The following is a 56154-nucleotide window of genomic DNA, read 5'->3' on the forward strand; positions in this document are numbered from 1 at the left end:
CCTCCACACCTACAACCACCACCGCTGCCACACCGCACTCGGCGGACACCCACCCATCAGCCGAATCAACAACCCTGCGGGTCAATACACCTAGGCCGTATCCCGGCCCGTCACCTCACCCGCGCGCGCAGCTCCATCGCCCCGCGGGCGGCCGCCTCGCTCTCATACACCTCGCACATGTGCCGCCCGTCCGGCGTCGCCGTGTGCTCGACCTCCCACAGGCTGAGCTCGCTGCCGTCCAGCAGCACGAACGAGTGCTCGTACAGGTTGAACCCGGTGCCCCGCCCGTCCGCCGTGAACGGCCGGGTCCCGAAGGCCTGGGTGATCTGGTGCGCATACGCCGACCGCAGCAGCAGCGCCGTCCCCTCGCCGGGCCGGTCCGGATTCTCCGCCCGCCGCAGCACCCGGCGGGCGTGATCGGCGGACTCCTCCACCGCGTACTCCCGGTGCCGCCGGGCCGGCGAGCTCGCCGCGAACAGCGCGCCCAGATCAGCCACGCCGGTGTCCGGCTCCTCCTCGGCGGCGGCGAGCGCCGGATCCAGCGCCGGGTCGAAGGCCGCCTCCGCCGGGGCCTCGCCGAACAGCCGGGCCACGGCCAGGCAGGCCTCCGCCTTGCTCACGAAGACCTCGTGCCGGATCGTCCGGTCGCCCACCAGCCGGTACACCAGCTCCCATAAGGAGGCCGAACCGCCGTCGGAGAGCAGGTACGTGTGCCGGTGGGTCTCCCGCCACAGGCCCGCCGCCGGGCTGTGGTGGGAGGTGTACAGCGAGGAGCTGTGGGCGAGCGCCGTGCCGAGGCGCTCGACCAACCGGTCCGGCAGGTCGAAAGAGTTGAGGGCGCGGCCCAGGAGTCGCTCGAGGTGCGCCTCGGTTGTCTCGTACGGATCGCTCAAGGTGGGTCTCCAGGCCGTCGCAGCTTGTGACTTCGCGGAAGCTCAACGTAGCCCCTGGCTCTGACATCACGTCCGGGGTTCGGTAAAACGTCCGGGAAGCATCAGGGGTTCCCGCCACCCCTTCAGGTCAACTTGCCCCGGGATGAGCATGGTTCGCCCGGGTCTGTTCCGGAGCGCGGCAACATGGCCCGTATGGCAACGAAAACAGTGGACCTTCCCCGCCAGCAGGGGCTGCCCCACACCAGACACGAGGACGAACCGGAGGCGGGCCGACGGGCTTTGGCCTGGCTGCTGGCGCTCACCGGCGCCGCCGGGGTGCTGGCCTCCTGGGTGATCACCCTCGACAAGTTCCTGCTGCTGGAGGACCCGGACTTCAAGCCCGCCTGCAGTCTGAACCCGGTCGTCTCCTGCGGCAGCGTCATGAAGAGCGAGCAGGCGGCGGCCTTCGGCTTCCCCAACCCCCTGCTGGGGCTGGTCGCGTTCGGGGCCGTCGTGTGCGTCGGAGCCGGCCTGCTGGCGGGCGCCCGCTACCGCGGCTGGTTCTGGCTGGGACTGAACGCCGGGATGCTCTTCGGAGTCGGCTTCTGCACCTGGCTGATGGTCCAGTCCCTGTACGAGATCAACGCGCTCTGCCTGTGGTGCTGCCTCACCTGGGCGGCCACCCTGCTGATGTTCTGGGCGGTCACCGCCCGCAACGTCCGGGCGGGGGCGCTGCCCGCGCCCGGTCCCGTACGGACCTTCTTCGCCGAGTTCGGCTGGGCCCCGCCCGCCCTGCACATCGGCGTGATCGGAATGCTGATCCTCACCCGGTGGTGGGAGTTCTGGACCGGGTGACCGCGGCGCCCCGCACGCCCGAGGGCCCCGGCAGCTGGAGGCTGCCGGGGCCCTCGTCACATCGCTCCACGGGCGACAGGGCCCGGACCGGGGAAAGCGGGGGAGCGGAGATCAGCTGCCGACGGACGCGTTGCCCGACAGGACCGGGATGTTGTCCAGGATGTGCGAGAGCGGCTCGTCGCCCTTGGCCTGGGTGGAGTTCTCGGTGCACTGCTGGTTCATCGGGTTGGACAGGACGTTGATGTCCTGAACGCCGATGTTGAGGGCCGCGAGGATCGACTGCGCGTTGACCTTGACCGGCAGACCGATGCAGGGCTTGTTCAGGGTGCCCTGGACCAGGCCGAGCTGCGGGCTCATGTCGCCGGCGGTCTTCTGGTTGCCGTAGATCTGCTGAGCACCGTTCCCGTTGACGGTGTTGATCCCGTTGTCGTTGCCGATGGCCATGGCCGGGGCCGCAACAGCAGCGCCCGCGCCGACGGCGGCGGCGGTGACCGCGGCAGCAGTCATGATCTTCTTGAGCATCATTGGTCCTTTTGTCGCACGAGTGCCCGCTAGTGGAGCGCCCTGGTCAACTGCCCTCCACGGGGGTTGGTTCCGCTGCTTCACTCAAACGGCCCGCTCCGGCCGAGGATTTCCCCGCCCCGGGTGAGCCTTCTCCGGACGCCTGCGCGAAGCCCGTACGCAGCGCCCAGAGCCGGTCCGGCCGTTCAAGATCCTGTTGCGCTCCGTAGAAGGTGTTCGCACGGTGGGTGAGGAAGCGGATCGCTCGGGTCCGCCTCTGTGCGACCACCGAAGGAAATGCCATGCACCGCACGAAGCCGTCCCGCATCCGCGTCCTCGTCCCGTCGGCCCTCGCCGTCGTCATACTCTCCGGCGCGGCCGCCCCCGCGGGCGCCGCGGACGGTGACACGGCCGCCGTCGTCACGAAACGCATCGCGGCCGCCCAGCAGCAGATCGACCGCCGCGTGGCGGCCGCCGGCCCGCTGGACGACCTCCTCGCGCAGATCACCGCGATCCTCGACGGAGTGACCAAGTCCCTGGAGACGCTCCTGCCCGGGGTGAAGCTCCCGGAGATCAAGCTGCCGACCCTGCCGAGCCTCCCGGCGATCCCGGAGATCCCGGCGCTGCCGATCCCCTCCCTCCCCGAGATCCCGGAGATTCCCACGACCCCGGAGATCCCGGAGATCCCGGAGATCCCCGTCTCCAAGCCGGCGGCTCCGGTCTCCAAGCCGGCCGCGCCCGTCTCCAAGCCGGCGCTCCCCGTCCCGGCCCGGCCGGCGGTACCCGCACTCCCGGCGAAGCCGGCGGTCCCGGCAGTCCCCGCGGTCCCGGCAGTCCCCGCGGCCCCGGCAGTCCCCGCGGCCCCGGCAGTCCCCGCGGCCCCGGCAGTCCCCGCGGTGCCCGCGGTGCCCGCACCGGTCAAGCCGGTCCAGCCGGCCAACCCGGTCCTGACGCCGGTGGAGAGCGTGCCGGAACTCCCCGACCTCCCGTAGCGGGGGGCAGGATCGCACATCGCGGCCCGAAAACCGCGCGTGGTTACGACTATTGAGCTGAACAGGTCTGATTGCGCGCGGGGCCGTGTCGTATGGGAGTCCGGACCGTTTCGCTCGGTGTGAGCCCCGCGTCGGGGCAGAACATCGAACAGAAGGTGCACTTCCCATGAACTCTGCCAAGAAGGCCGCCCTGGTCCTGGCCTCCGCCGGTCTCGCTGCGGCCGGTGCCGCCGGCTCCGCCATGGCCGACTCGTCGGCCGAGGGCGCGGCCGTGGGTTCGCCCGGTGTGCTCTCGGGCAACCTGGTCCAGGTCCCGGTCCACGTGCCGGTCAACGTCTGCGGTAACACCGTCAACGTGATCGCCCTGCTGAACCCCGCGTTCGGCAACGTCTGCGTCAACGACTGACGTCAGTCGGCACATGTGACAGTGGGCGCCACCGGCCTCGCCGGTGGCGCCCACTGTCGTGCTCCCGCGGTTCCCGGAGTTCCCGCGGTTCCCGCCGGGGCGGGCGGCCCGACCTGCTCAGTGGGCCCCGCCGTTGAGCTTCACGCCGCCGAGGAGCGGGGACGCCTGGGTGGCTCCGTCCGCCACCTTGAGCACCTCGCCCGGCGCATTGTTGCGGACCTTGTTGACGCGCTGCGCGGTGTCCACGACCTTGGTGACGGCCTCGCCCTGTTCGGCCACCCCGTTGCCCAGGGTCTCCGGGAGCTGCTCGGTGACCGGAGCGAGCGAGTTGACGGCCTCGGTGGCCCCGCCCGTCAGGCTCATGGGGGGCATCGCGACCGGCGCGGCGGCCGCGAAGGCGGGAGCGGCGGCGCCGAGCGCGGCGACGGAGCCGGCGATGACCGCGGCGACCTTCGTGAGCTTCATTATCGAAATCCTCTTCTTTCGTGGACAGAGGCATGAGCGGCGACGGTCGCGCCGCATTCGCCCTGGGTAACGATTCCCCGCCACTCCGGAAACGCGTACGGCAACGGCCGGAGAATCCGATGAAGGATTCTCCGGCCGATATTTCTTCCGATTACCGGTATTGCCTGTCAGGCGGTCCGGGACCTCCGGTACAGAATGGCGCCGCCCAGGATCAGGGCCGACGCGAGGGCCGCCGCGGCACCCGGCTGACCGGCACCCGTCTCGGCGAGCTCCGGAGCCGACACCTGCGCCGGGGCGGGCAGCGGAGCCGGTACGGGGACCGGCGCGGCCGGCGTCACCGGGACGGGTGCCGGTGCGGGCGCCGGCGCCAGGTGGATCGGGGTGTCACCGGCGGGGGCGGCCGGCGGCTGGTCGGCGGGACGGACGACCTCGGGCGCCGGCGCGGGAGCCGGGTGCTCCACGAACCGGCTGCCGTGCGGCGGCGCCGGTACGGGGGCCTCCTCGGCGACCGGCGCGGGCGCCGGGAGCGGCCGGGGCGCCTCCGCCACCGGGGCGGGCCCCGGAGCCGGTGCGGGCAGCGGTACGGGCGCCTCGTTGACCGGGGCCGGCAGGGGCACCGGGGCCGGGACCGGCGCGGGCTGCGGCGGCGCGGGCACCTCTACGGGCGCCTCGTGGACGGGCGGCTTCGGAGCCGGGTGGGGCAGGGGCTTCGGTGCGGGGTGGGGCTGGGGCGCGGGCCTCGGAGCCGGATGCTCCGCCGCCGGCTTCGGGTGGGGCGCGGGCTGCGGCTTCGGGTGGGGCCGCAGCTGCGGCCGCTCGGGCGCCGGGGGAGCGTGGTGGGCCACCGGAGCCGGGGCCGGGAGGGCGTGCGGGTGGTCGTCGCACTCCTCCTCGTCCGGGCCTCCGTAGCCGCCCTGCCCGGGGTGTCCGCCGTGGCCCGCCGGTACGCCGTGGCTCCGGTCCTCCTCCTCGCCCGATCCGCCGTAGCCGCCCTCGTCGCGCCCCTCCTCGTACCGGGGGGCCGCGTGGCGCGGTGCGTGCCGGCGGGCCTCCTCGTGGCGGGGCTCCTCGTGGCGCTGCTCGGGCAGCGCGTGGCGGCCGCCCTGGTGCTCTTCGAGGTAGCGCTCGAAGGCCTCGGCGTGTTCGGGGCTGAGGTAGCGCTCGTAGTCGCGGCCGGCGTGGTGGGCGTCGGAGCCGGTCGTGGTGGCGCACGTGTTCCCCATCGAGGGGTTGAGCGCCGCTCCGCCGTCCACGCTGTTGCCGCACACGTTCGGCGAGAGGGTGATCGGTACCGAGACGCTGTTGCCGGACAGCGCGCCCGGCGAATGCGAGGCCTCGGCCATCGCCCCCGGGTGCGCGTAGGCCGCGCCGGTCGCGATCGACAGCAGGCTCGAGGCGGCCGCCGCCGTGAGCACCCCCTTGCCCAGTACCTGTCGGCTCAGTACCTGTCGCATGGGTCCTTCCCTGTCTACCGGCATTCCCGCCGGTGCTGAATCGAAGGTGGCCTCGGAGTGCACCGCCGTGCACTCCGAGGCCACCCCGAGGAGGTTTGCCCTTGCGGGCAGGCGCTTCGTCAGGCGTTGATGCAGGTGTTGCCGAACGCGGGGTTCAGCGCGCCGATCACGTTGACCGTGAGGCCGCAGACGTTGACCGGGACGTGCACCGGAACCTGGACGAGGTTGCCGGAGGCGACGCCGGGGGAGCCGATGGCCTTGCCGTCGGCGACCGAGTCGGCCATGGCGGGCGAGGCGGCACCGGCGGCCATGAGAACGCCGGCGGCCAGCACCACTGCCTTCTTGTACGTCATTTGTTTTCGATCCTTCCCGCAGAGGCTTGTCCACTGCGGAAATAACAACGAGTGGGTCCGGGAAAAGAAACCGGAGATTTTCCCGGCAGCTTCCGCGAATTCACCCGCGCCCGTGCCGCCCGGAATTCGCGCCGGATTTACGCGCTATTCGCGGCGTGTACGGGCGGCGTGGCCGGGCCGTGTCGACAAGCGGCGAGGCCGCCGCGACCCGGAGGGTGCGGCGGCCTCGCTTGCGCGGCTGCGGTCAGCTGCCGGCGGACGCGTTGCCCGACAGGACCGGGATGTTGTCCAGGATGTGCGAGAGCGGCTCGTCGCCCTTGGCCTGGGTGGAGTTCTCGGTGCACTGCTGGTTCATCGGGTTGGACAGGATCGGGATGTCCTGGACGCCGACGTTGACGAGCGCGAGGATCGACTGGGCGTTGACCTTGGCCGGCAGCGCGATGCAGGGCTTGTTGAACGAGCCCTGGATGAGCGCCATCTGGGGGCTCATGGTGCCGTAGGTGGCCTGGTTGCCGTAGATCTGAGAGGCGCCGTTGCCGTTGACGGTGTTGATGCCGTTGTCGTTGCCGATCGCCATCGCCTGCGGAGCCATGGCGGCCCCGATGCCCACGACCGAGGCTGCGGCAGCCGCAGTGGCCATCATCTTCTTGATCATTGTCGTCCCTTTTTTGCTGGATTGCCCGGTAGTGGAGCACCCGGATCAACGGCAGGTCCCGGGTCGGGGTTGCGTGCCTTCACTCGGATGCCTGGGTTTCGAGCGACCCGATTGACGGTTGGGCTGACAGTCGGACCGACGGTCAGGCGTTGACGCAGGTGTTGCCGAACGCCGGGTTCAGCACGCCGACCAGGTTGGCCGTGACACCGCAGACGTTCACGGGGATGTTGACCGGGACCTGGACCAGGTTGCCGCTGCCCACGCCGGGGGACTCCGCCGCGAAGCCCGCCGCCGCCGAGTCCGCGGAGGCGAGGCCCGCGCCGCCCATCAGCGCCGCGGTGCCGGCGACCGCCAGGGTGGTGCCGCGCATCAGCCTCTTCTTCATCTCCGTTTTCCTTTCGGTTCGAACAGTGGTGCACCGCATAACGACCCGCCGCCTGCGAGGGTGCGTGTTATCGCCCAAAAGGCCGTACGAGCGAGTCCGGCGTGATTTCCAGCCTGATTTCTGACAAAGTTCACTCCTGTTTTGTCCCCTTGATCGAAAATGGAGACAGGGTCATGGGTTCGTCCCGCAGAATCCTCGGCACGCTCGGTCTGCTGTCCTGCCTCGTACTTTCGGCGAACGTCCCCGCTGCGGCCGCCCCGCCGGGCCCCGCGACCCCCGCCGCGCGGGAAATGGCCAAGATCCCCTTCACCCAGCGTTACCGGGCCGTCCAGCACGGCGGGCTGGTCCGCGCCTCCAACTCCTCCATCGCCTGCCGCCGGGAAGAGGCGCCGGACGCCGAGCCGTGCAGCGAGGTCGACCGGGGTGCGGCGGGGGTCAACGGCGATTTCGACATGTTCTACAGCGAGGTCGACAAGGATCCGGACACCTACAACTCCACCCGGGCCGAACTCAAGGTCCCGCTGGGCGCGAAGGTCTCGTACGCCCGCCTGTACTGGGGCGGGAACCTGCGGGTGGGCGAGCAGAAGCCGCCGGAGGACAACGGCCGGGTGCTGGTCGCGGAGCCGGGCGGGGCGTACAAGGAGGTCCTCGCCGACACCGTGATCGGCCACCGGTCGGACGCGGGCAGCGATGCCTACCAGGCCTCGGCCGACGTGACCCCGATGGTCCGCAAGGGCGGCGCCGGGATGTGGACGGTGGCCCAGCTGAACATCGCGATGGGCCATTCCGAGGTGGGCGCCTGGGGCGGCTGGACGCTGGTCGTGGCGTACGAGCACCCGCAGGAGCCGGTGCGCCGGATCTCGGTGTGGGACGGCTTCGGGTCGATCGCCGCGGGCGCCGGGGCGGGGGCCGGCGAGACGGTCGAGGTCGCCGGTCTGGACGCCGCCGCGGGGTCGGCCGGGAAGGTCGGGGTGGTCGCGTACGACGGGGACCGCGGAACCCTCGGGGACTCACTCACGGTGACCTCCGACAGTGGCCGACGGGTCGACATCAGTGATGCAGAAAATCCTTTTAATGATGTTATGAATTCCACGATCACGGAATTCGGGGATCCCTCGTTCGTGCGACAGCCCGAACATATGAATAATCTCGGATATGACGCGGACGTGTTCGACCTGAGTCCCGCCCTGTCCGGTGGTGCCCGCAGCCTGAGCTTCAGGTTCACGGGCGAAAGCCAGGGTCAATTCCTCGGCGTGCTCTTCGTTCAGACAGACGCGCGCCGCTGAACGTAGGAGACCACTCCGCGTGCCGACACAGCCTCCCCCTGCGCAGCCCTCCCGTGCGCAGGCTCCGATCACCCGCCCCCTGTCCGTCCTGCACCTCGTCCAACCCGTCGACGGCGGTGTCGCCCGCGTCGTCGTCGACCTCGTCCGGGCCCAGACGGCCGCCGGGCTGCGGACCGCCGTCGGCTGCCCGCGCGGCGGACAGCTCGCCGACGCGGCCCGCGAGGCCGGGGCCGAGGTGCTCACCTGGCGCGCCGGCCGGGCCCCGGGACCCGACCTGCCCGCCGAAGTGCTGGGCGCCCGGCGGGTGATCGGCCAGGTCGGGCCGGACGTCCTGCACGCCCACAGCGCCAAGGCGGGCCTCGCCGGGCGGCTCGCCGTACGCGGGGCCGTGCCCACCGTGTTCCAGCCGCACGCCTGGTCCTTCGACGCCGTCGGCGGGGCCACCGCCGCACTCGCGCTGCGCTGGGAGCGGTTCGGGGCGCGTTGGGCCGACCGGGTGCTCTGCGTCAGCGAGGCCGAGCGCCGGGCCGGGGAGGCCGAGGGCATCGCCGCCCACTGGTCGGTGATCCGCAACGGCGTCGACCTCGACCACTTCCGCCCCGGCGGCCCCGACCGCGAGGCCGACCGGGCCCGGGCGCGCACCGAACTCCCTTTGCCCGCCGCCTTCCTGGGCGACGGGCCGCTCGCCGTCTGCGTGGGCCGGCTCTGCCAGCAGAAGGGCCAGGACATCCTGCTCCGGGCCTGGCGGGAGGTGCTCGGCAACGTCCCCGAGGCCCGTCTCGCGCTCGTCGGCGACGGCCCCGACACCGAGCGGCTGCGCCGCAGCGCCCCGCCCGGGGTGCTCTTCGCGGGAGCCGCCCGCGACATCCGACCGTGGCTTCGGGCCGCCGATCTCGTTGTACTGCCGTCGCGGTGGGAGGGCATGGCGCTCGCCCCGCTCGAAGCCATGGCCTGCGGCCGGCCGGTCCTGGTGTCCGACGTCAGCGGTGCCCGGGAGAGCCTGCCGCCCGGCCAGGGACGGCTCTGCCTGGTACCGCCGGAGGACCCGACGGCCCTGGCCAAGGCCCTGGGACGGCTGCTCGCCGAACCGCGGCTGCTCGCCGAACTCGGGGAGCAGGCCGGGCAGCACGCCCGGACCGACTTCGACGTGCGGCGGACCACGGACGCGGTCACCGGTCTGTACCACGAACTGCTGGGCAGGCCCCGGCCCTTGAACCAGGAGCGCATCAGCCGATGACGATGGACAGCGCACCCGCCCGGCACACCGGGCAGGGCGGAACGGGGCCCGCCGGCGGCACCGCCGGCACCGCAGCCGTCCGACGGTCCGTGACCGCCATCCACCCCCCACGCCGGCCCCGGGCCGACGCGGCCCGGCCCCTGGCGCGGCCCCAGCGGGTCCGGCGCCGCGACGGGGTCCTCCCGCTGCTGACCGCCGACGCGCTGGCCGCCGTACTCACCACGACGGTCCTGTCCCCGCCCGGGACGGCGGTGCCGGCCGGGGCGGCCGCCCCGATGGCCGTGCTGGCCGCCGCGCTGCACGCGCAGGCCGGGCTGTACCGGCCGCGGCTCGCGCCCTCGGCGCTGCTGGAGCTGCCCGCGCTGGCCGGGCGGGCCGCCATCCTGTGGTGCGCCTTCGCCGCCGTCGTGGCCGCCACGGCGCCGGGCGAGGCCCTGGGCTGGTCGGCGCTGCTGGGCGCCGTCTGTCTGCAGATCGTACTGACGTGCACCGGGCGCGGGTTCGTCAACCGGCTGCGCCGCCGCGCGGCCCGCCGCCGGCCGGCCTCCGCCCTCGTCGTCGGCCCCGGCGCCGGGGCGAGCGCGGTCGCCGCCGCCCTGCACGGGCGCCCCGAGTACGGGCTGCGGCCCGTCGGGCTCGCCGACACCGCGGCCCCCGAGGAGGGCGGCGGCGCCGTGCCGGTGCTCGCCACGCACGAGGACATCCGGCGCGCGGTCATCCAGAACTCGGTCCGGCACGCGGTGTTCACCCGCCCGCCGGAGGCCGACGAGCGCACCGCCTCCCTGGTCCGGCTCTTCCACGACCACGGCTGCCGGCTCTGGCTCGCCGACCCGGCCGGCACCGCCAAGGTGACCGGCATGCGGGTGGCCCAGCCCGCCGACCAGCTGTGGGGGTACGCCGTACAGCCGCTGCTGCCGCGTCCGTCGCGGCCGGTGGAGCGGTGGGTCAAGCGGGGCATCGACGGACTGCTGGCCTCGCTCGCGCTGATCGCCGCCGCGCCCGTGATGGGCGTGTGCGCGCTGGCCGTACGGATCTCCGACGGCCCCGGGGTGATCTTCCGGCAGGAGCGGGTCGGCCTGTACGGGCGCCCCTTCACGCTGCTGAAGTTCCGCACCCTGCGCGCCGACGAGCACGAGTCCGCCACCCGGTGGACGGTGGCGGGCGACAACCGGATGAGCCCGGTCGGCTCCTTCCTGCGCAAGTCCTCGCTGGACGAGCTGCCGCAGCTGTGGAACGTGGTCCGGGGCGACATGAGCCTGGTCGGACCGAGGCCGGAACGGCCGTTCTTCGTGGCGAAGTTCAGCACCGTCCACCCCGGCTACGAGGCCCGGCACCGGATGCCCGTCGGCATCACCGGGCTCGCCCAGATCAACGGTCTGCGCGGGGACACCTCCATCGAGGACCGGGCCCGCTTCGACAACCACTACATCGACACCTGGTCGCTGTGGCAGGACCTGTGGATCCTCGCCCGCACCGCGGCCTCCTTCTTCCGCTTCCGGCTGGGGGGCAGCTGATGAGCCTCGCCGTATCCCCGTACGGAGCCCGGCCCGATGCGGCGGGGCTGCTGCGGCGGCACTGGCCGCTGCTGCCGCTCGCCGCGACCGTCCTGCTGCTCCTCGCCCCGATCGCGGCGGGCGACGCGAGCACCTCCGGCAAGGTCGGCCCGGCCGACGCGGCCTCCCTGGTGCTGGTGCTGGTCTGCGCGGTGCAGGCGCTGCGCGGCCGGGTGCGGCAGCTGAGCCCGCTGGGCGTGCTGGTCCTCGGCGTGCCCGCCGTGGGGCTGGCGGTGGCGACCGCGACCGCCGGGGACCCGTACGCGGCGCTGCCCGGCTTCGTGCGCTACCTCCAGGTGTTCGTGCTGGTCCCGGCGGCGATCGTGCTGCTGGTGCGCGACGCCGGGGAGTTCCGGCTGGCCGCCGGGTGCTTCGTGGTGCTGGCGCTGGTGCAGGGCGCGGTGGGGGTCGTGCAGTTCGCGACCCACACGGGGGCTTCGTACCAGGGCGAGGACATCCGGGCCGTCGGCACCTTCGGGCCCGGCGACGTGATGGGCATGGCCACGGTGGTGGCGTACGGGCTGGTCGTGGCGACCGCGGCGGCCCTGGCTCCGGGACTGCCGGGCCGGGTGCGGCGGTTGGCGGGCGCTGCGGCCCTGGTGCTGGTGGTGCCGCTGGTGCTGTCGTTCAGCCGGGGCGCGTGGATCGCGACCGTCGGCGCGGCGCTGCTGGTGATGCTGCTCGCCGGGATCCGGCGGGCGCTGAGGGTGCTGCTCGCGCTGGCCGCGGCCGGGGTGGTCCTGGTGGGCGGGCTCGGGGTCGGCTCCGAGATGGTCGCCGAGCGGCTGACCTCGATCACCCAGGTCTCCAGCGCCCCCGACCAGTCGGTGACCGACCGCTACACGATGTGGGCCGCGGCCGAGTCGATGTGGCGCGAGCGGCCGGCGGCCGGGGTGGGCCTCAAGGGCTTCCCGGCCAATCGGGACGGGCACTCCTCGCTGGGCCTCTCCTCCGGCAGCGACACCGCCGGCGCGGGGCAGGCGTACATCCGCCAGCCGCTGCTCTCCCCGCACAACATGTACCTGCTGGTGCTGAGCGAGCAGGGGCTGATCGGGCTGACCGCGCTGGCGGGCGGCTGGGCGGCGCTGCTCGTCGCGGGCCTTCGGCGGTACGCGAGCGGCGGCGCCGGGATCCGGGACTGCGGGCTGATCGCGATCGGGCTGTTCGTCTGGCAGCTGACCGACTTCCTGTACGCGGACATCGGCGGGCCGTCCACCGTCCTGACCGGGGTGATCATCGGCCTGGCGGCCTGGTGGGCCCTGCCGTCCTCCTCCGGAGCGGACGCGGTGTCCGGCGGCCCCGGCCGGCCGGGGCCGCGTACGGCCCCCGGCGCGGGACGCGGTCCGGGCGAGGCTGCTGCGGCGGGAGGGCGCACCGGTCTCACGATCGCGCTGCGCGCCGTTCCGGGTGCGGACGGCCGGTGACCGATACGACGCCTTGGCGGCCCGCCTCCGGCCCCCCGGCCGGGGCGGGCCCCGCCCGCGTCCCGGGCACGTCGGCCCCGGCGTCCCCCGCACCCCCGCACGCCTCCGCCGGAACCCGGCCCCCGTCCCCGGAAGGGGCCGGAGCACGCGCGGAGCGCGGTGTCCGGGTGGCGGCCCGGGCCGCGCGCCGCGCGCTGCCCGAAGGCCCGGGTCCCGTACGGGACGACCCGTCCGCCGGTCCGCCGGGCGGGAACGCGGCGCCGGCTCCGCTGGGGCGGTTCCTGGCCAAGGCCGCCGCCGTCACGGCCGGACTGACCGCCGCCGGGGCGGTGTTCGGGCTGTTCCGGGACCAGACCATCGCGCACCTCTTCGGGGCCGGGCACGACAGCGACGCCTTCCTGATCGCCTGGACCGTGCCCGAGATGGCCTCGACGCTGCTCATCGAGGACGCCATGGCGCTGCTGATGGTGCCCGCGTTCAGCCAGGCCCTGGCCCGGCGGGCGGCGTTCCGCGCCGGGCTCACCCGCAAGGAGGCCCGCGCGCAGGACCCCGTACGGCTGCTCGTGGGGGCGACCCTGCCGCGGCTGACGGTGCTCCTGGCCGCCGTCGCCTCCCTGCTCGTCGTCGCCGCGCCGCTCGTCGTCGCCGTGCTCGCGCCCGGACTGCCCGACCCGGCGCTGGCCGTGGAGTGCACCCGGATGACGGCGCTGACCGTGCTGTCCTTCGGGATCGCCGGCTACTTCAGCGCCGCGCTCCGGGCGCACCGCTCCTTCGTGCCGCCGGCCGCGATCTACGTCTCGTACAACGTCGGGATCATCGGGACGATGATCGCCCTGCACGCGGTGTGGGGGGTGCGGGCGGCCGCCGCCGGGGTGGCCGCGGGCGGACTGCTGATGGTCCTCGTCCAACTGCCCGCCTTCATCCGGAACGTGGGCTTCGGGCCGCCCCGCGCCAAGGGCGCGCCGCGCAGCCAGCGCGACCGGGACCGGCCGACCCTGATCGCGTTCGGGGTGATCGCCCCGGTGATCTTCTTCGCGGTGTTCCGGCAGTCCCAGGTCCTGGTCGAGCGGTTCCTGGCCGCGTCGCTGCCGCCGGGGGCCATCTCGCACCTGAACTACGCGCAGAAGGTCGCGCAGATGCCGATGGTGCTGTCCCTGATGATCTGCACCGTCACCTTCCCCGTCGTCGCCCAGGCCATGGCCGGCGGAGAGCGGGAGAAGGCCCGGCGGCGCGTCGAGCAGGACCTCGCGCTGGCCTCCCTCGCCGTCCTCGTGGGCAGCGCCCTGGTCATCGGGTACGCGCCCCAGATCATCCAGGTCCTCTTCGAACGCGGCGCGTTCACCCACCGCGACACCCTGGCCACCGCCTCCGTCATGCGGGTCTACGCCCTCGGACTCCTCGGCCACTGCCTCGTCGGGGCGCTGTCCCGGCCCTTCTTCTCGACCGCCCGGCCCACCTGGTTCCCGGCGCTCGCGATGGGCGCCGGACTCCTCGTCAACATCGTGGCCGGAGCCTTCGCCGTCCGCTGGTGGGGCACATACGGCATCGCCGCCGCGAACGCCGCCGGCATCTCCACCACCGCGGCCCTGCTGCTCACCGGGCTCGGCTCGCGGATCGTCGCCATCCAGGTCCGGCGCGTCGCGCTCAGCATCGGCCGGCTCACCGTCGCCGCCGTCGGCGCCTGCGGCACCGGCTGGATCGCCGGGCCGATGATCCCCGACCCGCTGCTCAGCGCCGCCCTCGGCTGCCTCCTCGTCCCCGCCATGTTCGGCGCCTGCGGCATGGCCATACGGGCGCTCGAGATCACCGCCCTGCCCGCCCAGATCGCCCAGATGACCCAGAGGTTCCGCAATGCCCGCTGACACCCGCACGGCGCCGGCCGCCACGGCGGTCCCCGCCCGCCGGACCGCCTCGCCGTGGGTCCTGATGTACCACTCGGTCGCCGAGTTCACCGACCCCGCCGAGGACCCGTACGGCATCACCGTCACCCCGGCGACGCTGGAGGCGCAGCTGCTGTGGCTGCGCTCGCGGGGCCTGCGCGGGGTGTCCGTCGGCGAACTGCTGCGGGCCTGCGCGGCCGGGCGCGGGGCCGGGCTCGTCGGGCTGACCTTCGACGACGGCTACACCGACTACCTGACCCGGGCGCTGCCGCTGCTGCGCCGGCACGACTGCACCTCCACGCTGTTCGTGCTGCCGGGGCGGCTCGGGGTGGACAACGTGTGGGACCCGCTGGGCCCGCGCAAGTCCCTGCTGACCGCCGAGGGCATCCGCGAAGTCGCCGCCGCAGGGCAGGAGATCGGCTCGCACGGGCTGCTCCACCAGGACCTCACCGCGGCCGCCGACGACATCCTCCAGCAGGAGCTGCGGGGCAGCCGGGAGCTGATCCGGGAGCTGACCGGGACCCTGCCCGAGGGGTTCTGCTACCCGTACGGGCACCTCGACGCGCGGGTCGTCGCCGCGACGCGGGCCGCCGGGTACGGGTACGCCTGCGCCATCGACCCCGGCCGGCTGGCCGGCCCGCACGCCCTGCCGCGCACCCACGTCAGCCAGGCGGACGGGTCGGGGCGGCTGCGGATCAAGCAGCTGCGGCACCGGGCGCAGGAGCTGCGGCAGGCGGTGCGCCGGTGAAGTCGCTGCGGGCGCTGCACATCATCACCGGGCTCGGGGTCGGCGGAGCCGAGCAGCAGCTGCGGCTGCTGCTGCGGCACATGCCGATGCGCTGCGACGTGCTGACGCTGACCAACCCCGGGCAGGTGGCCGAGGGCCTGCGGGCCGACGGGGTCCGGGTGGTGCACCTGGGGATGCGCGGCAACCGGGACCTGGGCGCGCTGCCGAGGCTGGTCCGGTTCATCCGGCGCGAGCAGTACGACCTCGTGCACACGCACCTCTACCGGGCCTGCGTGTACGGGCGGCTCGCGGCCCGGCTCGCGGGGGTCGGGGCGACCGTGGCCACCGAGCACTCGCTCGGCGAGGGCGAGATCGAGGGCCGGAAGCTGACGGGCGGGGTGCGGGCGCTGTACCTGGCCAGCGAGCGGCTGGGCGCGGCGACCGTGGCGGTGTCGGACACCGTCGCGGCGCGGCTGGAGGCGTGGGGGGTGCCGGCCGCGCGCGTGCACGTCGTACCGAACGGGATCGAGGCCGCCCGCTTCCGCTTCGACGAGGGGGTGCGCCGGGCCACGCGGGCCAGGACCGGGCTGCCGGAGCGGGCGTTCGTGGTCGGCGGGGTCGGCCGGCTGGTGCCGGGCAAGCGGTTCGACTCGCTGGTGCGGGCGGTGGCGGCGCTGCCGGGGGCGCACCTGCTGCTGGCCGGGGACGGGCCGGAGCGGGCGGCGCTGCGGCGGCTGGCCGCGGAGCTGGGCGCGCAGAGCCGCATCCACCTGCTGGGGGAGCGGGACCCGCTGGGCGACAGCGCGGACGGGCGCACCCCCGGCATCCCGGCGCTGCTGGCCGCCATGGACGTGTTCGTGTCGCCGTCGCGGGAGGAGGCGTTCGGGCTGGCGGTGCTGGAGGCGCTGGCCGCGGGGCTGCCGGTGCTGCACGTCACCTGTCCGGCGATCGACGACCTGCCGGCCGCGGAGGCGCCGGGGGCGCGCCGGATCGGGACCGGGACGCAGGAGCTGGTCGCCGCCCTGCGCGGGCACATGGAGGCCGGGGCGCGGCGTCTGCCCCAGCCCCCGGTGGCCCGCCGCTACGACATCGCCCGCAGCGCGGAGCGCCTCCTCGCGGTCTACGCCCTGGCGCTGCCGGGGTCCCGTCCCGCCCCGGCGCCCGGGGACGCCCTGATCGACGCACCACCGACCCGGTCCCCCGAGCGGGGGGCCGAAACCACTCCCATCCCTCCTGGAAGGCACGTACATGGCTGACACCGCCGATCCGAAGAAGGCCGATCCGAAGAAGGCCGAGCAGAAGGCCGATCAGAGGAAGGCCGAGCAGCGCAAGAGCGACCGCCGCCGTCGCAAGGTGCGGCTGCTGCCGCCGCCCGCGTGGTGGCCGCTGCCCGCCGCCGCCCTGCTCGGGCTGGCCGCGGGCGGGGCGTACGGGGTGCTGAAGGCGCCCGAGTACGCCGCCACCAGCTACGTCGTCGCCGTACCGGACGACACCACCGAGCCGGCCACCGCCCTCGGCTTCGCCCAGGCGTACGCCCGCATCGCCACCAGCAGTTCCACCCTCGCGTACGCCCAGCCGCGCGCGGGCATCAGCGCCGGCCGGCTCCGTACGCAGGTGCGCGCCGAGACCTCCCCCGAGTCCCCGATGATCGCCATCACCGGGACGTCGAAGAGCGCGACCGAGGCCGCCGACATCGCCAACGCCGTCGCCGACGCCCTCTCCCTGAGCAGCAATCAGGCCGCCAAGAACACCGGCGTCCAACTGCTGCTGTTCAACCAGGCCGTCGCGCCGAGCGAGCCCGCCTCGCCCTCCGCCGCCATCAGCGGGGCCGTCGGGCTGTGCGCCGGCGGACTGCTCGGCGGGCTGTGGCTGCTGGCGCGGCCCACCGCCCGCACCCGGCGGCCCGAGGAGCGCCGCGTCGCGGAGCCGGTCGTCGAGGAGTACGCCTCCCTGCCCGCCCAGGGCGACCACACCGAGACCAAGGAGAAGGAGTCCGTGCGATGACCACGGGCTCCACCGGGGCCCTGTCGGTGACGCTGTGCCGCGATTCCCGGCAGTTCGCCGCGCTGGAAGAGGAGTGGAACCGGCTCCTGCGGTCCTGTCCCACCGCCACCCCCTTCCAGAGCCACGCCTGGCTCCACTCCTGGTGGCTCTCGTACGGCCGGGACGGGCGGCTGCGGATCGTGCTCGTACGGCGCGGCGGGGAGCTCGTCGGCGCCTGCGCGCTGATGCTCGTCCACCGGCCGCTGCCGCTCCTGGTACCGCTCGGCGGCGGCATCACCGACTACTTCGACGTGCTCGTGGCCGCCGAGTACGCCGAGCAGGTCGTCCCGGTGCTGGCCCACGGCCTGCACCGGGCCGCCCGCGGCGCGGTCGTCGACCTGCGCGAGGTGCGCCCCGGGGCCGCCGCGGAGGCGCTGTACGGCCAGTGGCCGGGGGTGCGGAGCACGCTCACCGACTCCACCTGCATGGAGCTGCCCGCGCTGCCGTTCGACGAGCTGGTCAAGCGGATGCCGGCCTCCGGGGCCCAGCGGGTCCGGGCCAAGCTGCGCAAGACCGACGCGGCCGGGATCGAGGAGCGGGAGGTCACCGAGCAGGAGGTGCCGCGCGCGGTCCGGACGCTGCTGCGGCTCCACGAGAAGCAGTGGCGCGGGCGCGGGGTGACCCCGGAGCACCTCAGGCCCCGTTTCGCGGAGCACCTGACCCGCGCCACCCGGCGGATGGTGCGGGCGGGCGAGGGCCGGCTGACGGAGTTCCGGCTGGAGGGGAAGGTGGTGGCCGCCAACGTCACCCTGCTGTCGGGGGCGCTCAGCGGCGGATACCTGTACGGGGCCGATCCGGACCTGCGGACCCGGAAGGTGGACGTGGCCACGCTGCTGCTGCGCTACGAGGCGGGCCGCGCCCTGGAGGAGGGCCGCCCGGTGGTGAGCTTCCTGCGCGGCAACGAGCCGTACAAGAACCACTGGCGGCCCGAGACCGTCGTCAACCAGCGGTTCCTGCTGGCGCGGACGGCGCTCGCGCCCCTGCTCCGCCTGCACGAATCACAGGTGACGGGGCGCGAGCGGGCGGTGGACGCGCTGCGCGAGGCGCTGCCGGCCGCCAGGGACTGGCGGGCGCGGCTCAACGAACTGCGGGTCCGATGACGGCTCTACCAGGGCCAGAAGCCGGAGTCCTTGCCCCAGTCGACCTTGACGCAGACCGACTGCTTGCCGACCAGCTTGGAGAGCCACTCGCCGAAGTTGATCGGCACGCACCACTCCGTGCTGTTGACGGGCGGCTCGGTCGGCTCGGGCTTCGGCACGACCGGGACCGGGACCGGGGCCGGCGGCAGCACCGGCGAGGGCTCGGGAACCGGAACCGGTGCGGGGTCCGGGCTCGGGCCCACCGGGGTCTGCGGCGACGGGACGGCCGGCGAGGGCACGGGCTCGGGAGCCGGGTCGGGGGAGGGGCTCTCGGGTGCCGGGACCTGCGGGCTCGGCTCGACCGGCTCCGGGGACACCGGAACGGGCTCGGGGGCGGGGACCGGGACCTCGGGCGAGGGAACGGCCGGCGAGGGCACGGGCACCGGCTCGGGGACGGGGACGGGCACCGGGGCGGGCTCGGGGGCCGGGCTCGTGCCGGGGTCGGGACTCGTGCTCGGCGTCTCGGGCGAGGGGACCGGAGCCGGCAGCGGGAGGTCGGGGGTCGGGACCACGGGCGAGGGCACGGGGATCCCGGGCGTCGGGAGCGACGGGGTCGGCACGACCGGGGTCGGGATCACCGGCGTCGGGACGACCGGCGTCGGGATGGCCGGCGTCGGAACCACCGGGGTCGGGATCACGGGTCCCGGCCGCTCGGGCGCGAGCGCGGCCCGGAAGGCCTTCGCGGACCGGGGGTTCTGCTTGCACTGCCACACGCCGTGCGGACAGTAGTCGGTGATGGTGTGGTAGAGCGGCTTGTGCTGCTCGATCCACTTCAGCATGCGCTGCACGTAGACCGGGTTGTCCCCGTGCCGGAACAGCCCCCACTCCGGGTACGAGATCTCTTTGCCGTGCGCTTTCGCGAAATCGACGTGCTGCTGGAGTCCGTACGGCTGGCTGACCATCTCGTCGAAGGTCTTGCCGGGTGCCTGGTCGTACGAATCCATGCCGACGACGTCGACCACGTCGTCACCCGGGTAGCACGTGGTCCAGCCGATCGCGTCCGACCCGCGGTTGGGGGCGAAATCGAACTTGAACTCCTGACCGGGGACGGAGCGCATCGTGTTGACGATGCGGTTCCAGTACTCCTTCCAGCCCTCCGGGTCCGGCGCGCAGCGGTGCGTGTACGTGGCGCCGTTCATCTCCCAGCCGAGCACGATCACCGTGTCCGGAACGCCCAGCGCCACCAGCTTGTGGGCGAGCTTCTCGAAGTGGTGGTCGAACTCGCCCTCCGCGCCGGCCCGGATGAGCCGGGCCACCTCGCGGTCGGGGACGTGGTCCTCGTTGTGCTCCTGCATGGGCACGTTGAGGACGAAGAGCCGGTCCGGCCTGGCCCGGCGCCACTGGGCCCAGGCCTCCAGGAAGTCGGGGTTCTCGATGCGGGCCCACCGGTCTCCGGGCAGATAGGTGTGCCCGACCCGGATCTCCTTGCCGCCCAGCCAGCGCGACAGCTGCGGGATCCGGGCGACTCCGCTCTGGCCGGAGTCGAGAAACGCGCCCATGGCGATGTCGGAACCCCGGGACTGCTCCTTCTCGGGGGCCGCGAGCGCGGCTCCGGTGGCGAGCAGCCCGGCCGTCACCGTACCGATGCAGGTGCTCGCCAGTCGGCGGTGTGGTCTGGGCATGGCGTCTCCCGAACTTTCCTGAATCGGTGTGCTTGTCAAAGACGTTAGGCATCACATCTGACGAATGGCCTGTCCGGTGACCGCTGCCTAGGCCATTCGCAGCTGCGTATCCTCCCCGCTTGGTCCGACTAGGTGAAAGACACCGTTCCCATGCACGCGTTCGACGGCCATGTGCCCGCAGTAGTGCTCAGACTCGATCGGAATCCGTTCCACCACGGAACCCTCGGCGCCGTCAGATCGCTCGGGCGCAGGGGCGTGGAGGTCCATGCCGTCGTCGAGGCCGGGGGAGGTCCCATGGGGCGTTCGCGCTACCTGCGCGCCGTACATCCCGGCCCCGTCGGAGGGTTGGACCCCGAGGCTCCGGAGACGCTGCTGGAGTGCCTCGTCGGGGTGTCCGAGCGGATCGGCCGGCCCGCGGTGCTCGTGGCGATGGACGACCTGAGCGCCATCGCCGTCGCGCGGATCGCGCCGATGCTCGACGGGCGGTTCCGGATCCCCCATCAGCCCGACGGCCTGCCGGCCCGGGTGGCGGACAAGGCGGAGCTGTCGCGGCTGTGCGCGCGCTGGGACGTGCCGCACCCGGAGACGGTGATCCCGGCCAGTGGGGCCGAGGCGGCGGAGGCCGCGTGGCGGCTCGGCCTGCCGGTGGTGGCCAAGTGGAGCCGGCCCTGGCTGCTGCCCGCGGGCGCGGGGCTGCGCAGCACCACGCTCGTGCACACCGCCGCCGAGGCGCGCCGGCTGTACGAGCGCACGCAGGAGGCCGGGAGCAGGCTGCTGCTCCAGCGGTTCCTGCCGGCCGGGACGGACACCGACTGGTTCTTCCACGGCGCGTTCGGCCGGGGCGGGCACCCGCTGCTCGCGGGTTCGGGCCGCAAGGAGCTGTCCTGGCCGGTGCGGACGGGGCTGACGGCGGTGGGCCGCTGGCTGCCGGACCCGGCGGTGGAGGAGGCGGGGCTGCGGCTGGCCCGGCGCCTGGGCTACCAGGGGATCCTGGACCTGGACTTCCGCCGGGACGAGAAGGGCTGCTTCCGGCTGGTGGACTTCAACCCGCGGCCGGGTGCGCAGTTCCGGCTCTTCACGGACGCGGGCGGGCTGGACGTGGTCCAGGCGATGTACCTGGATCTGACGGGGCAACGGGTCCCGGAACCCGCGGGCGGCCTCGGCCGGGTGTTCGTCGCGGAGAACTACGCCCTGCTGGCGGCGGTCCGCGGCCGCCAACTCCCGTGGCGCTCCGCGGCCGGCGGCCGCGAAGCCGTCCCCGCCCCGGCGCGGGCGCAGGCGGCCGGGGCCGTGCGGGGCGGCGCCGGGGGCGAGCGGCCCGGGCCCGTACGGGTGGCGCCGCGGGCGGAGCGGGGGCGGGTGGAGGCGGCCTGGTTCGCCGCCGACGACCCGGTGCCGTTCCTCGCGATGCTCGCCGCGTTCCTCGTCCGGGGCGCGGGGAAGGGCGTGCGCGCCCTGCGCGACGTACCGGCGCACGGTCGGCGTACGGCGCGCGCCGTGGTGCGCGCCCCGCGCCAGCGCGCCCGCGGCGAGCTGGCCGCACCGGCCAACCCGGCAACGCCGGCCGCACCGGCCGCCCCCGCCGAGCCGGACGAGCTGGTGACCCGGTGATGCCCCGCCACCCACCCCCGACCGTCGCCGGAGACGAGGGCGCTGACGCGGGGTCCATGAGACTGGAGGGACAGCGGTGACTCGGATGGACGATCTCGTGGTGGTCGGCGCCGGGCCGTACGGGCTGTCGATCGCCGCGCACGCGGCGGCGGCCGGGCTCGGCGTACGGGTGCTCGGGCGGCCCATGGCCTCGTGGCGGGACCACATGCCCGAGGGCATGTACCTGAAGTCGGAGCCCTGGTCCTCCAATCTCTCCGCGCCCGACGGCCGGCACACCCTCGCCGCGTACTGCGCCGGCCGCGGCATGGCGGCCGAGCACGGCAGCCCGCTGCCGATCGACGTGTTCAGCTCGTACGGCATGTGGTTCGCCCGGCACGCCGTGCCCGAGGTGGAGGAGGTGACGGTCACCGAGGTCTCCCCGCAGGGCGGGGGCTTCCTGGTCCGCACCGCCGAGGGGCCGCCGCTGCTCGCCCGTACGGTCGCGCTGGCGGTCGGCGTGATGCCGTTCGTGCACCTGCCCGAGCCGCTGCGCGGGCTGCCGCCCGGGCACTGCTCGCACAGCAGCGGCCACCGCGACCTGGCCCGGTTCGCCGGCCGGGAGGTCGCCGTGATCGGGGCGGGGCAGGCGGCTCTGGAGACCGCCGCGCTGCTGGCGGAGAACGGGGCCCGGCCCTGTCTCGTCGCCCGCCGCTCCCGGCTGAACTGGAACACCGTGCCCCAGCCGCTGGAGCGCCCGGTGCTGCGCGCCCTGCGCGAACCGCACAGCGGCCTGGGCACCGGATGGCGCAGCTGGGTGTGGTCGGAGCTGCCCTGGGCGGTGCGCCGGCTGCCCGCGCCGACCCGGGAGCGGATCGCCGCGACGGCGCTCGGTCCCGCCGGGGCCTGGTGGCTGCGGGACCGGTTCGAGCGGAGCGTCCCGGTACTGCTGGGCCACCGGCTGCACCGGGCGGCGGCGGTGGGGGAGCGGACCCGGCTCGGGCTGACCACCGCGGCCGGGGAGTCCGTCGTACTGGACGTCGCGCACGTGGTCGCGGCCACCGGTTTCACCCCGCACCTGGGGCGCCTGGAGCTGCTGGACGCCCGGCTGCGGGCCGTCCTCGGCACCGTCGGGGACGGCGGCACGCCGGAGCTGAGCGCCGGTTTCGAGTCCTCGTGGCCGGGACTGTTCTTCGCGGGACTGCTGACGGCTCCCTCATTCGGCCCTTCCATGCGATTCGTGCACGGTGCGGGGTTCACGGCGGGGAGACTGGTCAATGGAGTCCGAAAGCGCCTCGGAGCCCGGGGCGGGCAGACGGGCTCCACCGGGACGCCGCGGCCCGACCGGGCGGGCGCCGGGCATCCGAAGACGTCTCTGCGGTGAGGCCGAGAGGGGACCGCGATGAGTGCGGAGCACAGAGCACAGGGCGGCCGCGGCTGGGTGCGCATTCCCGCGAGCCGGGCGGAGCAGCCCGGCGCGGCCAGGCCCGCCGCGAGGCCCGCGTCCAGGGTCGCCGCCCCGCCGTACGCCCCTCCCGCCTACGGCCCGCCCGGGCACGCGGCACCGGACCAGCCGACGATCTACCTTTCCCTCGTCAAGCGCTGGCAGGAGGCCGGGCGCACCCTTCCGGGGCATCCTGACGAGGAGTGGGAGCGGTTGATCTCCCAGCCGTGCTGGCCCGGCCGTTAGGTGGTGTGTCTCGTGGCAGCGGCGGAGCGCGACAGATCCGGGCAGAGCAGCCGGGGCCCGGTGACGGGGCACGGCGAGCGGCTCGCGCTGAACGGCATGGGCAGCTTCGAGTGGGACCTGGACGCCGGGAGGCTGATGCTCGACGAGTCCGGGCTCGTGGTCTTCGACCTGGAGCGGGAGGAGTTCGACGACACCCCGGAGGGGCTGGGGCTGCGGATCCCGGCCGACGACGGCGCCCGGCTGGCGGAGTCCACGCAGGCGGCCCTGGACGGCGGCATGGAGACGTACGGCTCGTACTTCACCGTGCAGCGGCGCGACGGCGTCGACCAGTGGACGCACACCCAGGGCCGGATCCTGCGCGACGCCGACGGCCGGCCCCTGCGGATCGTCGGGATCGTCCGGGACGCGACCGCCGAGCTCGCGCACGCCACCGTGCTGCGCAAGCTCGAGTCGGCGCGGGCCCAGCAGGCCACGATCGTGCAGCGGACCACGGAGGCCCTGTCGCGGGCGGTGACCGTCGACGACGTCACGGCCACCCTGACCGGGGCGGGGGCGCTGGAGCGGCTCGGCGCGGACGGGCTGGCCCTGGGGCTGGTCGAGAACGGCGCCATCAAGATCATCGCGCTCAGCGGGGAGTCCCTGGAGATCCTCAGCGAGCGTCGCTTCACCCGGCTGGACGGCTCGCTGCCGCTGTCGCAGGCGGTGCTCACCCGCAAGGCCCGGTTCGTCACCTCCCTCGGCGAACTGGCGGGCGAGTTCCCCCTGCTCGCGGACTACCTGCGACGGATCCGCTTCGACGCGGCCGCTTATCTGCCGCTGATCGCGCAGGCCAAGGCCATCGGCGGGCTGGTGCTGTTCTACCGGCGGCGCACCGAGTTCAGCCCGGAGGAGCGCAACCTCTGCCTGGGTCTGGCCGGCATCGTGGCGCAGTCCCTCCAGCGGGCGCTCCTGTTCGACCAGGAGCGGGAGTTCGCCACGGGCCTGCAGGCCTCGATGCTGCCGCGCCGGATCCCCGAGATCAGCGGCGGGGAGATCGCGGTGCGCTACCACTCCGCGTGGAGCGGGCGGGAGGTCGGCGGGGACTGGTACGACGTGATCGCGCTGCCCCGCGACCGGGTCGGCATCGTCGTGGGCGACGTACAGGGACACGACACGCACGCGGCGGCGATCATGGGCCAGCTGCGGATCGCGCTGCGGGCGTACGCGGGGGAGGGCCATCCGCCGTCCACCGTCCTGGCCCGGGCCTCGCGCTTCCTGGCCGAGCTGGACACCGAGCGCTTCGCGACCTGCATGTACGCACAGGTGGACCTGGAGACCGGCGGCGTACGGGCGGTCCGCGCGGGCCATCTCGGCCCGCTGATCCGGCACACGGACGGGCGTACGGGCTGGCCCAACGTACGGGGCGGACTGCCGCTGGGGCTGGCCTCGGTCTTCGAGCAGGAGGACTTCCCCGAGACCCGGCTCGACCTGGTGCCCGGGGAGACGCTGGTGCTGTGCACGGACGGCCTGGTCGAAGAGCCCGGCACCGCCATCACCCAGGGCATGGAGGCCCTCGCGCACGCCGTGCGCAGCGGCCCGCAGGAGGCGGGGGCGCTCGCCGACCACCTCTCGGACCGGCTCTGGGAGCGCTGGGGCTCCGGGGACGACGTGGCCCTGCTGGTGCTGCGCCGGGCCCCCGACCCGGGCACCCACCGGGCCCCGCGGATCCACCAGTACATCCACCAGGCGGACCCGGAGGGGCTCTCGGAGGCCCGCTACGCCCTGCGCCAGGCCCTGCGCGACTGGGGCATGCCGGAACTCGCCGACGACGTGGAACTGGCCGCCGGGGAACTGCTGGTCAACGCCCTGCTGCACACGGACGGCGGGGCGGTGCTGACCATGGAGGTGCTGCCGGAGCCGGTCCGGCGGATCCGGCTGTGGGTCAAGGACCGCTCCAGCGTCTGGCCGCGCCGGCGCACCCCGGGGGAGGCCGCGACCACCGGGCGCGGGCTGCTGCTCGTGGACGCGCTGGCCACGCACTGGGGCGTGGAGTCCCGGGGCGACGGCAAAGCGGTGTGGTGCGAGTTCGACGTCGCGGGCAGCGTGCGCAGTGTGGGGTGACGGCGTGGTCACCCCGAGTTGTGGGATGCCGGGGCCGGAGTGATGATGCGGTCCATGGAACGGACGACCACACGGACCGGGACCCCGCCGTGCACCGGCTGAACAAGCGGCCGGGCAGGGGGGCCGCGACCGCTCTCCTCGCGCTGCTCCTGCTGGCCGTCGGCGTACCGACGGCCGTGCACCGTACGGCCGGGCGCCCGCACGCGGATCCCGGCTGCCGCACCGTCGCGTTCATGTCGATGACCGGCGTGGCCCCCGCCTGCCGGTAGCGGCGGCCACCGCTCGGCCGTCGGCCGCGGGCCGACCGACGGGTCAGCCGTGCTGCTCTTCCAGGTGGACGTCCCGCTCGGTCTGCGCCAGGTAGGCCACGCGCAGCGTGAACCCGGAGTGCAGGCTCGCCGCCTGGAGCCCGGCCTCCGCAGCGGCGGCGCCCGGGTGCAGGTTCACCAGCTCCAGCGAGGCGGACGCGGACCAGTCGTGCTCCCGCCCGTCGCACTCGGCCTGCTGGCCGCCGAAGCCCAGGCGGGTCGAGTCCTGGGCGAGCGTCACCTGGATTTGCACCCCACGGGGTGACGAGGGCTCGCACACGTAGGTCCCGTAAAGGGTGACGCGGCCGCCATCGGAAATGTGACCGACTTCCTGTACGGAAATCGCATTCTCGTGGGAGCGGGCGTCGGCGGGGGCGGTGAACGCGGTGGCGGCGGCCAGCGCGGAAAGCGCCGCCACGGCCAGGCGGCGGGTGGGAACTCGCATGAATCCTCCATGGGGGTGGGTCGACACAAAAGCGCCGAAACGCATTGTGCTGGCAGATGGCGGGCAACTCCTTCCGCACACCCGTGTCGGTGTGTGCAATTGCCCGCTCGGGCGCGTGAGACTGGCGGAAATACCGTCCGAAGGTCCCCGAAGGGATCACGCATGCGCCAGTCCGCTTCCGTCCTCGCCGCCGCTCTCCTGCCCTTCCTGCTGTTCGGTGCCACGGCCTGCTCAGGGGCCCCCGAGGGGGCCGCGCTCGCCCCCGCCGCGGCGCCCGCCGTCCCGGTGGACGACGGGGCGCCGGGGTCCGGGGAGGATCCGGCGGCGGCCGGGGCCGCCTCGAAGGATGCCCATGTGGGTGACTCCGTACGGGTGCGCGGCCGCCAGATGGGCCGGCACCTGCAGGCCGTGCTCAACGCGTACGTCGACCCGGCGGTCAGCGTGGAGAAGAACTACGCCCCGCCCGCGGGCAAGCGCTGGGTGGCCGCCTCGATGTCGTTCGTCAACGTCGGCGGGGACTCGTACGGGGAGCTCGGGCGCATGTGGGCGTACGACAGCGCGGGCGGGCGCCACCGGGTGGTGCCGACCGGCGAACTGACCACCGGAAAGCCGCTCGTCTTCGATTCCCTCGCGGTCGGCCAGCGGGCCGAGGGGTGGGTGGTGTTCGAAATTCCGGAAAAGGCGCGCATCGTACGCCTCCAATATCAGGACGCGAACATGCAGGCGAATTCCGGAGAGGGATTCTGGGCCGTCTAGCCCGCCCGGGTGAATGGCCGGAAAGGCGCGGTGGCGGGAGCACTAGGGTGCGGCGCATGACTTCAACTCAAGCCGAAACCGACCGGTCCCACCTCGGCACCCTTTCCGTGCTCGCCTGGATCGGCGACCCTTCCGAGGGCCACGACATCCCGTACCTGCTCGCCTACAGCCTCGGCGACGGGCCGCAGGGGCGGGAGGCCGGCGAGAGCGCCGCCCGCGGGCTGCTGGAGGAGATCGGCCTGCCCATCGGTGACGTGGTCATGGACGGCACCCGCAACCCGTCCGGCTTCCCCGTCCAGATCGTCCTCGCGGACAACCAGGTCGCGCTGACCCTGCCCGGGCTGAACGCGACCTGCACCGCCCCGGACGAGTGGGTCGCCGCGGCCAACGAGAGCGGCCAGGCCTACTTCCTGTTCGCCACGCGCGCCTGGCCCGAGGCCGTTCCGGGCCAGCCGGTCGACCCGAAGACCCTCCAGGAGTTCGCGGGCGACGAGTCCGTGCTGACGGGCAGCGCCCACTGCGTGCTCGCGGTGCGGCGCCTGCAGTAGGGGCGCGTCCGGGGATCCGCCTCGGGATCCCCGGAGTCCTCGCTCCCCGCTCCGGCCGCCGGGCTCCCAGCCTGCCCGGCGGCCGGTACCGCCCCTCAGGGGCGTTCGAAGGCGAACTTCAGCGAGCGGACACGGTTGTCGAAGTTCGAGCCCGCCAGGTCCGGCAGCCCCACCGCCCGCAGCCCCACCGGCCGCGTCAGCAGCTCGCGGAAGAGGGCCTTCATCTCCACCCGGGCCAGGTGCGCGCCCAGGCAGAAGTGCGGGCCGCCGCCGCCGAAGCCCAGGTGCGGATTGGGCGAGCGGGTGATGTCGAAGGCGTCGGGGTCGCGGAAGACGGCCTCGTCGCGGTTGGCGGAGGCGTAGTACAGCACCACCTTGTCCCCGGGCCGCAGCAGGTGCCCGCCCAGGGCGTGTTCGGTGGTCACGGTCCGGCGGAACTGGATGATCGGCGTCGAGTGGCGGATCATCTCGTCCACCGCTCCGTCCGCGTGCTTCTCGAAGTCCGAGAGCAGCAGGTCCCGTTGGTCGGGGTTGTCGGTCAGCAGGGTCAGCCCGTGCGTGATCGCGTTGCGGGTGGTCTCCACCCCGGCCACCATCAGCAGCGAGAAGAACGCCCCCAGCTGGCGGGCGTTGAGCGCCTGCCCGTCCACATCGGCGCAGACCAGCGCCGAGATCAGGTCGTCTGTGGGGTTCTTGCGCCGCTCCCGGCCGATTCCCGCGACCATCCGCTGCATCTTGGCCAGGGCCCGCAGCCCGCGCCCGGGCATCCGCAGCCGCGAGGCCAGGCCCCGTTCGACGCCGATGTTCTCCGAGGCGTGGTTGACGCGGTCGGCGATCTCGGCGCGGTATCGCTCCGGGATCCCCATCATGTTGCAGATGACCTCCAGCGGCAGCCGCGAGGCCACCGCCGTGACGAACTCGTCGGGCTCCTGCGCCAGTACGTCGTCCACGATCCGTGCGGCCACCGCGTGGATGTCCGCCTCGGCCGCCGCCAGCAGCCGCGGAGTGAACGCCCGCTGCACGATCTTGCGCAGCCGGGCGTGGTCCACGCCGTCCAGGTTGACCATCGAGTCCCCGAACAGCGCCCGCACCCACCGGGCCGGCTCGGGCGTGGTCACCCCGGGCGCGCTGGCGAACACCTTCGGCAGCCGGCTGGCCTCCTGCACGTCCGCGTGCCGTACGAGGGCCCAGTGCCCGCGGCCCTTGCCCTCGGGCACGAAGACCGGCGAGTCCAGGGCCCGCAGCCGGGCGAACGCCGCGAGCCGGGCCGCCGGGGGCTGCTGCCAGAACGCCGGGTCGGCGAGCTCCCCGTACTCCGCCACCGCCGCGCCCGTGTCCGCGTACCGCTGTACCGGGACCTTCATCGTTTCTTCTCCCTGTCGCCGGCGCGCTCGCCCTGGCCGCCGCGGCCGTGCCGCCCGCCGTCCTCACGCACCAGAACGCTCCCGGTGGGCCAAGGTCACGCCCACCGCGACGGCGGCGGAGGCGACCAGCCCGGCCCAGAGCACCGCCTGCGGCCCGGTCCACGCGCAGGCGAGGATCGCCAGCGCCGTGAGCGGCAGCACCAGCTGCTCGGCGGTGCCCCGCTTGAAGTGGCGCGAGTGCAGGAGCCAGACGAAGGCCAGGAAGAGCGCCGCCGGGACGCACACCGCGAGGTTGGCGGACAGGGCCGAGACGTGGGCCTTGCCGACCGCGTGCTCGATCGCCACTTCGAGGCCGGCCCCGATGGCGGCGGCCGACGCGAAGATCACGTAGTGCCCGTACCCCCACGGGATGGCCTCGCGATTGCTCCGCAGCCGGTCGTGCGCGGGGACGGCGAAGTAGATCCACCAGGCCGCGTAGACCAGCAGCAGACCGCCGGCGGCGATCGGCAGCAGCTCGCCCAGCGCCTCGTGCTCGTCGATCGCGGACTGGACCGCGACCGTGCTGGCGGCGACGGTCTCGCCGAGCACGATGATGGTGAACAGGCCGTACCGCTCGGCGATGTGGTGCGGATGCCACTGGGTCTGGTAGCTGCGCTCGGCGAGGGCCGGGATCAGCAGCTCGACCACCACCAGGACCAGGAACAGCCACCTGCGGGAGTGCTCGGGGGCGGCGAGCAGCGCCACCCAGCCGACCTGGCAGACCAGCAGGCCGATCGCGTACGTGAGCGCGGTGCGCCGGGCCGGCCCCCGCTCCCCGGCGGCGGCGCGCAGCCACTGCAGGGTGAGCGCGAGGCGCATCACCACGTAGCCGAGGACGGAGACGGTCCAGTCGTTGTCGTTGAAGGCGCGCGGGATCCCGGCCGAGTAGATGAGCACGCCGGCGATCTGCACGAGGGTCGCGATCCGGTACGGCACGTCGTCGACGTCGTAGGCGGAGGCGAACCAGGTGAAGTTCATCCAGGCCCACCACACCCCGAAGAAGACGAAGAGGTAGCCGGTGATGCCGTCGCCGACGTGGCCCTCGGCGAGCGCGTGGACGAGCTGCCGGCCGGCCTGCGCCACGGCGACGACGAAGCAGAGGTCGAAGAACAGCTCCAGCGGAGTCGAGGCCCGGTGGCTCTCGTGCCGGCTGCGGGAGGTCATCGGTACGTACGTCATACCGCACAGGACAGCAGCCGTACGCCGGTCGGCAGGCGAGGCGCGCGGCCGGAGCCCCAGACCTACGCACTGTGGGCGACGGGACCTTGTCCTTGCCGACCGCGCGACGTTCTCCTCTGATGCCGGGGGGCGGCCGGGGCGGAGCCTGGAGAGGTCAGGACCCTCAGGGGTCTTCCCAAACCACCAGGACATGCCATGAGTTCCGCCACGCAGGAGCTGCGCACGGAGACGGGCCGCCGCGCGCAGGCGCCCGATCCGGCGCAGTACCGCCCCGGCCGCACCATCACGGACTGGACGCCGGAGGATCCGTCCTTCTGGCGGACCACGGGCAAGCGGGTCGCCACCCGCAACCTGTGGATCGCGGTGCCGGCCCTGCTCGTGGCCTTCGTGGTCTGGCAGGTCTGGAGCATCACGGCGACGAGCCTCAAGGACGTGGGCTTCGGCTTCAGCCAGTCGCAGCTGTTCTGGCTGACGGCCGTCCCGGGCATCACCGGCGGCACGGCGCGGATCCTCTACACCTTCCTCGGGCCGATGATCGGCCAGCGCCGGTTCACGGCGATCTCGACGGTGGTGCTGATCGGCCCGCTGCTCTGGCTGGGCTTCGCCGTGCAGAACCCGGACACCCCGTACGGCACGATGGTCGCGATCGCCGCGCTGTGCGGCATCGGCGGCGCCAACTTCTCCTCCTCGCTGGCCAACATCGGCTTCTTCTACCCGAAGCAGGAGAAGGGCAACGCGACCGGCATCAACGGCGGCCTGGGCAACCTGGGCGTGTCCGTGGTGCAGCTGCTCACCCCGATCCTGATCACCTCGTCCGTACTGGCCATCGGGGCGGGCCGGAAGAAGGCCGACGGCTCGGAGATCTACCTGCAGAACGCGGCGTTCGTCTGGGTCCCGGTCCTGATCGTCCTCGCCGCCGTCGCCTGGTTCGGCCAGAACGACCTGAAGGTGGCCTCCACCCCCTTCAGCCAGCAGAAGGTCATCTTCAAGCGCAAGCACAACTGGCTGATGACCTGGCTGTACGTCGGCACCTTCGGCTCCTTCATCGGCTTCGCGGCGGCCCTCCCGCTGCTCATCAAGACCACCTTCCCGGCGTACTCCGTGGCCACCTACGCCTGGATGGGCCCGGCGCTGGGCGCCCTCGCCCGCTGGGCGGGCGGCTGGATCGCCGACAAGCTGGGCGGCGCCCGGGTGACGATCCTGTCGTTCGCCGGCATGGCCGCCTCGATCATCGGCGTGATCACCTTCCTGCCTTCCGGCTCCGACCAGGGCTCCTTCCACGGCTTCTTCCTCTGCTTCCTGTCGGCGTTCTTCTTCTCGGGCATCGGGAACGGCTCGACGTTCCGCCAGATCCCGGTGATCTTCCGGGGACAGCACCTGAAGGGCCTGGCGGAGGGCAGCCCGCAGTACGCGGCCGCGCTGAAGCAGGCGGAGATCGAGTCGGGTGCGGTCACCGGTTTCACGGCGGCGATCGCCGCGTACGGGTTCTTCTTCATCCCGGCGATGTTCGCCAACTTCGCGGTGACCAGCGCGATGTGGGGCTTCGTGGGCTTCTACGCCAGCTGCGTGGCGGTGGCCTGGTGGTTCTACGCCCGCAAGGGCGCGGAGGCCCCGAGCTAGGGGGTGTCCGCGAAGTCCCGCCTGTCCCGTGGCGTCCGGCACGCGCTCTCGGCGCACCGGGCGAAATCCCGAGTACGTCCAGTACACCGGCTTCCGCCCGGCACGCCGAGAGCACGCACCGGACGCCACGGGACCGCCCTGCGGGCGCACGGCGCTACTTCGCGGACACCCCCTAGGGGGTGTCTTTGCGCGGACCCGGCACGTCGAACGCCGGTGGGGCTGGAGCGGACCGTCCAGCCCTGCCGGCGTTCGCGCATCTTTGTGAATCCATTCACAAGCGAACAAAGGCCTTTCGGTCCAGGGAAAACGGCAGGTCAGCGGTGGTGTGGTGGTCGAGCCGCCGGGCGCGGCGGGACCTTCGGGCCGCAGGTCGGGACCAACGCGGCGGCAAATGATCGATCAAAAGGCGTGCAATGGAGACAAGCGATGACGCGACGGATCGAGAGGTGCCGGCCATGACTGCCACTCCTGTGGAGACCACCGAGAACGGCGAGGCCTGGGAGGGCTTCCAGGGCGGTCCGTGGCGCGACGCCATCGACGTCCGCGACTTCATCCAGCAGAACTACACGCCGTACGAAGGCGGCGACGCGTTCCTGGCCGGACCCACCCCCCGCACCACCGCCGTGTGGAAGGCCATCACGGACAAGTTCCCCGAGGAGCGCGAGAAGGGCGTCCTCGACGTCGCGTACGACATCCCGTCGACCATCACCTCGCACGCGCCCGGGTACATCGACCGCGACAAGGACCTGATCGTCGGCCTCCAGACCGACGCCCCGCTCAAGCGCGCGATCATGCCGTACGGCGGCTGGCGCATGGTCGCCGGCGCCCTGGAGACGTACGGCTACCCGGTCTCCGAGGAGTTGGAGAAGGTCTTCACGGAGTACCGCAAGACCCACAACGCCGGTGTCTTCGACGCCTACACCCCCGAGATCCGCGCCGCCCGCAAGGCCGGAGTGGTCACCGGGCTGCCGGACGCGTACGGCCGCGGCCGCATCATCGGCGACTACCGCCGGGTCTCCCTCTACGGCGTCGACCGCCTCATCGCGGTCAAGAAGGAGGAGAAGGAGGAGCTGAACTCCCTCTCCGCGGGCCCCCGCCCGCTGGAGGAGACGATCCGCCTGCGCGAGGAGCTCTCCGAGCAGATCCGCGCGCTCGCCGAGCTCAAGGCGATGGCCGCCTCCTACGGCCACGACATCTCCGCGCCCGCGCGCACCGGCCGCGAGGCCATCCAGTGGATGTACTTCGCGTACCTGGCCGCGGTGAAGGAGCAGAACGGCGCGGCCATGTCGCTGGGCCGCACCTCCACCTTCATCGACGTCTACCTCCAGCGCGACATCGAGGCCGGGCTCCTGACGGAGGAGCAGGCGCAGGAACTCGTCGACGACTTCATCATCAAGCTCCGCATCGTGCGCTTCCTGCGCACGCCCGAGTACGACGAACTGTTCTCCGGCGACCCGACCTGGGTCACCGAGTCCATCGCCGGCATGGGCGAGGACGGCCGCCCGCTGGTCACCCGCACCTCCTTCCGCTACCTCCAGACCCTCTACAACCTGGGCCCGGCCCCCGAGCCGAACATGACCGTCTTCTGGTCCCCGCGGCTGCCGCGGGGCTTCAAGGAGTTCTGCGCGCGCGTCTCGATCGACACCTCCTCGGTGCAGTACGAGTCCGACGAGCTGATGCGCCCGCGCTTCGGCGACGACACGGCGATCGCGTGCTGCGTCTCGGCGATGCCGGTCGGCAAGCAGATGCAGTACTTCGGCGCCCGCGTGAACCTCGCCAAGACCCTGCTGTACGCGATCAACGGCGGCCGGGACGAGAAGTCGGGCGCCCAGGTCGGCCCGGCCGGCGGTGCCATCACCGCGGACGTGCTCGACTACGACGAGGTCATGGCCAAGTTCGACGAGCAGATGGAGTGGCTCGCCGACACCTACGTCCACGCCCTGAACGTCATCCACTACATGCACGACAAGTACGCCTACGAGCGCATCGAGATGGCGCTCCACGACCGCGACGTGCGCCGCACGATGGCCTGCGGCATCGCCGGCCTGTCGGTGGCCGCCGATTCCCTCTCCGCCATCAAGTACGCGAAGGTCCGCGTGCACCGGGACGAGACCGGCCTGGCCACCGACTACACCGTCGAGGGCGAGTACCCGGCGTACGGGAACAACGACGACCGGGTCGACGCCATCGCGGTCCGGCTGGTCGAGGAGTTCATGCGCAAGGTGCGCCGCCACCCGACGTACCGGGGCGCCGAGCACACGCAGTCCGTGCTGACGATCACCTCGAACGTGGTCTACGGCAAGAAGACCGGCAACACCCCGGACGGCCGCCGCGCCGGCGAGCCCTTCTCCCCGGGCGCCAACCCGATGAACGGCCGTGACACCCACGGCTACGTCACCTCGGCGCTGTCGGTCGCGAAGCTGCCGTACGAGGACGCCGAGGACGGCATCTCGCTGACCAACACCGTCACCCCCGACGGCCTGGGCCGCACTCCCGAGGAGCGGATCGAGAACCTGGCGGGCGTCCTCGACGGCTACATGGCCAGCGACGGCTTCCACATGAACGTCAACGTGCTCAACCGCGACGTGCTGCGGGACGCCATGGAGCACCCCGAGAACCACCCGCAGCTGACCATCCGGGTCAGCGGCTACGCGGTGAACTTCGTCCGGCTGACGCGGGACCAGCAGCTCGACGTGCTGAACCGCACCTTCCACGGCTCGCTGTAGCCCGAAGGACCGTGCGGTCCGGGGCCGGCCCTCATCCGGCTCCGGACCGCGCACCAAGGATCTCCGACCGGGATCGAGAAACGACGGACCACCGCTCAAGGGGTGCCTGCCATGACCATCCTGCTTCCTTCGACCCCGGCCGCTGCCGCGACCCACCGGCCCAGCGAGGGCTCGGTGCACTCCTGGGACCTGTCCACGGGGGTCGACGGCCCCGGGACCCGCTTCGTCACCTTCCTCTCCGGATGCCCGCTGACCTGTCTGTACTGCCACAACCCCGACACCTGGCGGATGCGGGCCGGCAAGCGCACCTCCGCCGCCGACGTCATCGCCGAGGCCCGCAAGTACACGCGGTTCATCTCCGCCTCGGGCGGCGGCGCCACCGTCTCCGGCGGCGAACCGCTGCTCCAGCCCGTCTTCGCGGGCGAACTGCTGCACCGGATGAAGCACGAGCTCGGGCTGCACACCGCCCTGGACACCTCCGGGTTCCTCGGCGTCCGGGCCACCCCCGCGCTGCTGCGCGATGTGGACCTGGTGCTCCTGGACGTCAAGTCATGGGACCGCGAGACCTACCGGAAGGTGACCGGGCGGCCGCTGCAGCCGACGCTGGACTTCGCCCGGCGCCTCGCCGACCTCGGCAAGGAGGTGCACCTGCGCTTCGTGCTGGTGCCGGGGCTGACCGACGCCCCGGAGAACGTCGAGGGCGTCGCCGCCTTCGCCGCGGGCCTCGGCAACGTCTCGCGGGTCGACGTCCTGCCCTTCCACAAGCTGGGGGAGGGGAAGTGGCGGGCGCTCGGCAAGGAGTTCACGCTGCACGACACCCCGTCGCCCACGGCGGAGCAGATCGCGCAGGCCAGGGCCGCCTTCGAGGCGCGGGGGCTGACGGCGGTCTGAGCCTTGCCGGACCTCACCCGACCGGCCTACCTCCGACTACGTCATAACGGGCCTAATCGGTACAAACCACCTAGCGTGGTGCTGTGTCCGAGCCCTCAGAAGCCCTCGCCGCGGAGCCGCCACCGCCCCCGCCCCCGTCCGTGCCTCCGCGTCCGGCCGAGCCGCCGCTGACGGGGACCCTCCCGCCGGCCGGCCCGTCCGTCACCGCACGGGCCACGCTCGCCGGCACGGTCGTCTCGCTCCTGCTCATCGCCGCGATCGTGCTGGGCAGCCGACTCCTGCGCGACTTCGACTCCGCGCTGCTCCCGTACGCCGTCGCCACCGTGTTCCTCGCCTTCGGCGTGGCCTACCGGTACACGGTCTGGGTCTCCGCTCCCGGCGCCCGGCGCCTGTTCAAGAAGGGCTTCGGCAGCTTCTTCTCCGCCGCGAACTTCCGCAAGGCCCCCACCGCCGTACCGCGGATGATCGCCACCTACCTCGGCTTCCAGAAGTTCCTCGGGGCCCGCTCGCGCTCCCGCTGGGCCGCCCACCAGCTGATCTTCTGGGGCTGCCTGCTGGCCGCCGCGATCACCTTCCCGCTCACCTGGGGCTGGTTCACCTTCACCTCCTCCACCGGCTCGGGACCCGGCTACGAGATGCGGATCTGGGGCTTCAAGATCCTCGGCTTCAACGCGCTGAACGTCGTCGGCTGGCTGATGTTCCACGGCCTGGACATCGCCGCCGTGCTCGTGATTCCCGGGGCCTCGTACTTCCTGTGGCGGCGGATGAAGGACCGCGGGGCCGTCACCGGCCAGCGCTTCGCCCACGACCTGCTGCCGCTGATCTGCCTGATCGTGATCTCGGTGACCGGGCTGCTGCTGACCTTCTCGTCGGTCTTCCTGCACGGCGGCGGATACGAGTTCCTGGCGCTGATGCACATGGTGTCGGTGGTGTTCACCCTCATCTACATCCCGTTCGGGAAGTTCTTCCACATCGTCCAGCGGCCCGCCGCCGTCGGCATGCAGCTGTTCAAGTACACGGCCCGCCAGGACGAGCAGGTCTTCGCCTGCAAGCGCTGCGGCGAGCCGGTCGACACCACCCCGTACGTCGAGAACCTGCGCGGCACCATGCAGGACCTCAAGCTCGACTTCAACGCCTTCGTCGAATACTGCCCGCGCTGCAAGCGGGTCCTGCGCGGCAACGCGTACCTCGCGCACGTCAAGAAGGGCTTCAAGTGACCGCGACGGACCCCGCCAAGCCGGCCGCGCTGCCCCTCGACCCGTCGATCGCCCCGCCCGGTACGCGCAACTTCCGCGATGCGGGCGGCATCCCGGCCGACCAGTGGCACGCCGACCAGAACGGCGAGACCCTCGTCCCCACCCACTGCTGCTTCTGCGGGGTGCAGTGCGGGATGTACCTGAGGGTGGACCGCGGCGGCAAGGTCTTCGGCGTCGAGCCCCGCAACCACGACATCAACCGGATGAGGCTGTGCCCCAAGGGCATCAACGCCTACCAGCAGGTCAACCACCCCGACCGGCTGACTGTGCCACTGATGCGCCGCTCCCGGGACGAGGAGTTCCGGGAGTGCTCCTGGGACGAGGCCCTCGACTTCACCGTCTCCGAGATCCGCCGCATCCAGGGCGCGTACGGGAACGACGCCTTCGGGCTGCTCGGCGGCGCCAGCCTGTTCTCCGAGAAGACGTACCTGGTCGGCAAGTTCGCCCGGGTGGCGCTCAAGACCAAGCACGTCGACTACAACGGCCGCCTGTGCATGGTCAGCGCCGCGGGCGCCAACAAGCTCGCCTTCGGCATCGACCGGGCCGGCAACCCCTTCTCCGACATCCTCCTCACGAACTGCCTGCTCATCGCCGGGTCGAACGTGGGGGAGTGCTTCCCCGTGATGACCCAGTACCTGTGGGGCGCACGGGACCGGGGTGCCACGCTGATCGTGGTCGACCCGCGCGAGACGGCCATCGCCCGCACCGCCGACATCCACGTCGCGATCAAGCCGGGTACCGACTCCGCCTTCTTCAACGCCGTCCTCCACGTGGTCGTCGCCGAGGGGCTGACCGACGAGGCCTACCTCGCCGCCCACGCCACCGGCTGGGACGAGGTCAAGGCAACCGTCGCGCAGTACCCGCCCGCCCGCTCCGCCGAGATCTGCGGGGTCCCCGCCGAGCAGATCATCCAGGTGGCGCGCGCCTTCGCCGGCGCGGGCAAGGCCATGGCCTGGCACGCCCGCGGCATCGAACACCACTCCCAGGGCGTCGAGAACTGCCTCTCCGTCATCAACCTGTGCGTCGCCACCGGCAACATCGGCAAGCCCGGCGCCGGCTACGGCACCATCACCGGCCAGGGCAACGGCCAGGGCGGGCGCGAACACGGGCAGAAGTCCGACCTCCTCCCCGGCGGCCGCTCCATCACCAACCCGGAACACCGGGCGCAGATCTGCCGGATCTGGGGCATCGAGGAATCCGAACTCCCCGGCGCCGGCACCTCCATGATGGAGATGGTCTGGCAGATGCAGCGGAAGGAGATCCGCGGTCTCATCGGCATCTGCAACAACCCCTTCGTCTCCCTCCCCAACTACGCGGTGGTCAAGGACGGCTACGACACCGCCGAGTTCCACGCCCAGTTCGACTTCTTCCTCTCCGAGACCGCGGCCAACGCCCACGTGGTCTTCCCCGTCACCACCTGGGCCGAGGACGAGGGCGTGATGGCCAACGCGGAGGCCCGCGTGGTCAAGCACAACAAGGCCCAGGAGCCCCCCGCCGGGGTGCGCACCGACACCTGGGTCATCTGCGAGCTGGCCCGCAGGCTCGGTGCCGGGCGCCACTTCGAGTTCCCGGGCTCCCGCGAGGTGTTCGAGGAGCTGCGGATCGCCTCAGCGGGCACGGTCAACGACTACTACGGCATCACCTACGACCGGCTGGAGGATACCGGCGGGATCGCCTGGCCCTGCCCGTCGACCGAGCACCCGGGCACACCCCGGCTGTTCGAGGACGGCCGGACCTACCACCCCGACGGAAAGATCCACCTCCAGGTCGTGGAGTGGCATCCGCCCATGGACGCCTACACCGACGAATTCCCCCTCTCGCTCACCACCGGCCGCACCGTCGCGCACTTCCTCTCCGGCAACCAGACCCGCCGCCTGGGCGCCCTCGTCGAGCAGACCCCGCGCCCCTGGGTGGAGGTCCACCCCTCGCACGGCTTCAGCAACGGCGACCCGGTCCGGGTGGTCACCCGCCGCGGCAGCGAGGTCTTCCCGGCCCTGGTCACCGAGGCCATCCGCCCCGACACCGTCTTCATCCCGTACCACTGGCCCGTCCCGACGGCCGCGAACGCCCTGACCATCGACGCCCTCGACCCGCGTTCGAAGATCCCCGAGTACAAGGTCTGCGCCGCCCGGATCGAGGCCGCCGAGCGGGTCGACGAGGTGCCCGCGCCGCCCACGGCCCCGGGCCACGAGGCCTACCCGGAGGCCCAGGCCTCCCGCACCGACCGCCTGCCTCCCACGTCCCCGCAGGGCCGTGGCACGGCGGAGAGGAGCTGACCCCGCCATGATGGGCCGCACGATCTTCATCGACCCGGGGCGCTGCATCGGCTGTCAGGCCTGCGTCTCCGCCTGCCGCGAATGCGATTCCCACCGCGGCAAATCGATGATCCACCTGGACTACACCGAGCCCGGCATGTCCGTCGCCTCCCTCCCGACCGTCTGCATGCACTGCGAGGACCCGGTCGCGCCCTGCGCCGAGGTCTGCCCCGCCGACGCGATCCTGGTGACCGCCGACGGCGTGGTCCAACAGGCCGACACCACCCGCTGCATCGGCTGCGCCAACTGCGTCAACGCCTGCCCCTTCGGCGTCCCGAAGATCGACCTCCAGGCGAAGCTCCAGATGAAGTGCAACCTCTGCTACGACCGCACCGCCTACGGCCTGGCCCCGATGTGCGCCACCGTCTGCCCGACCGGAGCCCTCTTCTACGGAACCCTCGAAGAGCTCCAGGCCGAGCGCCCCGGCGTACAGGTCGCCGACTCCTTCGCCTTCGGCGACGTCATGGTCAGCACCGGCGTCGCGATGGTGGTCCCCGCCGACAAGGTCCAGTGGCCCGTCCCCGGCGGCCTGCCCGTCGTCGAGATCAACGGAGTGGATGTCCGATGAGCCTCACCGAACCGCCCCCGCCCGCCACGGGACCGGAACTCGCGGGCGAGGACGCCGCCGAACGGCTGCGCGACCGGATCAGCGCCGACTCCCTCACCACCCGCCGCGACTACCTCCGGATCGTGGCCACCGTCTCCGGCGGCCTCGCCATCGGCGGTGTGGGCGTCGCCTCCGGCATCCTGCACCGGCACGGCGACAGCGAGACCCTGCCCCGGGCCAAGAAGGTCGCCGACCAGCTGGCGTCGGGCCAGTCCGTGGCCTTCCGCTTCCCCGGGGACGAGGACCGGGCCCTGGCCGTACGGCTGTCGGACGGCTCCCTCGTCGGCTACTCCGCCGTCTGTACCCACCTGGCCTGCGCCGTGCTGTGGCGCGAGGACCGGGGAGCCGACGGGGAGCTGTACTGCCCCTGCCACGAGGGCGTCTTCGACGCCCGCACCGGCGAGGTGACCGCCGGCCCGCCCCCGCGTCCCCTCCCCAGGATCTTCCTGACCGAGGAGGTCGACGGCAGCGTCTGGGCCGTCGCGACCGCCCGGTCGGGGGAGCCGGCGAGGGAAGCGCTGTGCCGGCAGTTCGGCGAGTCCCGCCCCGAGGCGGCCCGCAGGCTCGGCTGCGCCGGTGCCGACCGCGCCACCGAGAGCAGGCGGACATGAGCGACGGCCGCCTGCCCCCGCGCCCGGACTACCGACCGGGCAGTGCCCAGCCACGGCTGAACCGGCCGGTGCGGGAGCGGTATCCGCAGATCCGCCCCACCAGCGGCTACGGCGACCCGCGGATCCGGCACACGGGCCCCGGCCCCGGAGCCGGATCCGAACAGGAGCCGGAACGCTCCTCGAAGCTCAACGCCCGTCTGGCCCTGGCCCTCACGGTCGTGATCGGCCAGCTCTGGGCGCTGACGGTGACCGTCAACGAGTGGATGGAGGGCAACACCGGCACGGCCTGGTGGGGTGCGGGATTCCTGGTCCTGTCCTTCCTCGTCGTGCTGGGACTGTGGCTCCTCGACCCGAAGGACCGATGACCATGTCCATACCCACCCCCACCCCCACCCCCACGCCGTCCCCGGTGCGCTCGCACCGCCGCGAGACCTACAAGCCCGGTGCCACCATCGGAGACTGGCGGCCCGAGGACGAGGGATTCTGGCAGTCCACCGGCCGCACCGTCGCCCAGCGCAACCTCTGGGTCTCGATCCCGGCGCTGATGCTCGGCTTCGTGGTCTGGCAGGTCTGGTCGGTCACCGTGGTGAAGCTGAACGACGTGGGCTTCGGCTTCTCGAAGTCGCAGCTGTTCTGGCTGACCGCCATCCCGGGCATCACCGGCGGCACCTTCCGGATCCTCTACACCTTCATCGGGCCGATCTTCGGCGAGCGGAAGTTCACCTCGTTCAGCACGATCATCCTGATCGCCCCCATGCTCTGGCTGGGCTTCGCGCTCCAGGACACCGGCACCCCGTACTGGGAGCTGGCGCTGATCGCGGCCGTCTGCGGGATCGGCGGCGCCAACTTCGCCTCCTCGATGGCGAACATCGGCTTCTTCTTCCCCAAGCGGGAGAAGGGCAGTGCCAACGGCCTCAACGGAGGCCTCGGCAACCTCGGCGTGAGCGTGGTGCAGCTGGTCGCCCCGCTGGTGGTCACCGCCGCCGTACTGGGCGCGCCGGCGGGCGGTCCGCAGCACGACGCGAAGGAGAACACCGACATCTGGCTCCAGAACGGCGCGTTCCTCTGGGTGCCGCTGCTGGTGATCATGGCGCTGCTCGCCTGGTTCCTGATGAACGACCTCCGGGTGGCCGCGGCCCCCTTCAGCCAGCAGAAGATCATCTTCAAGCGCAAGCACAACTGGCTGATGACCTGGCTCTACGTCGGCACGTTCGGGTCCTTCATCGGCTTCGCCGCCGGCCTGCCCCTGCTGATCAAGAACAATTTCGAGGCGCAGGGCTACCAGGCGACCACCTATGCCTGGATCGGCCCGTTCGTCGGCGCTCTCACGCGCTGGGCCGGCGGCTGGCTCTCCGACAAGATGGGCGGCGCCAGGGTCACCATGCTGTCGTTCGTCGGCATGGCCGCGGCCCTGGTCGTGGTGATCTTCGCGCTGCCCTCGGGCGGCGACCAGGGCAGCTTCTGGGCGTTCTTCATCGGCTTCCTCGCCGCCTTCGCCTTCTCCGGCCTGGGCAACGGATCGACCTTCCGGCAGATCCCGGTGATCTTCCGCGACCAGCACATGCGGGAGGCCGAGGGCAAGGGGGCCGAGGCGCAGGCCGCGGCCCTGAAGCAGTCGGAGATGGAGGCGGGCGCCGTCACCGGCTTCTCCTCCGCCATCGCCGCCTACGGGTTCTTCTTCATCCCTGCGATGTTCGCGGCCATGGCCGTCACGAACGCGCTGTGGCTCTTCATCGGCTTCTACGCCACCTGCCTGGCCGTGTGCTGGTGGTTCTACGCCCGCCCGGGCGCCGAGGCCCCGAGCTGACCCCGGGCCGGGACCGGGACGGCAGCGGGGCCGCGGGCCGGGGCGGGTGCGGCCGTACTCTGGAGGCATGAGCAGCACCCCCGCCTCCGACCCCCACTCCCCGCAGCCGCAGGCCCGGCCCGAGGCCGCCCCCGCGGCGCGGCCCAAGCCCCGGCTCGTCTTCGACGACCCGCTGGACCAGCAGTCCTCGGACGACACCGACCGCGGGTGGGGCGAGCGGCCGGCCTCCGCCGGGAGCGCGGCCGACCTGGCCCGCTTCCTCGACGAGAAGCCGCCGCACCACGTCTGACCTGTCAGTACCCGGAGCCGGGGTGGCCGGGGTGACCGCTCTGGCCGCCCTGGTTCCCGTACCCGGCCTGGCCGGCGTGTCCGGCCTGGCCGTACTGACCGTTCTGGTGGGCGCGCTGGGCGACCAGCTCGTCCCGGATCTCCTTGAGGACCACCAGCTCGGTGATCTCCATGGTCTCCTGGACGCCCTCCTTGGCCCTGCGGCGCTGCTCCACCTTGGCCAGGTACTTCGCCATCGGCAGCACCATCAGGAAGTAGACGACCGCGGCGGTGATCAGGAAGGTCAGCGCGGCGTTCAGCACCGAGCCCCACAGGATGTTCACTCCGATGGCATCCCCCTTCGCGTCGATGCCGCAGGGGCCCTTCAGGCAGGACGTGTAGCCGTCCAGGCTCTTGGTCCCCACGGCGCCGACCAGCGGACTGATGATCCCCTTCACCACCGAGTTCACGATGTTCGTGAACGCGGCGCCGATGACGACCGCCACCGCCAGGTCGACCACGTTGCCGCGCATCAGGAAGGCCTTGAAGCCCGCCAGGACGCTCTCCTTCTTCTGCTCGCTCACCACTGAGCCTCTCTTCGAATCCGCCGAACATGGAGCCAACGGTTCCGAAAGCTACGGCAGTCCGGGCCCGGCGTGTCCAATCGGGGCCCGGCTTGTGATGACTTGACCGAACGCCAGTGCGATTCGTCCCGGTCCGGTTCAGCACAGTGTCACCGCCAGCCGTGCCGCCGCGCCCGCCCCGACGAGGGCCCGCGCGGTGTCCCGGGGCACCGACAGGACGACCAGCGCCCCGGCGTCCGCGACACCCTTCTCCGGAGCGGGCACTTCGGCCACGCGCGCGCCCGCGGCCACCACCCGCGGCGGGCCCGCGCGCTCCGCCGCGACCACATCCACCCGGTCCCCGGGCCGCAACAGCCGCACCGTCGCCGCGTCCGCGATGCGCACCGGAGCCGAGACCCACCGCACCGCCACCGGCGGCGCCTTCACCTCCGTCGGCGCGGCGCCCCGCGAGGCCTGGGCGGCCTCCGTTCCACCCACCACGGCCAGTGCGGCCGCCAGGACGGCCAGTCCGCCCGAAGCGGCACGCCGCCGGCGCCGCACGGCCCGGCGCAGCCGGTCTCCGCCCCGGCCGACGCGAAGCGGCGCAAAGGGCGGGACCGGGCGCGCGGGGGGACAGGTGGAAGGAACGGGAGGACTGGAAGGAGCGGAAGAACGAGAAGGAGAGGAAGGACCGGGAGGAGAGGAGAAACACGAGGGCTTGGACATGACGGCCACCACCGGTGAATCGGGTTCCGGAGCCCGGACCCAGCGCCCGGACATCCCCCACGATCCGCCGCCCCGCCCCATCCCGCTCACGGCTGTGGACGATCCCCAGCCTGTGGACAACCCCGTCACCCACACGAATGAGCGGACGTCGGGCTCCGGCGATCTCCCCGGCCCGTACGCGGCGCCGCGCGACGCGGTTCCGTACGTGTGAGGGCGTCAGAGCAGCGTCAGAGCGCCGTGGGGGTCCGCGTGGCGGCGAACCGAGCCACCGCGTCCCGGAGCCTGTCGAGGAACCCGCGCAGGTCGTCCGTCACGGGCTCGAACCCGCTGTCCGCCGAGGCGGCCCGCGAGCGGTGCACGCCGCCGTCGGGTCCGATGGCGTACAGGATTCCGCCGCCGTCGCTCGCGAAGACGAAGGCGTCACCGGCGGCTCCGCCCGCGGCGTCGAGCTCCACGCGGTCGTCGAGGGCCGTGTCCGCCGGGTGGACGAAGAAGGCGTTGCCGATGTCCGACAGGACCACCTCGTCGATCACGCCGTAGAACGTCAGCAGATCGGCCGCGACCCCGGGGGCCCCGGGGCGGCCCGGCGAGGCGTCCCCGCGGTCCGGGCGGCCGGCCGGGACGACCTCGTTCCGACCGGGCGGGAAGGGGTAGTACGTGTCGAAGGCCGCGAGGACACTGTCCACCTGCGCCGTGACGTCCGCGGCCCAGGTCCGGACCCAGGCCGCGTCGAGGGCGTCCGCGGTCACGGCAGTTCGATGCCCAGGTCCCAGCCGTCGTGGGCGTGGGTGCACAGGCAGGCGCGGGATTCCGTCGGGGGCAGGGCCGACACCGCGTCGAAGAGGACCTCGCGCAGGCGGCCGACGTTCTCGCCGAACACCTTCAGGACCTCGGTGTGGGACACGCCCTCACCCGTCTCCGCACCCGCGTCCAGGTCGGTGACCAGCGCCATCGAGGTGTAGCAGAGCCCCAGCTCGCGGGCGAGGACCGCCTCCGGGTGGCCCGTCATCCCGACGACCGACCAGCCCATCGCCGCGTGCCACTTCGATTCGGCGCGCGTCGAGAAGCGGGGGCCCTCGATGACGACCATCGTGCCGCCGTCCACCGGCTCCCACTCCCGGCCGCGCGCCGCCGCCAGCGCCACCGAGCGGCCCACCGGGCAGTACGGGTCGGCGAAGGTGGTGTGCACGACGTTCGGCACCGTCCCTCCCCCAGAGCCTTCGGCCTGGGAGGTGCCCCCAGGCAGCGGCTCCCCGTCGAAGAAGGTCTGGGCGCGGGACTTCGTACGGTCGACCAGCTGGTCGGGAACGAGCAGCGTGCCCGGACCGTACTCGGTGCGCAGGCCGCCGACCGCGCACGGGCCGAGCACCTGGCGCACGCCCACCGAGCGCAGCGCCCACAGGTTGGCCCGGTAGTTGATCTTGTGGGGCGGGACCTTGTGGCTGCGGCCGTGCCGGGGGAGGAACGCGACCTGGCGCCCGGCCAGCTCGCCGAGGAAAAGGGAGTCGCTCGGGGGCCCGTACGGGGTGTCCACCTCGACCTCGGAGACGTCGTCCAGGAAGGAGTAGAAGCCCGAGCCGCCGATGACACCGATCTCTGCGTTAGCCATGCCGCCACCCTAACCGGGCATGCGCAAGGCCCCGCCGCCCGGAAGGGCGGCGGGGCCTTACGAAGATCTGACGGGGCCGGGGATCAGGCGGCCGACGTGGAGCCGGTGCTCGTGCTCGACGTCGAGGACGACGAAGAAGCGGCCGGAGCGGCGGCGGACGTCGACGGCTTCGAGGCGGCAGGCGTGCTGCTCGACGAAGCGCCGCGGCTGTCGTTCCGGTAGAAACCGGAGCCCTTGAAGACGATGCCGACCGCGGAGAACACCTTCTTCAGGCGTCCGTGGCAGTTCGGGCACTCGGTCAGTGCGTCATCGGTGAACTTCTGCACGGCCTCAAGGCCCTCACCGCACTCGGTGCACTGGTACTGGTAGGTCGGCACGAATTTCCTCCTGGCACTCTGACTCGATGAGTGCTAACGACGTTCCATGGTGACGTATTCCGGCCGATCAGTCCACCGTCACCGGCACGCGGTGACCGACACCACGCTCGTTCACCCGCGCAGCAGGGGCCTCGGGAGCACCCTCGGCGGTCGATCCCGCCGAGGAGTTGATGATCCGGCTCGGGGCCTTGGGGGCCAGGCTCGAGCGCAGCGCGAGCAGGGTCGCCAGGGCCAGCACGGTGCCCGCCATGGGCACCAGGAAGCCGTACGAGGACCCGTGCGCGTCCGTGAGCCGGCCGGCCAGGGTCACGGCGGTGGCCTGGCCGAAGGCGACGGCGCCGGTCAGCCAGGTGAAGGCCTCGGTCCGGGCGTTCGCCGGGATCAGGGACTCGATCATCGTGTAGCCGGTGATCAGGGCCGGGGCGATGCACAGGCCGACGACCAGGCCGAGCGCGCCCAGCAGGATCATCGAGTGCGCGGTCCACAGGACCGAGGCGGCCACGGTGAGGCCGGCGTAGCCGAGCAGCAGCCGGCGGCGCGGGCCGATCTTCCAGGCGATGGCGCCGCAGGCGATGCCCGCGGTCATGTTGCCGGCCGCGAAGATGCCGTACAGCAGGCCGTTGGCGCCCGGGTTGCCGATCTCGTTGGAGAAGGCGGCCAGCGACACCTGCATGCCGCCGAAGACGGCGCCGATGCCGAGGAAGGCCACGATCAGGACGCGCAGGCCCGGGAAGGACAGTGCGGAGGCGTGCTTCTCGCCGGCGGCCGGGGCGGCGTGCACCTTGGGCTGGGTGGCGCGCTGGGCGGCGAAGACCAGACCGCCGGCCAGCGTCAGCACGGCCTCGGTGATCAGGCCGGCGGCCGGGTGGACGCCGGTGCACAGCGCGGTGGCCAGCACCGGGCCGACGACGAAGGTGAACTCGTCGGTGACGGACTCGAACGCGGCCGCGGTCGGCAGCAGCGGGGAGCCTTCCAGCTTGGCGGCCCAGCGGGCTCGGACCATCGGCCCGACCTGCGGGACGGAGGCGCCGGCGGGGACGGCCGCCAGAGCCAGCGCCCACACGGGAGCGCCCAGCAGCGCGAGCGCCACGAGGGTGCTGACGGCGGCGGAGTGCATGAGGACGACGGGGACCAGTACGGCGCTCTGGCCGCGGCGGTCGGTGAGCTTGCCCATCACCGGGGCGGACAGCGCCATCGAGACGCCGGTGACGGCCGCGACGATGCCGGCGCTGCCGTAGGAGCCGGTGGTGTGCTGGACGAGCAGCAGAATGCTGATGGTCAGCATTCCGAAGGGGAGCCGGGCGGCGAATCCCGGGAGAACGAAGCCGATGGCGCCGGGCGTGCGCAGGAGCTGCCCGTAACCGGGGCGTGCGGACTTGTCGGTCGTGACCGCGGATGTCACGGCCTGGCCTTTCCGCTGCCTGGTAGAGCGTCCCCGTCTGCGGACGGTGTGCCGCCTTGTGAGCGACCGCACCCGTACATGTGGGAGCCCCGAGAGCTGTCCTCTTGCGCAGAACCGAGTGATACCTGGGCGCCCACTGCGGGAGGGAGCCACGGCCGCTTTGCGGTCGCGCCAGCTCTGCGTCAGGCAGAGTTGGTTCGATGTGGTGTGCCTTAATCGTACAGGCAGACCGGGTGTGTGTCCTGTGATTCCGGCGACATGCAGTGTCTTCACCTGCGATTAACTGGAAGTTCGCATTCCGGAGCCAGTGAAAGCGGGGTGAAACGGCCCGCAAACCCCGAAAACACAGAATTAGAACGACACTCTAACGCTCTGTTGAAGTCAGGTCGGGGCCACGCGGACCCCGCCCGCCCCCGCTCAGCCGCCGTTCGAGCCCGTCCCGAGCCATCCGGCCAGCTTGCCGCCCCGCGCCACCGCCCGCAGCCGGGCCTCCGCCGCGTCCCGTACCGGATCCGTGGCCACCACCAGCAGCTCGTCCCCGCGCCGCAGCACCGTGGACGGCAGCGGTACGAAGCTCTTCGCGTCGCGGACCACCAGCGTCACCGAAGCCCCCGGCGGCAGCCGCAGCTCGCTCACCTCGACGCCGTGCATCCGCGAGGCCTCGGGGATGGCGAAGGACAGCAGGTGCCCGCGCAGCTTCTCCAGCGGCGCCGACTCGATCCCCAGGTCGGCGGCGCCCGCGTCGGAGTCGCCGAGCTCCAGCTTCCGTGCGAGCCAGGGCAGGGTCGGGCCCTGGACCAGGGTGTAGACGACGACCAGCACGAAGACGATGTTGAAGACGCGGTCGCTGCCCTCGATCCCGGTCACCATCGGGATGGTCGCCAAGATGATGGGGACGGCGCCGCGCAGCCCCGCCCACGACATCAGGGCCTGCTCCTGCCAGGGCAGCCGGAAGGGCAGCAGGCTGACGAAGACCTCCAGCGGCCGCGCCACCATCGTCAGCACCAGCCCGATGACCACCGCCGGCCAGAAGTCCCCCGCCAGCTCGTGCGGGGTGACCAGCAGCCCGAGCAGGACGAACATGCCGATCTGGGCGATCCAGCCGAGCCCGTCCGCGAACCCCCGGGTCGCCGGCCAGTGCGGGAGCTTCGCGTTCCCGAGCACCATCGCCGCCAGGTACACGGCCAGGAAGCCGGAGCCGTGCGCGAGCGCGCCGGCCGCGTACGCCGACACCGCGATCGCCATCACGGCGATCGGGTAGAGGCCGGAGGCGGGCAGCGCCACGTGCCGCAGGCCGTACGCCCCCAGGAAGCCCACGGACAGGCCGATCGCGACGCCGATCGCCAGCTCGAGGGCGATCTTGCCGACCAGGACGTACCACTGGTCCACCGGGCCGACCGTCGCGAAGGCGACGACCAGGATGACGACGGGGGCGTCGTTGAAGCCCGACTCGGCCTCCAGCACGCCCGTGATCCGGGAGGGCAGCGGCACCTTGCGCAGCACCGAGAAGACGGCCGCGGCGTCGGTCGAGGAGACGACCGCGCCGATCAGCAGGGCCTGCCGCCAGTCCAGCCCGACCAGGTAGTGCGCGCCCGCGGCCGTGACGCCGACGCTGATCGCGACGCCGACCAACGACAGCACGATCGCGGCCGGCAGGGCCGGTTTGATCTGTTTCCACTTGGTGCCCAGACCACCCTCGGCGAGGATCACGACGAGCGCGGCGTAGCCGATGACCTGTGTCAGCTCGGCATTGTCGAATACGACGTTGCCTATGCCGTCCTGGCCTATCGCTATGCCTATGCCGAGGTAGATGAGCAGGCTGGGGAGGCCGCTGCGTGAAGAGACGCGCACCGCCGCGACGGCGACGAGCAGCACGAGCGAGCAGACCAGCAGGAGCTCATTGAGCGTGTGGACGGTCAGCGGGCGGCCCTTTCCTCAAGTCGCCCGGCGGAACGTTCCTCCAGGCGACAAGTCCGGCAAGATCGGCAGGTACTTCGTTACCTTACCTAATATTTGACGCGCCCTTTACGCGATAACCACATTGTGAAACGCCTGTTCGGCCCTGTCATCGTCACCTCGACCCCTGGCGGATCAACGCACCCGGTCCTGCGCCTATGGTTGCTCCCAGCACTCCCAGGACCACCCTGCCCCTCTAAGGACAGCGATGCCCGCCAACGAAACCGCCCCTCCCGTCAAGAAGAGGGGACGACGCGCCCGTCTGATCGTGCTCGTGCTGGTCCTGGCGCTCCTCGCGGGCTTCGGGTACGGGACGTACTGGAGCATGGACAACGTCCGCGCCTCGTTCCCCCAGGCCACCGGAACCCTCAAGGTCCCCGGCCTGACCGGGACCGTCGAGGTCAAGCGCGACTCCCACGGCATTCCCCAGCTCTACGCCGACAACGACGACGACCTCTTCCGCGCCCAGGGCTTCGTCCACGCCCAGGACCGCTTCTGGGAGATGGACGTCCGCCGCCACATGACCTCCGGCCGGCTCTCCGAGATGTTCGGTCCCGACCAGGTCGAGACCGACGCCTTCCTGCGCACGCTCGGCTGGCGCCAGGTCGCGCAGGCCGAGTACGACACGAAGCTGTCGGCCGAGACGAAGAAGTACCTGCAGGCCTACGCCGACGGGGTCAACGCGTACCTGAAGGGGAAGTCCGGCAAGGACCTCTCCGTCGAGCACTCCGCCCTCAAGCTCAGCGACGACTACGAGCCCGAGCAGTGGACCCCGGTGGACTCGGTGGCCTGGCTCAAGGCGATGGCCTGGGACCTGCGCGGCAACATGCAGGACGAGATCGACCGCGCGCTGATGTCCAACAAGCTCACGCAGGCGCAGATCGACGAGCTGTACCCGCCCTACCCCTTCGACCGGAACAAGCCGATCGTCGACGCGGGCAAGATCGAGGGCGGGAAGTACGCCCCCCAGGGCGCGGCCGCCGGCTCCCCGGGCCAGGGCTCCGGCAAGGGCTCCGGCGGCGGCAGCACCACCGGCTCGCAGGCCTCGGCCAACGCCTCGCAGGACCCCGCCGCCCCCGTCGCGCCCACCGGCCTCGCGGACGGCACCACCGCCCAGGGCGCGACCGTGGGCCTGCGCACCTCGCTGACCTCCCTCGCCAAGACCCTGGACAAGGTTCCCGCGATCCTCGGCCCCAACGGCAGCGGCATCGGCTCGAACTCCTGGGTCGTCTCCGGCCAGTACACGACCACCGGCAAGCCGCTGCTCGCGAACGACCCGCACCTGTCCCCGCAGCTGCCCTCGGTCTGGTACCAGATGGGCCTGCACTGCCGCGCGGTCTCCAACCAGTGCAAGTACGACGTCGCCGGCTACACCTTCTCGGGCATGCCCGGCGTGGTCATCGGCCACAACGCCGACATCGCCTGGGGCATGACCAACCTCGGCGCCGACGTCACCGACCTCTACCTGGAGCAGGTCAAGCCCGAGGGCTACGTCTACGACAACAAGGTGGTCCCCTTCACGACCCGCGAAGAGGTCATCAAGATCGCGGGCGGCAAGAGCAAGAAGATCACCGTCCGCACCACCAACAACGGCCCGCTGATCTCCGACCGCAGCGACGAGCTCGGTACGGTCGGCAGCCGCGCCCCCGTCTCCAGCTCGGCCCCCGACCGCGGCAACGGCTACGCCGTCGCCCTGCGCTGGACCGCCCTGGACCCCGGCAAATCGATGGACGCGGTCTTCGGCATCAACCGGGCCAAGGACTTCGCGGGCTTCCGCGCCGCCGCCCGCGACTTCGAGGTGCCGTCCCAGAACCTGATCTACGCCGACACCAAGGGCAACATCGGCTACCAGGCCCCGGGCCGCATCCCGATCCGCGGCGCCGGCGACGGCCGCATGCCGGCCCCCGGCTGGGACTCCAAGTACGCCTGGAAGGGCGGCAAGGACGGCAACGCGGGCTACGTCCCGCAGGACGAGATGCCGTACGACTACAACCCGGCGCGCGGCTACATCGTCACCGCGAACCAGGCGGTCGTCGAGAGCGGGACCGGCGCCGGCAAGTACCCGTACACGCTGACCACCGACTGGGGCTACGGCGCCCGCAGCCAGCGGATCAACGACCTCATCGAGGCGAAGATCAAGGACAGCGGCAAGATCTCCACCGACGACATGCGCACCATGCAGATGGACAACAGCAGCGAGATCGCCGCGCTGCTGACCCCGATGCTGGCCAAGATCGAGGTCTCGGACCCGGACGTGCGCTCCGCGCAGAAGCTGCTGGAGGGCTGGAACTACACCCAGGAGCCCGACTCGGCGGCGGCCGCGTACTTCAACGCGGTCTGGCGCAACATCCTCAAGCTGTCCTTCGGCGACAAGATGCCGAAGGAGCTGCGGATCGAGGGCAGCTGCATGAACGTCCAGGAGGAGAGCAGCGGTCCGGTCGACGACCTGGCCAAGACGGTCCGCGAGTGCGGTGCCCGCGACGCGGACTCGGCGCAGCCGGACGGCGGCGACCGCTGGTTCGAGGTGGTCCGCCGCCTGGTCAAGGACGAGAAGTCGGCCTGGTGGCAGACGCCGGCCGCCCGCAACCAGCCGGCGACCGCCACCCGCGACCAGCTGTTCGCGCGGGCCATGAAGGACGCCCGCTGGGAGCTGACCGCCAAGCTCGGCAAGGACCAGTCCACCTGGAGCTGGGGCCGCCTGCACCAGCTGACGCTGAAGAACCAGACCATCGGCACCGCGGGCCCCGGCTTCATGCAGTACCTCCTCAACCGGGGCCCGTGGAACCTGGGCGGCGGCGAGGCCACCGTGAACGCGACCGGCTGGAACGCCTCCAGCGGGTACGGGGTCACCTGGGTCCCGTCGATGCGCATGGTCGTGAACCTCAACGACCTGGACAAGTCGCGCTGGATCAACCTGACCGGCGCCTCGGGCCACGCGTACCACGACAACTACTACGACCAGACGGACATGTGGGCCAAGGGCGAGCTGCTGGACTGGTCCTTCGGCAAGGAGGCCGTGGACAAGGCGACCACGGAGACCTTGACGCTCAAGCCGTGACGGCCCTCAAGCCGTGAACCTGACCACCCCCGACGGGGTGGCCACCGCCTGAACGGGGTGGTCGTGCGGTTCCTCCGGGACCCGCGCGACCACCTCTTCGTCGTACAGGAGCACGACCAGCGCGGGATGCGCCCCGGCGCGCGCCAGGCGCGCCAGCACCCGGTCGTACGAGCCCCCGCCGCGCCCCAGGCGCATCCCGCGCCCGTCCACGGCCAGCCCCGGCAGCAGGACGGCGTCGGCGCCGGTGACCGCCTCCGGCCCCAGCCGGGGCCCGGCCGGCTCCAGCAGCCGCATCTTCCCGGGGTGCGCGGCCTCGGCGAGGCTGCCCGGGCCCTCGTACACCGCCCAGTCGAGGTCGTTGTCGGGGAGCAGGACGGGGAGCAGCACCCGCTTGCCGGCCGCGCGCAGGGCGTCCAGCAGATCGCGGGTGCCGGGTTCGGAGCCGACGGAGACGTACGCCGCCACCGTGTGCGCACCGGCCAGTTCGGGCAGTTCGCAGGCGGAGCGGGAGAGCGCGCCGGCCGACGTGCGCAGGAAATCGGGGGACAGGGCCCGGCGGGCGGCGAGGAGCTCCCGGCGCAGCGCGGCCTTTTCGGACGGGTTCGGCGGTTTCTCTACCACAGCTGACTCTGAATTCCTTTCAAATCGGGGCAATGTCGGATCTATTTACCGGAATCAAGCCCGGGGCGGTCCGCTTGACCCACTATCGTTCTGCCCATGACTCAGTTGCACCCTGTGATCAAGAAGGCCGTGATCCCGGCCGCAGGTCTCGGTACCCGCTTCCTTCCGGCGACGAAGGCGACGCCCAAGGAAATGCTCCCGGTCGTGGACAAGCCGGCCATCCAGTACGTGGTCGAGGAGGCCGTGTCGGCCGGCCTGGACGACGTCCTCATGATCACAGGACGTAACAAGCGCGCGCTCGAAGACCACTTCGACCGCAACTACGAGCTGGAATCGGCCCTCATCGCCAAGGGCGACGACGACCGCCTCAAGAAGGTCCAGGAGTCCAGCGACCTCGCCACCATGCACTACGTCCGCCAGGGCGACCCGCGCGGCCTCGGCCACGCCGTCCTGTGCGCCGAGCCGCACGTCGGCGACGAGCCCTTCGCCGTCCTCCTCGGCGACGACCTGATCGACCCGCGCGACCCGCTGCTGCGCCAGATGACCGACGTCCACGCCCGCACCGGCGGCACGGTCATCGCGCTCATGGAGGTCGACCCCGCCAACGTCCACCTGTACGGCTGCGCCGCGGTCGAGGCCACGGACGAGGAGGACGTCGTCCGGATCACCGGTCTCGTCGAGAAGCCCGACCCGGCGGACGCGCCCAGCAATTACGCGGTCATCGGACGGTACGTCCTCAACCCCGCGATCTTCGACATACTGCGGGAGACCGAGCCGGGCCGCGGCGGGGAGATCCAGCTCACCGACGGCCTGCAGAAGCTGGCCGCCGACGAGAGCGTGGGCGGCCCGGTGCACGGCGTGGTCTTCCGGGGCCGCCGCTACGACACCGGGGACCGCGGGGACTACCTGCGGGCCATCGTCCGCCTCGCGTGCGAGCGTGAGGACCTGGGCCCGGAGTTCCGCACCTGGCTTCACCGTTACGTCACGGAGGAGATGTAGCACCTTGAGCAGCCGCGCACCGCAGGACTCCGGCCGGGCCGCCCAGCGCCTGTGGTCGGTCGACGAGCACCTCGCGGACGTCCTCGCCGCGATCCGGCCGCTGGAGCCCATCGAGCTCCAACTGCTCGACGCCCAGGGCTGTGTCCTGGTCGAGGACGTCACCGTGCCCGTCGCGCTCCCGCCCTTCGACAACAGCTCCATGGACGGGTACGCCGTCCGTACGGCCGATGTCCAGGGCGCGAGCGAGGAGTTCCCCGCGGTGCTGACGGTGATCGGGGACGTGGCGGCGGGCAGCGGCGAGCTGCCCACCGTCGGCCCCGGCCAGGCCGCCCGCATCATGACCGGCGCCCCGCTGCCGCCGGGTGCGGAAGCGGTCGTACCGGTCGAGTGGACCGACGGCGGCACGGGCGGCGGCGCGGCCGCCGGCATGACCCCGGCCAGCACGGCGCCCGAGGGCGCGGGCGGCGAGGTGCGGGTGCACCGGGCCGCCGAGGCGCGGGCCCACGTCCGCGCGCGCGGCAGCGACGTCCAGGCCGGGGACCTCGCGCTGGCCGCGGGCACGGTGCTCGGACCGCCGCAGATCGCGCTGCTCGCCGCCATCGGGCGGGGCACCGTACGGGTGCGGCCGCGCCCGCGCGTGGTCGTACTGTCCACCGGCAGCGAGCTGGTCCAGCCGGGCGAGTCGCTGGCCGCGGGGACGATCTACGACTCGAACAGCTTCGCGCTGGCCGCGGCCGCGCGCGACGCCGGGGCGATCGCCTACCGGGTCGGGGCCGTGGCCGACGACGCCGAGACCCTGCGCTCCACCATCGAGGACCAGCTGATCCGGGCGGACCTGCTGGTCACGACGGGCGGCGTGAGCGTCGGCGCGTACGACGTGGTCAAGGAGGCGCTGTCCTCCGTGGGCGGCGCCGACGAGGAGGCCGACACCGGGCGGATGGACTTCCGCAAGCTCGCCATGCAGCCCGGCAAGCCGCAGGGCTTCGGCACGATCGGCCCCGACCACACCCCCCTGCTGGCCCTGCCCGGCAACCCGGTGTCCTCGTACGTCTCCTTCGAGCTGTTCGTGCGCCCCGCGATCCGCGCGCTCATGGGCCTGGACGACGTCAGCCGGCCCAGCGTGCGGGCCACCCTGAAGGCCGACAAGGCGCTGGGCTCCCCGGCCGGCCGCCGCCAGTTCCTGCGCGGCACGTACGACGCGGTCGCCGGCACGGTCAGCCCGGTCGGCGGATCGGGCTCCCACCTGATCGCGGCGCTGGCCCACGCCGACTCCCTGATGGTCGTACCGGAGGACGTCACCTCGGTGGAGCCGGGGGCCGAGCTCGAAGTGGTCCTGCTCGGCTGAAGTACGGCCGGTGCGGGTAGCGTGTTGCACCACACAGGCCCTTGCGGGGCCCGGAGCGGGAGCGGCACGAATCTATGACCACGCACAGCAGGCTGACGCACATCGACGAGGCCGGCGCGGCCCGGATGGTGGACGTCTCGGAGAAGGACGTCACGACGCGGACGGCACGGGCCAGCGGGCGCGTGCTCGTCTCCGCGCGGGTGATCGAGCTGCTGCGCGGCGAGGGCGTGCCCAAGGGCGACGCCCTCGCCACCGCGCGGATCGCCGGGATCATGGGAGCGAAGAAGACCCCCGACCTGATCCCGCTCTGCCACCCGCTGGCCGTGTCCGGGGTGAAGGTGGACCTGACGGTCGCCGACGACGCCGTCGAGATCCTCGCCACCGTCAAGACGACCGACCGTACGGGCGTCGAGATGGAGGCGCTGACGGCCGTCGCGGTCGCCGGGCTCACCGTGATCGACATGGTGAAGGCCGTCGACAAGGGCGCCGTCATCACGGACGTCCGGGTGGAGGAGAAGACCGGCGGGAAGTCCGGCGACTGGAGCCGCGCGTGAACGCCCCGCGTGGCGGCGACGCCTTCAGCCACGTGCCCTCGGCGGCCGGCGGGAGCGGGCCGGCCGCGGAGGCCAGGGCGGCCGAACCGGATGCGGCGGCCTCCCCGGACGCCGGGCGCGCCCGGCGCGGGCTCGTGGTGACCGCCTCGAACCGCGCCTCGGCGGGCGTGTACGCCGACCGGGGCGGGCCACTGCTGGCCGAGGGGCTGGAGGAGCTCGGCTTCGCGGTGGACGGCCCGCGGGTCGTGCCCGACGGGGATCCGGTCGAGCAGGCGCTGCGCGAGGGCGTGGCCGCCGGGTACGACGTCATCCTGACCACCGGCGGCACCGGCATCTCGCCGACCGACCGCACCCCGGACGCCACGGCGCGGGTGCTGGACTACGAGGTCCCGGGCATCCCGCAGGCCATCCGCGCCGAGGGCCTGGCGAAGGTGCCGACCGCGGCCCTGTCCCGGGGGCTGGCGGGCGTGGCCGGGCACACGCTGATCGTGAACCTGCCGGGCTCGACGGGCGGGGTGCGCGACGGCCTGGCCGTCCTGGCCCGGATCCTGCCGCACGCCGTGGACCAGATCCGGGGCGGCGACCACCCCAGACCGGCGGATCCCTCCGGGAGCGCGAGCTGAACGGACCCTCCTGGCCGGTGGTGCTCACCGACGGCGACGTCACGCTCCGGCCGATAAAACTGCGGGACCAGAACGCCTGGCGCGAGGTCAACCGGCGCAACCGCGACTGGCTCCGGCCGTGGGAGGCGACGATTCCGCCGCCCGCGCCCTGGGGGCCGGTGATCCACCGGCCGACGTACCGGCAGATGGTCCGCCACCTGCGGGCCGAGGCGAACGCGGGGCGGATGCTGCCGTTCGTCATCGAGTACCGGGGGCGCCTCGTCGGTCAGCTGACGGTCGCCGGGATCACCTGGGGCTCGATGTGCGCGGGCCACGTCGGCTACTGGGTCGACCGCGAGGTGGCGGGCCGGGGCGTG

Annotated in this window: 54 protein-coding genes (1 of these 54 only partly in view); 35 read left to right on the forward strand and 19 right to left on the reverse strand. The window is 72.6% G+C overall.

Annotation, left to right across the window (positions count from 1 at the left end; all coding sequences use genetic code 11):
• Positions 1–110: 110 nt before the first annotated feature.
• The gene (locus ACFYZS_RS28620; RefSeq protein WP_389018509.1) at positions 111–893 is read right to left on the reverse strand and encodes a DUF6227 family protein; all 783 of its coding nucleotides are present in this window, start codon (positions 891–893) and stop codon (positions 111–113) included.
• A 183-nt stretch (positions 894–1076) separates the two neighbouring features.
• Between ACFYZS_RS28620 and ACFYZS_RS28625 the strand changes: the two genes are divergently transcribed.
• Entirely contained in the window at positions 1077–1727 is a 651-nt protein-coding gene (locus ACFYZS_RS28625; RefSeq protein ID WP_389018512.1) for a vitamin K epoxide reductase family protein, read from the forward strand.
• Between the two features lie 111 nt (positions 1728–1838).
• On the opposite strand, the gene ACFYZS_RS28630 is transcribed toward ACFYZS_RS28625, so the two are convergent.
• Complete coding sequence (locus tag ACFYZS_RS28630; protein WP_389018965.1) at positions 1839–2249, reverse strand: rodlin; 411 nt, start codon at positions 2247–2249, stop codon at positions 1839–1841.
• 281 nt (positions 2250–2530) lie between these two features.
• Between ACFYZS_RS28630 and ACFYZS_RS28635 the strand changes: the two genes are divergently transcribed.
• Both ACFYZS_RS28635 and ACFYZS_RS28640 read left to right on the forward strand, forming a co-directional pair.
• Positions 2531–3220: a hypothetical protein gene (locus ACFYZS_RS28635; protein ID WP_389018515.1), complete on the forward strand. Its 690-nt coding sequence runs from the start codon at positions 2531–2533 to the stop codon at positions 3218–3220.
• A 166-nt stretch (positions 3221–3386) separates the two neighbouring features.
• Complete coding sequence (locus ACFYZS_RS28640) at positions 3387–3626, forward strand: chaplin (RefSeq protein ID WP_229338917.1); 240 nt, start codon at positions 3387–3389, stop codon at positions 3624–3626.
• Between the two features lie 117 nt (positions 3627–3743).
• On the opposite strand, the gene ACFYZS_RS28645 is transcribed toward ACFYZS_RS28640, so the two are convergent.
• The 5 genes from ACFYZS_RS28645 to ACFYZS_RS28665 all read right to left on the reverse strand — a co-directional run bounded on the left by ACFYZS_RS28645 (position 3744) and on the right by ACFYZS_RS28665 (position 6923).
• Complete coding sequence (locus tag ACFYZS_RS28645; protein WP_389018518.1) at positions 3744–4091, reverse strand: hypothetical protein; 348 nt, start codon at positions 4089–4091, stop codon at positions 3744–3746.
• A 167-nt stretch (positions 4092–4258) separates the two neighbouring features.
• Complete coding sequence (locus ACFYZS_RS28650; RefSeq protein ID WP_389018521.1) at positions 4259–5545, reverse strand: chaplin family protein; 1287 nt, start codon at positions 5543–5545, stop codon at positions 4259–4261.
• Positions 5546–5664: 119 nt separating this feature from the next.
• The gene (locus ACFYZS_RS28655) at positions 5665–5898 is read right to left on the reverse strand and encodes a chaplin (protein WP_389018524.1); all 234 of its coding nucleotides are present in this window, start codon (positions 5896–5898) and stop codon (positions 5665–5667) included.
• Positions 5899–6142: 244 nt separating this feature from the next.
• On the reverse strand, positions 6143–6553 hold the full coding sequence (locus ACFYZS_RS28660) for a rodlin (RefSeq protein WP_384713776.1): 411 nt from the start codon (positions 6551–6553) through the stop codon (positions 6143–6145).
• A 142-nt stretch (positions 6554–6695) separates the two neighbouring features.
• Entirely contained in the window at positions 6696–6923 is a 228-nt protein-coding gene (locus tag ACFYZS_RS28665) for a chaplin (RefSeq protein ID WP_389018967.1), read from the reverse strand.
• Between the two features lie 116 nt (positions 6924–7039).
• Here ACFYZS_RS28665 and ACFYZS_RS28670 point away from each other — a divergent pair, with 116 nt between their 5' ends.
• The 9 genes from ACFYZS_RS28670 to ACFYZS_RS28710 are packed head-to-tail and all read left to right on the forward strand — an operon-like array spanning position 7040 to position 18188.
• Positions 7040–8224, forward strand: a complete 1185-nt coding sequence (locus tag ACFYZS_RS28670) for a DUF3344 domain-containing protein (RefSeq protein ID WP_389018527.1) — start codon at positions 7040–7042, stop codon at positions 8222–8224.
• Positions 8225–8243: 19 nt separating this feature from the next.
• A complete protein-coding gene (locus ACFYZS_RS28675; RefSeq protein ID WP_389018530.1) occupies positions 8244–9461 on the forward strand; it encodes a glycosyltransferase in 1218 nt (405 codons plus the stop codon).
• The gene (locus ACFYZS_RS28680; RefSeq protein WP_389018533.1) at positions 9458–10975 is read left to right on the forward strand and encodes an exopolysaccharide biosynthesis polyprenyl glycosylphosphotransferase; all 1518 of its coding nucleotides are present in this window, start codon (positions 9458–9460) and stop codon (positions 10973–10975) included. Before ACFYZS_RS28675 ends, ACFYZS_RS28680 begins: the two co-directional genes overlap by 4 nt.
• On the forward strand, positions 10975–12438 hold the full coding sequence (locus tag ACFYZS_RS28685) for an O-antigen ligase family protein (RefSeq protein ID WP_389018536.1): 1464 nt from the start codon (positions 10975–10977) through the stop codon (positions 12436–12438). Before ACFYZS_RS28680 ends, ACFYZS_RS28685 begins: the two co-directional genes overlap by 1 nt.
• A complete protein-coding gene (gene murJ, locus ACFYZS_RS28690; RefSeq protein ID WP_389018539.1) occupies positions 12435–14300 on the forward strand; it encodes a murein biosynthesis integral membrane protein MurJ in 1866 nt (621 codons plus the stop codon). Before ACFYZS_RS28685 ends, murJ begins: the two co-directional genes overlap by 4 nt.
• Positions 14290–15066 carry a polysaccharide deacetylase family protein gene (locus tag ACFYZS_RS28695; RefSeq protein WP_389018542.1) on the forward strand — a complete coding sequence of 259 codons (777 nt, stop codon included), beginning with the start codon at positions 14290–14292 and terminating at the stop codon, positions 15064–15066. Before murJ ends, ACFYZS_RS28695 begins: the two co-directional genes overlap by 11 nt.
• 5 nt (positions 15067–15071) lie before the next feature.
• Positions 15072–16301, forward strand: coding sequence for a glycosyltransferase (locus tag ACFYZS_RS28700; RefSeq protein WP_389018970.1), 1230 nt, complete (start codon positions 15072–15074; stop codon positions 16299–16301).
• A complete protein-coding gene (locus tag ACFYZS_RS28705; RefSeq protein WP_389018545.1) occupies positions 16294–17049 on the forward strand; it encodes a lipopolysaccharide biosynthesis protein in 756 nt (251 codons plus the stop codon). The genes ACFYZS_RS28700 and ACFYZS_RS28705 overlap by 8 nt, the downstream gene beginning before the upstream one ends.
• Positions 17046–18188 (forward strand): GNAT family N-acetyltransferase, encoded by a 1143-nt coding sequence (locus ACFYZS_RS28710; RefSeq protein WP_389018548.1) that lies wholly within the window; start codon positions 17046–17048, stop codon positions 18186–18188. The genes ACFYZS_RS28705 and ACFYZS_RS28710 overlap by 4 nt, the downstream gene beginning before the upstream one ends.
• A gap of 5 nt (positions 18189–18193) precedes the next feature.
• Here ACFYZS_RS28710 and ACFYZS_RS28715 read toward each other — a convergent pair whose 3' ends face one another.
• The gene (locus ACFYZS_RS28715) at positions 18194–19849 is read right to left on the reverse strand and encodes a glycosyl hydrolase (protein ID WP_389018551.1); all 1656 of its coding nucleotides are present in this window, start codon (positions 19847–19849) and stop codon (positions 18194–18196) included.
• A 294-nt stretch (positions 19850–20143) separates the two neighbouring features.
• On the opposite strand from ACFYZS_RS28715, the gene ACFYZS_RS28720 reads away from it, so the two are divergent.
• The 5 genes from ACFYZS_RS28720 to ACFYZS_RS28740 all read left to right on the forward strand — a co-directional run bounded on the left by ACFYZS_RS28720 (position 20144) and on the right by ACFYZS_RS28740 (position 25495).
• Positions 20144–21460, forward strand: a complete 1317-nt coding sequence (locus tag ACFYZS_RS28720) for an ATP-grasp domain-containing protein (RefSeq protein WP_389018554.1) — start codon at positions 20144–20146, stop codon at positions 21458–21460.
• Positions 21461–21545: 85 nt separating this feature from the next.
• Complete coding sequence (locus ACFYZS_RS28725; RefSeq protein WP_389018558.1) at positions 21546–22820, forward strand: NAD(P)-binding domain-containing protein; 1275 nt, start codon at positions 21546–21548, stop codon at positions 22818–22820.
• A gap of 18 nt (positions 22821–22838) precedes the next feature.
• On the forward strand, positions 22839–23126 hold the full coding sequence (locus tag ACFYZS_RS28730) for a hypothetical protein (protein ID WP_389018561.1): 288 nt from the start codon (positions 22839–22841) through the stop codon (positions 23124–23126).
• 12 nt (positions 23127–23138) lie between these two features.
• The gene (locus ACFYZS_RS28735; RefSeq protein ID WP_389018564.1) at positions 23139–25226 is read left to right on the forward strand and encodes a SpoIIE family protein phosphatase; all 2088 of its coding nucleotides are present in this window, start codon (positions 23139–23141) and stop codon (positions 25224–25226) included.
• Positions 25227–25315: 89 nt separating this feature from the next.
• The gene (locus tag ACFYZS_RS28740) at positions 25316–25495 is read left to right on the forward strand and encodes a hypothetical protein (RefSeq protein ID WP_389018567.1); all 180 of its coding nucleotides are present in this window, start codon (positions 25316–25318) and stop codon (positions 25493–25495) included.
• Between the two features lie 43 nt (positions 25496–25538).
• On the opposite strand, the gene ACFYZS_RS28745 is transcribed toward ACFYZS_RS28740, so the two are convergent.
• Positions 25539–25979, reverse strand: a complete 441-nt coding sequence (locus tag ACFYZS_RS28745) for a DUF6299 family protein (protein ID WP_389018570.1) — start codon at positions 25977–25979, stop codon at positions 25539–25541.
• 162 nt (positions 25980–26141) lie between these two features.
• Here ACFYZS_RS28745 and ACFYZS_RS28750 point away from each other — a divergent pair, with 162 nt between their 5' ends.
• Positions 26142–26735 (forward strand): hypothetical protein, encoded by a 594-nt coding sequence (locus ACFYZS_RS28750; protein WP_389018573.1) that lies wholly within the window; start codon positions 26142–26144, stop codon positions 26733–26735.
• 56 nt (positions 26736–26791) lie between these two features.
• Positions 26792–27283 carry a DUF5949 family protein gene (locus ACFYZS_RS28755; RefSeq protein WP_389018577.1) on the forward strand — a complete coding sequence of 164 codons (492 nt, stop codon included), beginning with the start codon at positions 26792–26794 and terminating at the stop codon, positions 27281–27283.
• Positions 27284–27378: 95 nt separating this feature from the next.
• On the opposite strand, the gene ACFYZS_RS28760 is transcribed toward ACFYZS_RS28755, so the two are convergent.
• Positions 27379–28647 carry a cytochrome P450 gene (locus ACFYZS_RS28760; RefSeq protein ID WP_389018579.1) on the reverse strand — a complete coding sequence of 423 codons (1269 nt, stop codon included), beginning with the start codon at positions 28645–28647 and terminating at the stop codon, positions 27379–27381.
• 63 nt (positions 28648–28710) lie between these two features.
• Positions 28711–29865: a low temperature requirement protein A gene (locus ACFYZS_RS28765; RefSeq protein ID WP_389018582.1), complete on the reverse strand. Its 1155-nt coding sequence runs from the start codon at positions 29863–29865 to the stop codon at positions 28711–28713.
• A 195-nt stretch (positions 29866–30060) separates the two neighbouring features.
• Between ACFYZS_RS28765 and ACFYZS_RS28770 the strand changes: the two genes are divergently transcribed.
• The 10 genes from ACFYZS_RS28770 to ACFYZS_RS28815 all read left to right on the forward strand — a co-directional run bounded on the left by ACFYZS_RS28770 (position 30061) and on the right by ACFYZS_RS28815 (position 41987).
• Positions 30061–31485 (forward strand): MFS transporter, encoded by a 1425-nt coding sequence (locus ACFYZS_RS28770; RefSeq protein ID WP_389018585.1) that lies wholly within the window; start codon positions 30061–30063, stop codon positions 31483–31485.
• 455 nt (positions 31486–31940) lie between these two features.
• On the forward strand, positions 31941–34211 hold the full coding sequence (gene pflB / locus ACFYZS_RS28775; protein ID WP_389018589.1) for a formate C-acetyltransferase: 2271 nt from the start codon (positions 31941–31943) through the stop codon (positions 34209–34211).
• Positions 34212–34322: 111 nt separating this feature from the next.
• Entirely contained in the window at positions 34323–35102 is a 780-nt protein-coding gene (pflA, locus tag ACFYZS_RS28780; RefSeq protein WP_389018592.1) for a pyruvate formate-lyase-activating protein, read from the forward strand.
• Between the two features lie 83 nt (positions 35103–35185).
• The gene (locus ACFYZS_RS28785; RefSeq protein WP_389018595.1) at positions 35186–36319 is read left to right on the forward strand and encodes an MFS transporter; all 1134 of its coding nucleotides are present in this window, start codon (positions 35186–35188) and stop codon (positions 36317–36319) included.
• A complete protein-coding gene (locus tag ACFYZS_RS28790; protein ID WP_389018598.1) occupies positions 36316–38634 on the forward strand; it encodes a molybdopterin oxidoreductase family protein in 2319 nt (772 codons plus the stop codon). Before ACFYZS_RS28785 ends, ACFYZS_RS28790 begins: the two co-directional genes overlap by 4 nt.
• A 7-nt stretch (positions 38635–38641) precedes the next feature.
• Complete coding sequence (locus tag ACFYZS_RS28795) at positions 38642–39241, forward strand: 4Fe-4S dicluster domain-containing protein (RefSeq protein WP_030865674.1); 600 nt, start codon at positions 38642–38644, stop codon at positions 39239–39241.
• Positions 39238–39891 (forward strand): ubiquinol-cytochrome c reductase iron-sulfur subunit, encoded by a 654-nt coding sequence (locus ACFYZS_RS28800; protein WP_389018602.1) that lies wholly within the window; start codon positions 39238–39240, stop codon positions 39889–39891. The genes ACFYZS_RS28795 and ACFYZS_RS28800 overlap by 4 nt, the downstream gene beginning before the upstream one ends.
• Entirely contained in the window at positions 39888–40256 is a 369-nt protein-coding gene (locus tag ACFYZS_RS28805; protein WP_389018605.1) for a hypothetical protein, read from the forward strand. The genes ACFYZS_RS28800 and ACFYZS_RS28805 overlap by 4 nt, the downstream gene beginning before the upstream one ends.
• A 2-nt stretch (positions 40257–40258) precedes the next feature.
• Positions 40259–41698, forward strand: coding sequence for a NarK family nitrate/nitrite MFS transporter (locus ACFYZS_RS28810; protein WP_389018608.1), 1440 nt, complete (start codon positions 40259–40261; stop codon positions 41696–41698).
• A 67-nt stretch (positions 41699–41765) separates the two neighbouring features.
• On the forward strand, positions 41766–41987 hold the full coding sequence (locus ACFYZS_RS28815) for a hypothetical protein (RefSeq protein WP_389018611.1): 222 nt from the start codon (positions 41766–41768) through the stop codon (positions 41985–41987).
• Positions 41988–41991: 4 nt separating this feature from the next.
• Here the strand turns inward: ACFYZS_RS28815 and mscL are convergent, their stop codons facing one another.
• The 7 genes from mscL to ACFYZS_RS28850 all read right to left on the reverse strand — a co-directional run bounded on the left by mscL (position 41992) and on the right by ACFYZS_RS28850 (position 48517).
• On the reverse strand, positions 41992–42549 hold the full coding sequence (mscL, locus tag ACFYZS_RS28820) for a large conductance mechanosensitive channel protein MscL (protein ID WP_389018613.1): 558 nt from the start codon (positions 42547–42549) through the stop codon (positions 41992–41994).
• A gap of 138 nt (positions 42550–42687) precedes the next feature.
• On the reverse strand, positions 42688–43026 hold the full coding sequence (locus ACFYZS_RS28825; protein WP_389018617.1) for a hypothetical protein: 339 nt from the start codon (positions 43024–43026) through the stop codon (positions 42688–42690).
• Between the two features lie 455 nt (positions 43027–43481).
• Positions 43482–44003, reverse strand: coding sequence for a hypothetical protein (locus tag ACFYZS_RS28830; protein WP_389018619.1), 522 nt, complete (start codon positions 44001–44003; stop codon positions 43482–43484).
• A complete protein-coding gene (locus tag ACFYZS_RS28835; protein ID WP_389018622.1) occupies positions 44000–44863 on the reverse strand; it encodes an S-methyl-5'-thioadenosine phosphorylase in 864 nt (287 codons plus the stop codon). Before ACFYZS_RS28835 ends, ACFYZS_RS28830 begins: the two co-directional genes overlap by 4 nt.
• An 83-nt stretch (positions 44864–44946) precedes the next feature.
• Positions 44947–45240, reverse strand: a complete 294-nt coding sequence (locus ACFYZS_RS28840) for an FmdB family zinc ribbon protein (RefSeq protein WP_389018625.1) — start codon at positions 45238–45240, stop codon at positions 44947–44949.
• Positions 45241–45307: 67 nt separating this feature from the next.
• Positions 45308–46642 carry an MFS transporter gene (locus tag ACFYZS_RS28845; RefSeq protein WP_389018627.1) on the reverse strand — a complete coding sequence of 445 codons (1335 nt, stop codon included), beginning with the start codon at positions 46640–46642 and terminating at the stop codon, positions 45308–45310.
• A 417-nt stretch (positions 46643–47059) separates the two neighbouring features.
• Positions 47060–48517, reverse strand: coding sequence for a potassium/proton antiporter (locus ACFYZS_RS28850; protein WP_389018630.1), 1458 nt, complete (start codon positions 48515–48517; stop codon positions 47060–47062).
• Positions 48518–48806: 289 nt separating this feature from the next.
• Between ACFYZS_RS28850 and ACFYZS_RS28855 the strand changes: the two genes are divergently transcribed.
• The gene (locus tag ACFYZS_RS28855) at positions 48807–51656 is read left to right on the forward strand and encodes a penicillin acylase family protein (protein WP_389018633.1); all 2850 of its coding nucleotides are present in this window, start codon (positions 48807–48809) and stop codon (positions 51654–51656) included.
• Positions 51657–51662: 6 nt separating this feature from the next.
• On the opposite strand, the gene ACFYZS_RS28860 is transcribed toward ACFYZS_RS28855, so the two are convergent.
• On the reverse strand, positions 51663–52277 hold the full coding sequence (locus tag ACFYZS_RS28860) for a 5-formyltetrahydrofolate cyclo-ligase (protein ID WP_389018636.1): 615 nt from the start codon (positions 52275–52277) through the stop codon (positions 51663–51665).
• Between the two features lie 96 nt (positions 52278–52373).
• Between ACFYZS_RS28860 and galU the strand changes: the two genes are divergently transcribed.
• The 5 genes from galU to ACFYZS_RS28885 all read left to right on the forward strand — a co-directional run.
• Entirely contained in the window at positions 52374–53276 is a 903-nt protein-coding gene (galU, locus tag ACFYZS_RS28865) for a UTP--glucose-1-phosphate uridylyltransferase GalU (protein WP_389018639.1), read from the forward strand.
• A gap of 4 nt (positions 53277–53280) precedes the next feature.
• Entirely contained in the window at positions 53281–54621 is a 1341-nt protein-coding gene (gene glp / locus ACFYZS_RS28870) for a gephyrin-like molybdotransferase Glp (protein ID WP_389018642.1), read from the forward strand.
• 74 nt (positions 54622–54695) lie between these two features.
• Positions 54696–55175 carry a cyclic pyranopterin monophosphate synthase MoaC gene (moaC, locus tag ACFYZS_RS28875; protein WP_389018645.1) on the forward strand — a complete coding sequence of 160 codons (480 nt, stop codon included), beginning with the start codon at positions 54696–54698 and terminating at the stop codon, positions 55173–55175.
• 32 nt (positions 55176–55207) lie between these two features.
• Complete coding sequence (locus ACFYZS_RS28880) at positions 55208–55798, forward strand: molybdenum cofactor biosynthesis protein B (protein ID WP_389018973.1); 591 nt, start codon at positions 55208–55210, stop codon at positions 55796–55798.
• Between the two features lie 17 nt (positions 55799–55815).
• Positions 55816–56154, forward strand: partial view of a GNAT family N-acetyltransferase gene (locus ACFYZS_RS28885; RefSeq protein ID WP_389018648.1) — the 5' portion only. The gene runs 252 nt beyond the window's last position; only the first 339 of its 591 coding nucleotides appear in the window; its start codon is at positions 55816–55818; the stop codon falls past the right edge of the window.

It is taken from the genome of Streptomyces sp. NPDC001903 (assembly GCF_042891345.1).
GTDB lineage: Bacteria > Actinomycetota > Actinomycetes > Streptomycetales > Streptomycetaceae > Streptomyces.

What these genes read in the sequence shown, in the direction of transcription:
- ACFYZS_RS28835 (WP_389018622.1), bottom strand. Translation starts at nt 44,863, where the DNA reads ATGGCTAACGCAGAGATCGGTGTCATCGGCGGCTCGGGCTTCTACTCC.
- ACFYZS_RS28755 (WP_389018577.1), top strand. Translation starts at nt 26,792, where the DNA reads ATGACTTCAACTCAAGCCGAAACCGACCGGTCCCACCTCGGCACCCTT.
- ACFYZS_RS28715 (WP_389018551.1), bottom strand. Translation starts at nt 19,849, where the DNA reads ATGCCCAGACCACACCGCCGACTGGCGAGCACCTGCATCGGTACGGTG.
- galU (WP_389018639.1), top strand. Translation starts at nt 52,374, where the DNA reads ATGACTCAGTTGCACCCTGTGATCAAGAAGGCCGTGATCCCGGCCGCA.
- ACFYZS_RS28710 (WP_389018548.1), top strand. Translation starts at nt 17,046, where the DNA reads ATGACCACGGGCTCCACCGGGGCCCTGTCGGTGACGCTGTGCCGCGAT.
- ACFYZS_RS28655 (WP_389018524.1), bottom strand. Translation starts at nt 5,898, where the DNA reads ATGACGTACAAGAAGGCAGTGGTGCTGGCCGCCGGCGTTCTCATGGCC.
- pflA (WP_389018592.1), top strand. Translation starts at nt 34,323, where the DNA reads ATGACCATCCTGCTTCCTTCGACCCCGGCCGCTGCCGCGACCCACCGG.
- ACFYZS_RS28640 (WP_229338917.1), top strand. Translation starts at nt 3,387, where the DNA reads ATGAACTCTGCCAAGAAGGCCGCCCTGGTCCTGGCCTCCGCCGGTCTC.
- ACFYZS_RS28745 (WP_389018570.1), bottom strand. Translation starts at nt 25,979, where the DNA reads ATGCGAGTTCCCACCCGCCGCCTGGCCGTGGCGGCGCTTTCCGCGCTG.
- ACFYZS_RS28705 (WP_389018545.1), top strand. Translation starts at nt 16,294, where the DNA reads ATGGCTGACACCGCCGATCCGAAGAAGGCCGATCCGAAGAAGGCCGAG.
- ACFYZS_RS28760 (WP_389018579.1), bottom strand. Translation starts at nt 28,647, where the DNA reads ATGAAGGTCCCGGTACAGCGGTACGCGGACACGGGCGCGGCGGTGGCG.
- ACFYZS_RS28765 (WP_389018582.1), bottom strand. Translation starts at nt 29,865, where the DNA reads ATGACGTACGTACCGATGACCTCCCGCAGCCGGCACGAGAGCCACCGG.
- ACFYZS_RS28665 (WP_389018967.1), bottom strand. Translation starts at nt 6,923, where the DNA reads ATGCGCGGCACCACCCTGGCGGTCGCCGGCACCGCGGCGCTGATGGGC.
- ACFYZS_RS28635 (WP_389018515.1), top strand. Translation starts at nt 2,531, where the DNA reads ATGCACCGCACGAAGCCGTCCCGCATCCGCGTCCTCGTCCCGTCGGCC.
- ACFYZS_RS28770 (WP_389018585.1), top strand. Translation starts at nt 30,061, where the DNA reads ATGAGTTCCGCCACGCAGGAGCTGCGCACGGAGACGGGCCGCCGCGCG.
- ACFYZS_RS28685 (WP_389018536.1), top strand. Translation starts at nt 10,975, where the DNA reads ATGAGCCTCGCCGTATCCCCGTACGGAGCCCGGCCCGATGCGGCGGGG.
- ACFYZS_RS28810 (WP_389018608.1), top strand. Translation starts at nt 40,259, where the DNA reads ATGTCCATACCCACCCCCACCCCCACCCCCACGCCGTCCCCGGTGCGC.
- ACFYZS_RS28695 (WP_389018542.1), top strand. Translation starts at nt 14,290, where the DNA reads ATGCCCGCTGACACCCGCACGGCGCCGGCCGCCACGGCGGTCCCCGCC.
- ACFYZS_RS28680 (WP_389018533.1), top strand. Translation starts at nt 9,458, where the DNA reads ATGACGATGGACAGCGCACCCGCCCGGCACACCGGGCAGGGCGGAACG.
- ACFYZS_RS28815 (WP_389018611.1), top strand. Translation starts at nt 41,766, where the DNA reads ATGAGCAGCACCCCCGCCTCCGACCCCCACTCCCCGCAGCCGCAGGCC.
- moaC (WP_389018645.1), top strand. Translation starts at nt 54,696, where the DNA reads ATGACCACGCACAGCAGGCTGACGCACATCGACGAGGCCGGCGCGGCC.
- ACFYZS_RS28855 (WP_389018633.1), top strand. Translation starts at nt 48,807, where the DNA reads ATGCCCGCCAACGAAACCGCCCCTCCCGTCAAGAAGAGGGGACGACGC.
- ACFYZS_RS28660 (WP_384713776.1), bottom strand. Translation starts at nt 6,553, where the DNA reads ATGATCAAGAAGATGATGGCCACTGCGGCTGCCGCAGCCTCGGTCGTG.
- ACFYZS_RS28725 (WP_389018558.1), top strand. Translation starts at nt 21,546, where the DNA reads ATGGACGATCTCGTGGTGGTCGGCGCCGGGCCGTACGGGCTGTCGATC.
- ACFYZS_RS28750 (WP_389018573.1), top strand. Translation starts at nt 26,142, where the DNA reads ATGCGCCAGTCCGCTTCCGTCCTCGCCGCCGCTCTCCTGCCCTTCCTG.
- ACFYZS_RS28720 (WP_389018554.1), top strand. Translation starts at nt 20,144, where the DNA reads ATGGGGCGTTCGCGCTACCTGCGCGCCGTACATCCCGGCCCCGTCGGA.
- ACFYZS_RS28730 (WP_389018561.1), top strand. Translation starts at nt 22,839, where the DNA reads ATGAGTGCGGAGCACAGAGCACAGGGCGGCCGCGGCTGGGTGCGCATT.
- ACFYZS_RS28795 (WP_030865674.1), top strand. Translation starts at nt 38,642, where the DNA reads ATGATGGGCCGCACGATCTTCATCGACCCGGGGCGCTGCATCGGCTGT.
- ACFYZS_RS28800 (WP_389018602.1), top strand. Translation starts at nt 39,238, where the DNA reads ATGAGCCTCACCGAACCGCCCCCGCCCGCCACGGGACCGGAACTCGCG.
- ACFYZS_RS28630 (WP_389018965.1), bottom strand. Translation starts at nt 2,249, where the DNA reads ATGCTCAAGAAGATCATGACTGCTGCCGCGGTCACCGCCGCCGCCGTC.
- ACFYZS_RS28645 (WP_389018518.1), bottom strand. Translation starts at nt 4,091, where the DNA reads ATGAAGCTCACGAAGGTCGCCGCGGTCATCGCCGGCTCCGTCGCCGCG.
- ACFYZS_RS28625 (WP_389018512.1), top strand. Translation starts at nt 1,077, where the DNA reads ATGGCCCGTATGGCAACGAAAACAGTGGACCTTCCCCGCCAGCAGGGG.
- pflB (WP_389018589.1), top strand. Translation starts at nt 31,941, where the DNA reads ATGACTGCCACTCCTGTGGAGACCACCGAGAACGGCGAGGCCTGGGAG.
- ACFYZS_RS28805 (WP_389018605.1), top strand. Translation starts at nt 39,888, where the DNA reads ATGAGCGACGGCCGCCTGCCCCCGCGCCCGGACTACCGACCGGGCAGT.
- ACFYZS_RS28650 (WP_389018521.1), bottom strand. Translation starts at nt 5,545, where the DNA reads ATGCGACAGGTACTGAGCCGACAGGTACTGGGCAAGGGGGTGCTCACG.